This is a genomic window from Massilia terrae (assembly GCF_024753145.1).
In the GTDB taxonomy this organism is placed as follows: domain Bacteria; phylum Pseudomonadota; class Gammaproteobacteria; order Burkholderiales; family Burkholderiaceae_D; genus Telluria; species Telluria terrae.
On sequence record NZ_JANUGU010000007.1, the window covers coordinates 112740 to 168846 of the forward strand.

Consider the following 56107-nt stretch of genomic DNA (forward strand, 5'->3'; position numbering starts at 1 on the left):
GCGCAGGTCCTCGACGTTATTACTTTCCGGGTCGCCTTCCCATTTCATGATGTATGCCTCAATGCCCGCTCAAATACGGTGCGTCACAGTATGGGGCAAGTTTACCGGATCAGTATGTTCGAGTGTTCACATAATCGCATCAGCGTTCGGGCGGGCGTTTCAGGTTGACGGCGCCGAGGTGCTCGCGCGCGTCCTTGGTGCGCAGCTCGTCGGACAATACGAGGCCGGCCCGTTCTTCGTCGCGCATGCTGCGTTCGCGCCGTTCGCGCTCGACTTCACGTGCAATCTGGCCGTCGGTGGAAAGCGGTTTGGTCTTCATGTCGTCCCTGTGAAGAGGTGAACTGTGGCGAAAGTATGGCCTTGGCCGCTGAACCCGTATGTTCGCATGTTCACATAAAATCGGCGCATTACGGCGTGTAGTGCGGCCGCCGATGCAAAAACGACTACACTAGCGGCTTCAAAAACAACGCCAGCCACCGCCGATGCCCCACGCCGACACCCCGCTCACCAGCCGCGAAATCAACGCGGTCTACTTCGCGCTGATGGCGGTGCTGGGACTCGGGGCGCTCGACCAGAGCATCGTCGCCACCGCGCTGCCGCGCATCGTCGGCGAACTGGGTGGCATGGCCCACCTGTCGTGGGTGGTGACGGCCTACGTGCTGGCCTCCACCGCCACCATGCCCTTGTACGGCAAGCTGGCCCACCAGTACGGGCGGCGGCCGATGATCTTCACCGCGCTCATCACCTTCCTCATCGGCTCGGTGCTGTGCGGCCTGTCGCAGAATATGTTCGAGCTGATCGCCTTCCGCGCGATCCAGGGCCTGGGCTCGGGCGGCTTCATGCCGCTGGCGCAGATCATCATCGGCGACCTGGTGCCGCCCAAGGAACGCGCCAAGCGCCAGGGCATGATCGCGATCGTGTTCGCCGTCACCAGCGTGCTCGGGCCGGTGCTGGGCGGCGTGATGACAGACCTGCTGTCGTGGCACTGGATCTTCTACATCAACCTGCCGGTCGGCGCGCTGGCGCTTTACGCCATCGCGCGCTCGCTGCACAAGCCGGTGCAGACGCACGCGCACAGCATCGACTATCTCGGCGCCCTGCTGCTCACCGGCGCGATCACCGCACTGCTGCTGATCCTGGCGCTGGGCGGCACCGAATGGGCCTGGGATTCGATCGAGATCACGACCTGCGCGGTGCTCGCCGTGGTGCTGGGGGTGGCGCTGGTGTGGCACTTGCGGCATGCGGCCGAACCGGTGCTGCCGCCGGACCTGTTCGGCAACCGCACCTTCAATATCGCCAGCCTGGTGATGGCGCTGACCTTCATGGGACTGATGGGCGCGAGCGTGTTCTTCCCGCTGTTTTTCCAGCTGGTGATGGGCAGCAGCCCTTCGCACTCGGGCATGATGACGGTGGCGATGATGATCGGCCTGATGCTGTCGTCGACCCTCAACGGCCGCGTGCTGGCGCGCTCCGGGCGCTACAAGAATGTGCAGCTGGGCGGGCTGGCGGTCGCGGTGATCGCGTTCGCGGTGCTGGCCTGGGCGATGGGCAGTGGCCAGGGCTACCTCATCATCGAACCGGCCATCTTCATGCTCGGCATGGGCCTCGGGCTGGTGATGCCCAACATGACCATCGTGGTGCAGAACGCGCTGCCGATGGCGCGGCGCGGCGTGGGCACGGCGATGCTGGCCTTCTTCCGTTCCTTCGGCGGCCTGCTCGGCGTGACCGGCTCCGGCGCGATCCTGGCGCAGCAGATCCACGCGCACGGGCTGGAGATGGTGAGCATTGGCGGCCACAGCGCGTCCGCTGCCCCGGCACTGCAGTCGGCCGCGGTGGAAGTCTACCGGCACGCGATCGCCAATATGTTCGGCACCGGCGCGGTGATCGTGCTGGCGGGCCTGGTCGCGCTGCTGTTCCTGCCGGAGGTGGTGGCGCCAACGCAGCCGGCGCCGCAAGCCGCGCCATGCAAGGAGCAGGCATGACGCACCGGATCAGCGACCTGGAATCGCTCGAGCGCCTGTACGGCGTCCCTGCCGCGCCCTCGATCAGGAAGGAAGTCGACTATCTGCACCCGCACTACCGCGCCTTCATCGAAGCGGCGCCATTCGTGGCGCTGGCGACCAGCGGGCCGCAAGGACTGGACGTATCTCCGCGCGGCGACCCGGCCGGCTTCGTACACGTGGAGGACGAGCACACCCTGCTGCTGCCCGACCGGCGCGGCAACAACCGCATCGACAGCCTGCGCAACATCATCGCCGATCCCCGTGCCGCGCTGCTGTTTCTGATTCCCGGCGTGGCCGAAACGCTGCGCGTCAACGGGCGCGCGGAGATACTCGCCGATCCGGCGCTATTGGAGCGATTCGCGATCGGCGGCAAGGCCCCGCGCACGGTGCTGCGGATGCGGGTGGAGACGGTGTTCTTCCAGTGTTCGCGGGCGGTGCTGCGCTCGCGCTTGTGGGATCCGAACGCGCAGGTCGATCGCGCGTCGCTGCCGAGCGCGGGGACCATCCTCGCGGCCTTGTCCGGTGGTGAGGTCGGTGGCCAGCAGTACGATGACGAACTGCCGGCGCGATTGAAAACGACAATGTACTGAGCCCGGCGATCGGCGCTGACCGAACGACGGTAACTTCACAAACGAGGGTAACCCTACATTCCGGCGCCGGAAATGAAAAAAGCCCCCATCGGGAGCTTTTTTCGAATACTGGCGGAGAGGGTGGGATTCGAACCCACGGTACGGTCACCCGTACGCCTGATTTCGAGTCAGGTACATTCGACCACTCTGCCACCTCTCCTGCTTTGGTCGTTTCCTGACGGGGTAACGTCAAGAGCCACGCATTATAGCAGGTCTCTTCCAAATTACCAGCACCATTTTCGTGCGCGCGCATCACCATCTGCGGTAGACCGAGAACGACACGGCGCTGTCGTTCGACCCACCGGCGCGCGAGTAGCTCGCGCCCATCCGACCGCCCCATGCCTTATCCCAGTAAGTGACCCAGGCCAGTCCCGCGCCGCCCGAATGCGTGCGCCCGCCGACCAGCGAGGCGGCGTCGTCGCTGCTGCCGCGATTCGCGCTCAGCTCGACGTAGTTGTCGGCATCGCCGCGATAATAGTAGCGCGACAGCAGGCGCTCGCCGGTGCTGTGCGATCCAGCCGACACGATGGCCTGGTGGCGCAGCGCGATGTAGAAATTGCCGAAGTAGTTGCCCAGGCTCGCGCCGTAGATGTTCACACGCGAGGCCGCGAAAGCCAGCACGTCGTCGCTGACCGACACTTCCCAGCCCTGGCCCAACGACTGATAGAGCTCGGCGCGGCCGGCGTTGTGCGGGAACAGGCGCGCCGCGCCGGAACGCTGGTAGCGCAGGTTGGCGTAGGCGCCCTGCCACAGCACGGTGTACGCATCGAGCGACCACGCGTAGTCTTCCTGGCCGAAGCGGTGCGCGCGCAGGGTTTCGAAGGCGAGCGATCCCGCCTTGGCGTAGTGGCGCAGGCTGATGGTCTGGTCGTTCCAGCGCGGGCCGGCGCCGGCATCGGTCCAGCTGCCGGTCACGCTGCCGGCCCAGGTGTAGCCGCCAGTCGCAAACGCATCGGGACTGCCCGCGCGCGCTTCGGGCGCCGCCATCGCAGGCGGGACAGCCAGCGCACGCTCCAGCGCGGCGCGCGCGTCGGCGTCCTCCGGCCGCAGGGCGATCCAGCGCCGGTAAGCTTCGGCCGCCTTGTCCCGTTGGTCGCTCCACAGATACATGTTGCCGAGCGCGGACCACGCGTCGACATAATCGGGCGCGGCAACGGTGACGGCCTTCAGGTCCGCTTCCGCGTCGGCCCAGCGCCGCAGGCGGCCGTAGACGATCCCGCGCGACAGCAGCACGTCCACATTGCCGGGCGAGCGCGCCAGCAGCGCGTTGTAGGCTTCGAGCGCCATCGCGGGCTGGCCGGCGTTGGCGAGCGCGCGCGCATCGTTGAACTGTTGGTCGAAACCCGCCGCGCTTGCGGGACGGATCTCGGCGGCAGGCGCAGGGATGGCTTGAATGTCAACGAACATGTAAGCGAAACAAGGAAAGTGATTGGCATGGTTCGGCCGGCCGGCCACTTTGCCGAACTCGGCAGGGACAGTCAAGCGAGAGCTGCCGCGCCGTCCATGCAAAAAAAATGCCGATGCTTGGGGAAGCACCGGCAAAGACCACTCTGTAAAGAGAGAAACTGCAGGGATCAGTTCACATAAGAGAACAGCTACATACTACGACATGAACACTTAAAGGATCATTACGGTCTGGTAAGGATCAATGCCCTGAGCGAAGTTCGCGCGGCCCCGGCGCTTCTTCAACGGCAGGCTTTGCCTCGCGTCCAAAATAAGGAAACGCCAGCGGCAACAACAGCAGCGTGAACACGGTGGCCGATACAATGCCGCCCACGATCACGACCGCGAACGGGCGCTGCGTCTCCGAACCGATCCCGTGCGACAGCGCCGCCGGCAGCAGGCCCAGGCCCGCCATCAGCGCCGTCATCAGGATCGCGCGCAAGCGTCCGACCGCGCCGTCCACCGCGCCGCGCGCCACCGAGTTGCGCTCGGCGCTCGCCTCCACCATCTGCTCGACCATGATCACGCCATTCTGCACAGCGATGCCGGCCACCGCGATGAAACCGACCGCCGCCGAGATCGAGAGGTGCAGCCCGGCGAGCGCCAGTCCGGCCACGCCGCCGATCAGCGTGAACGGCACGATGGCTAGCACCAGCAGCGCCTTGCGCAGCGAGCGGAATGCGCCGAACAGCAGGCTGAAAACGAGGAAGGCCGTGACCGGCACGATCACCCGCAGCCGCTTGACCGCGCGCTGCTGGTTCTCGAACTGGCCGCCCCAGGTGATCCGGTAACCCGGCGGCAGCTGCACCTGCGCGGCCACCTTGCGCTGGGCCTCGGCCACGAAGCTGCCCTGGTCGCGCCCGACCAGGTTGGCCTTGACCGAGGCGTTGCGCATGCCGCCCTCGCGGCTGATGCGCGACGCGCCCTGCTTCACCTCGATCCGCGCGATGTCCGACAGCGGCACCGTGCCCGCGTTCCCCGGGAGGCTGACCTGCAGCGCGCCGATGCCCGCCAGTGAATCGCGGTCCTTCTCGCCAAGCCGGATGGTGACGTCGAAGCGGCGGTCGCCTTCGTAGAACTGGTTGGCCGCGATGCCGCCCAGCGCGGCCTGGATCGCCGCATTCACGTCGCCGACGTTCACGCCGAGGCGCGCGATGCGTTCGCGGTCGACGCGGATATCGAGCTCGCTCTGGCCTCCGATATGCACCGCCTCGACGTCGGCGGCGCCGGGAATCGAGGCCAGCACCACCGCCACCTGTTCGCTCTTCTGTTCCAGCACGCCGAGGTCGTGGCCGAACAGCTTGACCGCGATCTCGCCCTTCACGCCGGACAGCGCCTCCTCGACGTTGTCCTCGATCACTTGCGAGAAGTTGGTCGGGATGCCGGGGATGGCGTGGATGCGCGCCGAGATGTCCTCGACCAGCGCGTCCTTGCTGGCGAAGCGCCACTTGCTGTGCGGCGCAAGGTCGGCCAGGATCTCCATATTGTTCGGGCCTTTCGGATCGGTGCCGTCGTCCGGACGGCCCACGCCCGACACCACATTGCCGACTTCCGGATAGCTCTTCAGGATCGCGCGCACCTGGTGCTCTATCTGGCGTGTCTTCTCCAGCGCGCTGGACGCGGGCAGCTCGATCGTCAGCCACAGGTTGCCCTCGTCGAGCTTGGGCAGGAACTCGCTGCCCAGCATCGGCGCGCAGGCCAGCGTCAGCGCCAGCAGGCCGGCCGAAGCGCCAAACACCAGCACCGGCCGCTTCTGGGCGCGCAGCAGCAGGCGGCGATAGGCGGCCTGCACGCGCGGCAGCCAGGTGTTGGAACGCTCGCGCAGCGGGCTGCGCTGGTTGGTCCAGGCCAGCAGCACCGGCACCAGCGTCATGGTCAGCAGGATCGCGCCCACCATCGCGAAAGTGAGCGTGAACGCGACCGGCGCGAAAATCTTGCCCTCCACGCGCTGGAAGGTGTAGATCGGGATGAAGGCGACCACGATGATCGCCTTCGCGAACAGGATCGGCTTGCCCAGCCCGACCAGGGTCTGGCGCACCGCGTGGTTGCCGCGCCTGGCGGAATCGGCCTTGCCGACCGACTGCAGGTGCAGCCGCACCAGCAGCGCCTCGACCAGCACCACGGCGCTGTCGATGATGATGCCGAAGTCCACCGCGCCGAGCGAAATCAGGTTGGCCGGAATCCCGCGCAGGTCGAGGGCGATGAAGGCGAACAGCAGCGACAGCGGAATCACCGCGGCCACGATCAGCGCCGCGCGCCAGTTGCCGAGGAAGATGACGAGGATCGCGATCACCAGCACTGCGCCGACCAGCAGGTTCTCGGCCACCGTGCGCACGGTGTGGCCGATCAGTTCACTGCGGTCGTAGATCGGTTTGATCTTCACGCCCGGCGGCAGCGAGGCGTTGATCTTGTCGACCGCCTGCTTGACGTCGGCCACCACCTGGCCGGCGTTGGCGCCCTTGGCCATCTGGACGATGCCCTCGACCACGCTGTCGCGCCCGTTGAACGCGACCACGCCCGAACGCGGGCTGTGGCCCAGCGTGACCTGCGCAACGTCCGACACCAGCACGGTGCGGCCGTTGTTGGCGCTGACGATCACGCGGCCGATGTCTTCGATGTGCTCGAAGATGCCGATGCCACGCACCACCAGCGCCTCGTCGCCACGGCGCACCAGGCCGCCGCCGGCGTTGGCGCTGTTGCTGGCCAGCGCCTGCTGTACCTGGCCCAGCGTCACGCCATAGCGATTGAGCGCGAGTGGATCGACCTGCACCTGGTATTCCTTGACGGTGCCGCCGAAGCTGACCACGTCGGCCACGCCCGGCACGATGCGCAGGCCCGGACGGATCACCCAGTCCTGCAGCGCGCGCACTTCGCTCTCGTCCATGCCGGCCGGCGTGTCCAGCACGTAGCGGTAAACTTCGCCGACCGCGGTCGACAGCGGCGCCAGCGAAGGCTGCACGCCGGGCGGCAGGGTCACGTTCTGCAGCTGCTCCAGCACGCGCTGGCGGGCGAAATAGTCGTCGGTGCCGTCGGCGAAGGTCAGGGTTACCACCGACAGGCCGCCGATGCTCACCGAGCGCATCTGGGTCTGGCGCGGCACGCCGGACAGTTCGCGCTCGATCGGCAGCGTGGCGATGCGCTCCACCTCTTCCGGCGCCTGGCCGGGCAGCTGGGTGATCACCTGCACCTGCACATCCTGCACGTCGGGGAAGGCCTCGATCGGCAGCTGCTGCAGCGAGTGCCAGCCGGCGGCGGCGAGGCAGCCGGCCAGGAACAGCACGAACACGCGCTGGGCGAGGACGAAGTCGGCCAGTTTACCGAGCATGGCTTGCCGCCTCCGCGTTGAGCAGCAGCGCGCCCTCGACCACCACCTGCTCGCCGCCGGCCAGGCCATCGGTCACGTAGCTGCGCTCGGCGCCGCCGACCTTCACGTTCACACGGCGCTTCTGGAAGATGCCGGGACCGGTCTCGATGAACACGTAGCTATAGGCGCCTTCGGTGAACAGCGCGGTGTTCGGCAGCTGGTAAGCCTTGGCGCCGGCGTCGCCGCTGACGAAGGCCACGCGCGCGAACATGTCGGGCTTCAGGCGCCCATCCGGATTGTCCAGCGCGCAGCGCACCTGCACGCGGCGGGTGGCAGGATCGACCGCGACGGCGATGCGGTCGATCCGGGCCTTGAACTGCTGGCCGGGCCAGGCGTCGGTCTCCAGCAGCACGTCCTGGCCGCGGCGCAGCGCCACCGCCAGCTTTTCCGGCACGTCGGCAATCGCCCACACATGGCGCAGGTCGCTCACCACCAGCAGCGGCGCCGGCTGGTCGGGACGCACTTCCTGGCCCGGGTTGACCTGCTTGTCGGCGACGATGCCGGCCAGCGGCGCGCGCAGCGCGTAGCGGCCATCGCCCGCCCCTTCCGCGTTCAGGTTGTGCACGTGCTGGCGCGCGCGCCGGGTCTCGGCGTCGGCCTGGCGGAAGTCGGCGTCGGCATTCTCCAGGTCGCGCCGGGCCAGCACGTCGGCGCCGTACAGCTGGCGCGCGCGCTCCAGTGCGAGGCGCTTGCGCTCCTCGTCGGCCAGCGCCTTGCGCATGTCGGCCTGTGCACCGGCGAGGTCGGGCGAATCGAGTTCCGCCAGCACCTGGCCCGCTTGCACGGTGTCGCCCACTTCGACGCGCGCCGCCACTACCCGGCCCAGCACCGGCGATGAGATCCGGCTGGTGCGCGTTTCGTCGTAGGCGATGCGGGCCGCAACCGGATCGGCCAGCGGCACCGGCTGCGCCGTCACCGGCGCGATCTTGAGGAAGGCACGCTGGGTGTCGCTCAGGCTGACGTTATCCTCGTCGCCGCGCGCCTTGTGCACGGCGGGCGCAACAGCCGCCGGCGCCGCGGATGGCTTGAGCCAGTAACCTGCGGCCGCGGCGGCAAAGAGCGCCAGCGCGCCCGCCCCGATACGGAATCGATTGCTCATTCTTTACTTTCTTCGGTGGTGGCGGCGTCGTAGGCCGCGACGGATTTGGCGAAATCGGCGCGCGCGGCCAGCGCATCGAGCTGGGCCGAGCGGTAGGCGCGGCGCACGTCCAGCACGTCCATCACGCTTGACGCGCCATGGGTGAACGCGAACTCGCCTGCGTCGGAAGCCTTGCGCGCAGCCGGCAGGATGTCGCGCTCGAAGCGCTCGCTGCGCGCGGAAGTAGCGCGCACGTCGGCGGCGGCCTTGTCGGCGTCGGCCCGGGCCTGCTGACGCGCGCGCAGCAGCGACTCGCCGGCCGCGTCCACCGCCGCTTCCGCCGCGCGGATCTCGCCCTCGTTGTGGTAACGGACGAACAGCGGCACCTGCACCGAGATACCGACGCTGTTGCCGCTGCCCAGCTGGTTGGTGGCGCTGGTCGGATAGTGCTCGAACTGGACGCCGACGGACACGTCGCGCGTGCGCCCTGCCTGCGCCAGCCGGCGCGCGGCGATGGCCGCGTCGGCGCGCGCCCGCGCGGCCAGCACGTCGGCGCGGCCATCGACCGCGCCGACGGCCGTGGCAGGCGCTGTCGACGGCCAGCCATCGGTGGCCACCGGGATCCCGCCGCCGTCCTCACCAAGCAGCAGCTCCAGCGCGCGCCGGGCCTGGGCCAGGTCGGCCACTGCGCCCTCGGCGTCGTTGCGGGCGCGCAGGGTGTCGATGCGCAGGCGCGCCACGTCGGCGGCGGCAAGGTCGCCCGCGCGCTGACGCTTTTCGGCGGCGTCGAGGGTATGGTCGGACAGCTTGGCCAGCTCATCCAGGATGACCACGCGTTCCTGCGCCGCCAACAGATCGAAGTAGGCCAGGCTGACGTCGCGCCGCAACTGGCGGCGGGTGTCGGCCGCATCCGAACGCGCAGCCCGCGCCAGCCGTTCGGCGGCGACGCCGCGCAGTTCGCGCTTGCCGCCGCGCTCGATCAGCTGGTCGATGCGGAAGGTGCTGTCCACCGTCTTGCTGCGCAGGCTGCCGGGACCGACGCCGGCGGCCGGGTTGATGTTCGCGGTCTGCACCGTCAGGCTGGGATTGGGCGCGGCCTGGGCCTGCACCTGCGCGGCGTCGGCGCTGGCGACGGCGATATCGGCCAGCCGCGCATCGTGGTTATGCGCCAGCGCGCGCTGCACGGCCTGCGCCAGCGACAGCGGGGTGTCGGCATGGGCCAGCGGCGCGCACGCGGCAAGCGGCAGCAGCGCGACCTGCATCGCGCGAAGCATACGTGACATCTTCAACTCCGGATTTTTTATGGGCCGGCCGCGGCCAGCATGCGCGCGACGCGGGCCGGGCGAGACTGGTCGCAGGCCTCCGGCCACAATTCGACCTCGTCGCCGGCGCGCATGGCCACGCCGGGCGGCGCTTCCGCCACCTCGATGTAGGGGCGGCGGCCGTGCCAGTAGCGGACCCTGACGAAATGGTGGGCATCCAGTTCGCCCGCCGGCAGCGCCTGCAGGCAGGACGGCAGCAGCGCGCGCACCTGGCCCGGATCGACGTCGTCGATGACGCGCCCGCGCCGCGCGCCGTGCGCCCAGTCGGCCGGCGCGCCGCGCGGCGGCTGGGCGCAGGCGGCGAGGCTCAAGGCCAGGAAGGCACAGGCGAATTGGCTGACGCGCATAGGGTTTCTCGTGACTCGAAAGGCGCCCGCGCAACACGGCGGCGTTCTTTGCGGTCGAGATGATACGGCGCGCGCAGGCCGCCTGAATTACAAGTGCGTAATGATTACGGGATCGTAATCTCGGCGTCCTGCCGCGCGGGCAGCGAGGGAAGTTCCAACCGCACTTCGAGGCCGGGAGAGACATTGGCGACCACCAGCCGGCCGCCGTGCTGGCGCGCGATGGCGGTGACGATCGACAGGCCCAGGCCATTGCCCGGCAGGTGGCGGCTGCGGTCGACCCGGTAGAAGCGTTCGCACACGCGCGCCAGGTCGGCGGCCGGCACGCCGGGGCCGTCGTCGCGCACCACCAGCGCCACCTGGCCGGCCTCGGCGCGCACGCTGACCTCGATCTTCACGCCCGGCCCGCCGTACTTGAGCGCGTTGTCGATCAGGCCGGCCAGCGCGCTGGCCACCAGCTGGCGGTCGCCGCGCACGAAGCGCGGGGCGGCTTGCACCATCGCCAGCGTCGCGCCCTGCATCTCGGCGGCCGGCTCGTAGAGTTCGACGATGTCGGCGGCGATCGCCTGCAGGTCGAGCTTCTCGAACGAGGCGCCGCGCACGCCCGATTCGGCGGCGGCGATCTGCAGCAGCTTGTCGAACACCGAAATCACGTTGTCGATGTCGTCGATTGCGGCGCGCGCGCCGGCCTCCAGCGCGTCCGTGCCAGCGGCCGGCTGCAGCGCCGCTTCGAGCCGGGCGCGGACCCGGCCCAGCGGCGTGCGCAGGTCATGCGCGATCGAATTCGATACGTGGCGCACGCCTTCCATCAGCTCCTCGATGCGGTCGAGCATGCGGTTGATGTCGGCGTTCAGGCGCGCGAATTCGTCGTCGCCGTGGACCGCGATGCGGCGCGACAGGTCGCCCGCCGCGATCTGGGCGGCGGTGCGGCGAATGCGCCCGATGCGGCCCTCCAGCAGCCGCCGGAACAGCAGCGCCCCGCCCAGCGCCAGCAGCAGTGACAGCAGTGCTCCGGCGGCCAGCGCGCGCTGGATCACGCCGCGCACCGCATCCAGCTCGCGCAGGTCGCGCCCGACCACCAGCCGCGCGCCGCCATCCAGCGCCAGCGTGAGCAGGCGCGCCGAAAACTGCTTGCCGTCGCGCGACAGGGTGCGGTTCGCCATCTTGTCGGCCGGCGCCGGCGGCCCGCTCCAGCCGGACAGGTTGCCGGCCAGCGCCCGTCCCTGCGGCGACAGCAGCAGCAAGACCTCGGTATCGGTGTCGATGCGGTCGGACAGCTGCACCTCCATCTCGCGCTGCAGCGCGGCCTGTCCGCCGTCGCGGTAGTGCTGCAGCAGCCGTTCGGCGACGGAGGTGATCTTGGCGTCGATCGAACGTTCGAACACGCCCACGGTCCCGAAATACAGCACGGCCGCGATGGCCGCGACCGACAGCGCCACCAGCAGGCCGTAACCCAGCGCCAGGCGCGCCGCGATCGAACCGCGCAGGCTAAAGCTGGGCGCTGTCATCGGCCGATGGCGCCTTCAGCGTGTAGCCGGTGCCACGCACGGTGTGGATCAGCGGCAGGTCGAAACCCTTGTCGACCTTGCCGCGCAGGCGGCTGACCTGCACGTCGATGACGTTGGTCTGCGGGTCGAAATGGTAGTCCCAGACGTCTTCCAGCAGCATGGTGCGGGTCACGGTCTGGCCTTCATGGCGCATCAGGTATTCGAGGAGGCGGAATTCGCGCGGCTGCAGCGGGATGGTCTGGCCGCCGCGCGAGGCCCGCATGGCGCGCAGGTCGAGCTGCAGGTCGGCCACCTGCAGCTGGCTCACCGCGCGCGTGCTGGCGGCGCGCCGCACCAGGTTCTCGACGCGCGCCAGCAGCTCGGCCAGCGAGAACGGCTTGGCCAGGTAGTCATCGCCGCCGGCGTGCAGGCCGCGCACGCGCTCGTCGACGCTGTTCATGGCGCTCAGCACCAGCACCGGCGTGAAGTCGCCGCGCTCGCGCATCCCTTCCAGCAGGGTCAGGCCGTCCACCACGCCGGGCAGCATGCGGTCGAGGATCACCACGTCCCAGTGCCCGTCGAGCAGCATGCGCCCGGCTTCGCCGCCGTCGGCGCAGCCGCTGACCGAATAGCCGTGGCGTTGCAGCCCGGTGGACAGGTAGCGGCGCGTCTCGGCGTCGTCTTCGATGAGTAGACAGTGCAACATGGCTTGGACAGAAGGCGATATCGATCCCGACTATAACATGGGGCCGCGCGAGGGAAAGGCGGCGGCCTCTGTTCCGTAAAGATTACGAAACGGTAATCTTTACGGAACATTGCCTCCTCTATACTTTGCCGCTTCTGTAGCCGGCCCCGCATCACGCCGGGATTCACTATGTACCTGACCGAGTCGCTGAGCAGCAGCCCCTACCGCCCCACCCTGAAGGACCGCGCGAAGCTGATCCTGGGCGCGGCGATCTACCCGGGCCACACCAAACGCTGGAAGGGCTATGTCGAGCAGCATCCGGTGCTGCGCGACCTGGCGCCTACCCTGCCGAAGATCGTCCACAAGATCTATCGTCCCTACCTGTCGAACCACCTCGGTTGCGGCGGCCGCGTGGCGGTGCTGATGAACCACTACACGGCGATCGGCGAGGCCGGCCTGATGCAGCTGGTGCGGCGCGCCGCGCTGGTGCCGGTGACGCTGGCCGAATTCGAAGGCAAGGCCGGCATGCCGGTCAGCCTGAAGCTGTCGGCGATCAGCGAAGCCCATCGCGAGGGCGAACTGGCGCTGCACCTGTGCTGCCAGGGCCAGACCATCTACACGCTCAGCTTCACCTTCATGCTGCAGGACGGCGCGCGCCACCTCGCGCTCGGCGGCCTGCAGGGCCTGCGCGCCGCGAATGGCGTGATCAAGCAGCTGACGCGCGAGCTGCACGGCTTCCGCCCGAAGAACTTCATGGTGGCGATCCTGCGCCGGCTGGGCGCCTGCCTCGGCTGCGACAAGGTGATCCTGGTCAGCAACCGCAACCGCATCGTGGTCAACTGGCGCCGCGTCGACCGCATCTCGTCCGACTACGACGCCACCTGGATCGAAATGAAGGCCGCGCGGCGCAGCGACGGCAACTTCGAGCTGCCCTGCCAGGCGGCCCCGCGCGACCTCGAATCGGTGCCCTCGCACAAGCGCTCGGAGATGCGCAAGCGCCACGCCCTCCAATCCGCCGTCGAGATCCAGGTCGAGACCGTGCTGGCGCGCTTTCGCACCACCTTCGGCCGCTGACCGCGTCAGCGCAAAGGCAGGCGCAGGTGGACCACGCCTTCCGCGTGCTCGTGCGTCAGGTGAAAGCCCAGGCTGCGCGCGAGCGCCAGCATCGCCGTGTTTTCGCTTAGCGCCTCGCCGACGATCTCCGCGATGCCGCGCTGGCGGCAGTAGTCGATCAGTATCCCCATCAGCAGCCGGCCCAGCCCCTGCCCCTTCAGGTCCGAGCGCACCGTCAGCGCGAACTCCGCACTCACCATGTCGGGATCGGCGCCCATGCGCGCCACCGCCATCGTCTCGGCGCCGCCGGGCCGGGTGGCGATGAAGGCCATCTCGCGGTCGTAATCGATCTGGGTCAGGCGCGCCAGCTGCGAGGGCCGCAGCTGGCGCAGGCCGCCGAACACCCGCATGTGCACGTCCTCTTTCGACATGGCGTCGAAAAAGGCCAGGTGGGCCGCGCCGTCTTCCGGCCGGATCGGGCGCACCAGCAGGTCCTGGCCGCGCCAGCGCAGGCTGCGCTCCCACTCCTCCGGATAGGGCAGGATGGCCAGCCGGTCGAAGGCGCCGGCGGACGGATCGACTGCGGCGATGCCGATCCGGGCATCCAGCGCGATGCATCCGGCCGGGCCGGCCAGCAGCGGATTGATGTCGAGTTCCGCGATTTCGGGCACGGCGGCCACCAGCTCGGCCACCTGGACCAGCACCGTACAGATCGCGTCCAGGTCGGCCGGCGGATGGTCGCGGTAGCCGGCCAGCACGCGCGACACGCGGGTGCGCCGCACCAGGTCGCGCGCCAGCACCATGTTCAGCGGCGGCAGCGCCAGCGCCTTGTCCGGGTTCACCTCGACCGCGGTGCCGCCCTGGCCGAACAGGATCACCGGGCCGAACACGGGGTCGGACGCCACCCCGACGATCAGTTCGACCGCACCAGGCTGGCGCACCATGGCCTGCACCGAAAAGCCCTGCAGCCGGGCGTCCGGCCGCAACTGCGCCACCCGCGCCAGCATCGCGTCGGCGGAACTGCGTACCGCTTCCGCGCTTTCCAGTCCCAGCGCCACGCCGCCCACGTCGGACTTGTGGCTCAGTTCGGGCGAGAGGATCTTCAGCACCACCGGGTAGCCGATCGCGGAAGCTGCACGCACGGCGTCGTCGACATTCGCGGCGACGCGGGTGGCAGCGACCGGGATGCCGCAGGCCGCCAGCACTTCCTTCGCCTCCGGCTCGGACAGCATCGTGCGGCCCTGCCCGATCACCTCGCGCACCCGGGCGCGGATGGCGGCCCAGTCGGGCCGGCCGTCGTGCCGTCCGGCCGGCGGCGCCTGCATCAACAGCTCCTGGTTGCGGCGGTAGCGCACCAGCTGCAGGAAGGCGTCGACCGCCGCCTCCGGGGTGTCGAAGGTGGGGACGCAGGCGACGTCGCACATGTGGCGCGCCACGGCCAGCGTATCGCCGCCCAGCCAGCAGGTCAGCAGCTTGCGCTCGTGCTTGGCCGCCAGCTCGACGATGGTGCGCGCGATATCGGTGCTCGCCACCACGGCAACCGGCGCATGAATGACCAGCACCGCGTCGATGCCCTGGTCCTGGAGCAGGATCTCGAGCGCCTGCCGGTAACGCTCGGCCGAGGCATCGCCAATGATGTCGACCGGATTGCCGCGCGACCAACCGGCCGGCAGCAGGCGGTCGAGGGCGCCCAGCGTGTCCGGGGCCAGGGTCGCGAGCGCGCCGTGGGCGCATACCAGCGCGTCGGTCGCCATGACCCCGGGGCCGCCGCCGTTGGTCAGGATCGCCAGCCGCTCGCCGCTCAAGGGATGGGACCGCGCCAGCGTTTCGACGGCGGCGAACATGGCCTGGGTCGACAGCACGCGCAGCATGCCGGCGCGCCGGATCGCGGCGGCATAGACCTCGTCGGCGCCGGCCAGCGCGCCGGTATGCGAGGCGGCCGCGCGCGCGCCCTCCGGCACCCGGCCGGACTTGATCACCAGCGTCGGCTTGCTGCGCGCGGCGGCGCGCGCGGCCGACATGAATTTGCGCGCATGGCGCACGTCTTCCATGTACAGCAGGATGGCGCGGGTGTGCGGATCGCGTGCCAGGTAGTCGAGCGCATCGCCGAAATCCACGTCGGCGCTGTCGCCCAGCGAGATGAACTTCGAAAACCCGATGCCGCGCGACTTGGCCCAATCCAGCACCGCCGTGACCAGCGCGCCCGACTGCGACACGAAAGCGAGCTGGCCGGGCAAGGCGTCGGTATGGGCAAAGCTCGCGTTCAGGCCGATGCCGGGGACCAGCAGCCCGACGCAATTCGGCCCGAGTATCCGCAGCAAAAACGGTTTGGCGGCATCGAGCATGGCCTGCTGCAGGGTGCCGGCGCCGCCGGGCGCCGCGGCGCGCAGGCCGGCCGACAGCACCACCGCCGCGCGGGTGCCGCGTTCACCCAGCTCGCGAATGATCCCCGGCACGGTCGCCGCCGGCGTGCAGATCACCGCCAGTTCGGGCGCCTGCGGCAGCGCCGCGACGCTGGCATAGGCGGCGCGCCCGGCCAGCGACGTGTACTTGGGATTGACGGGGTAGACCGGGCCACGGAAGGGACTGGCGAGGACATTGCGCAGGACGGTGGCGCCGACGCTGCCGGGGCGCTCGGAGGCGCCGATGATCGCCAGCGAATGCGGATGGAACAGATGCTCAAGGTTGCGTATGCTCACCCACACCTCCCGGTCTAAGGATGTACGACAGAAGCGGCTGCTCGCGCCTGATGTGCATCATAGCCGCTTCGCGCGGACGGCGGCGCGGCTGATGCCGGCGAAGCACAGCATGTTCACGGCCGCCAGCGCCACCGCCAGCAGCAGCAAGGGTGCGCCCGGGGCCGCGAAGCCGAACAACTGGCGGACCACCGGAATGCCCAGCACCGCCGCCAGCGCGGCCACGGTGGCGCCGGCGATCCAGCCGAAATACGGGTTCGGCGCGGCGGACAGGAGGCGCCCGTCCCAGCTGCGGTTGGCGGCGATCAGCGCCAGGTTCGACAGCACCAGCACCACGAAGCACAGCGCCCGGGCCGCGTCGTCCGCCGTCCCGCCCCGGCGGGCCAGCGCAAACAAGGCCGCCAGGGTCGCCAGCAGCACCGCGCCCTGCGCCAGCCCGCGCAGCAGGACCTCGCCGTCGAACAGGCGCGCGGCCGGATCGCGCGGCCTGGCGCGCATCACGCTGCCCTCGACCGGTTCGGCCTCGAACACAAGCGCGCAGGCCGGGTCGATAATCAGCTGCAGGAACAGGATGTGCACCGGCATCAGCAGCAGCGGCCAGCCGAACACCAGCGGCAGCACCGACAGCCCGACGATCGGCGTGTGCACGGCGACGATGAAGACGATCGCCTTGCGCAGGTTGGCGAACACGCGCCGCCCGTAGCGCACCGCGGTCAGCAGCGAGGCGAAATCGTCGTCCACCAGCACCAACGCCGCCGCCTCGCGCGCCACGTCGGTGCCGCGCGCGCCCATCGCCACGCCGATGTCGGCCGCGCGCAGGGCCGGCGCGTCGTTGACGCCGTCGCCGGTCATCGCCACCACCTCGCCGCCGGCGCGGAACGCCTGCACCAGGCGCAGCTTCTGCTCGGGCCGCACGCGGCAGAACACGGCCGTTCCCGGCAGGCGCCGGCGCAACTGGCCGTCATCCATCGCGTCCAGCTGCGCCCCGGTGATCGGCTCGCGGTCAGTGGCCAGCCCCGCCTGCGCCGCGATCGCCTGCGCGGTGGCCGGGTGGTCGCCGGTGATCATCACCACCCGGATCCCGGCCGCCTGGCATTCGGCGATCGCCGCCGGCACCTCGGGCCGGACCGGATCCTGCAGGCCGACCAGGCCGAGGAAGCTGAAATCGAAGTCGTGCTGGTTGCCCGGCAGCGGCGCGCCGCGGAACCGCGCCCGCGCCACGCCCAGCACCCGCAGGCCGAGCCCGGCCATCAGGGCGACCTGGGCGCCGATCGCCTCCACCGCTGCCGGCGGCAGGTGGCACAGGTCCATGACCGCCTCCGGCGCGCCTTTCGCCGCAATCACGAAGTCATTGCCGTCCGGCGACTGCCACACCCGCGACATCGCCAGCATCTGCGGCGACAGCGGGTAATCGTCGACCAGGCGCCAGTCGGCATGCAGGTGTTCGGTATTGGCCAGCAAGGCCGCGCCCGCGGTGCCGATCGCCGTTTCCATCGGGTCGAAGGCGCGCCGGTGGCTGGCCAGCACCGCGTATTCGAGCAAGGCATGCAGCTCCTCCTGCAGCGGCGCCCCATCGGCCTGCCACAGCGCGCCATCCGACCACAGGCGTCGCACCGCCATGCGGTTGGCAGTCAGTGTGCCGGTCTTGTCGACGCACAGCACGGTTGTCGCGCCGAGCCGTTCGACGGCGGCGATGCTACGCGCCAGCACCTGTTCGCGCGCCAGGCGCCACGCTCCCAGGCCCAGGAACAGGGTCAGCACCACCGGGAACTCTTCGGGCAGGATCGCCATCGCCAGCGTCAGGCCGGCCAGCAGCCCGGCCAGCCAGTCGCCGCGCTGGACCGAATAAACGGCCGCCACGACCGCGGCCAGCAACAGGCCGAGCGCCGCCACCTGCTTGACCACCCGCTGGGTCTGCTGCTGGATCGGCGTCGGCGCCGCCGCCACGCCGGCCAACGCACCGCCGATCCGGCCCAGCGCGCTGCGCGGCCCGGTCGCCGTGACCCGCGCGCGGCCGGATCCGCGCGTCACCAGGGTGCCGGAATACAGCAGCGCGGCCTCGCCGTCCGCGCCGCCGGCGTCTTTGTCGACCGGCACCGATTCGCCGGTCAGCATCGATTCATCCACCGCCAGGCTGGACGCCTCCAGCAGCGCCATGTCGGCCGGCACCCGGTCGCCCTCGCCCACCAGCACGATGTCGCCGCGGACCAGCTCGCGCGCCGGAATGCGGCACTGTCCGCCCTCGCGCAGCACCAGCGCACGCGGACTGGACAGCTCGCGCAGGGCCGTCAGCGAACGCTCGGTGCGGCGCCGCTGGAAAAAGGTAATGGCGGCGACCACCGCCACGAAGCCCAGCAGCATCAGCGCCTCGCCGCGGTCGCCCAGCACCAGGTAGAGCGCGCCGCAAGCCAGGAGCAGCAGGACCATCGGCTCGGCCGCGATCTCACGCGCGAGCGCCAGGCGCTCATACCGGCCAGGCGCCACCAGCTCGTTGGGGCCATCCTCGGCCAGGCGCTGGCGCGCAAGAGCGGCGCTCAATCCCTCAGGCAAGGTGCTATGCTGGCTCAAGTATTCCTCCCATCGACCGGGTCCGGGCCGGCCGATGCCAGCGCTACCATCATTGCGCGAAAGGAGCCCCCATGCAAATGCCGGAAGCGGACGCGACCGGGCTGGACCAGCTCAGCCTTGCGACGGCCGAGGCGGCTTTGCGCGCGCTCGGGTCGGGGCCGGACGGGCTCGATGCGGCCGAGGCCGCGCGGCGGCTGGCGGCGACCGGCCCCAACCAGGTGGCGCAGGATGCCGAACCCTCGCTCCCTGCCGAGCTGTGGGGCCGCGCCCGCAACCCGCTGAACGGCTTGCTGCTGTCGCTCGCTGCCGTCTCGATGCTGCTGGGCGACCTGCGCGCCGCCGCCGTCATCGCCACGATGGTGGTGCTGGCCGTGCTGACCGCCTTTATCCAGGAGCACCGCTCCAACCACGCCGCTGCGCGCCTGCGGGCCATGGTCACCACCACCGCCAGCGTGCGCCGCCGCGGCGCGGATGGCGTGGCCGCGCTGGCCGAGGTGCCGATCGCGGCGCTGGTACCGGGCGACGTGGTGCAGCTGTCGGCGGGCGACATGATCCCGGGCGACCTGCGCCTGCTGGAAGCCAAGGACTTGTTCGTGAACCAGTCCGCGCTTACCGGCGAATCCATGGCGGCCGAGAAATTCGCCGAGCCGGCGGTGCAGCCCGCCCCCTCGCCCTTTGAACTGAGCAATATCTGCTTCATGGGCTCCAACGTCGTCAGCGGCTATGGTGCCGGGGTGCTGGCGCGGACCGGCCGCCACACCAGCTTCGGCGCGCTGGCCCACCAGGTAGCCGGCCAGCGCCCGGCCAGCGCCTTCGACCGCGGCGTCGACCGCTTCACCTGGTTGATGATCCGCTTCATGGCGGTGATGGTGCCGCTGGTGTTCCTGATCAATGGCCTGACCAAGCACGACTGGATCGAAGCGCTGTTCTTCGCGGTCGCGGTAGCGGTCGGCCTGACGCCGGAAATGCTGCCGATGATCGTGACCGTCAACCTGGCCAAGGGCGCGCTGGCGATGGCCAAGGAGCGCGTCATCGTCAAGCGCCTGCACGCGATCCAGGACGTCGGCGCCATGGACGTGCTGTGCACCGACAAGACCGGCACCCTGACGCAGGACCGCATCATCCTGAAGCGCCACCTGGACATCCGCGGCCACGAGTCGGAGCAGGTATTGCAATACGCCTACCTGAACAGCCACTTCCAGTCCGGCCTGAAGAACCTGCTCGACGTGGCGGTGCTCGAACACGTGGACCTGCACGGCAAGCTCGGCATCGACCGCGGCTACGCCAAGGTCGACGAGATTCCCTTCGACTTCGGCCGCAGGCGCCTGTCGGTGATCGTGGCCCAGCCCGACGGCAAGCATGTACTGATCTGCAAGGGCGCCGTCGAGGAGATGTCCGCGGCCTGCACCGAATACGTCATCGGCGCCGAACACGGCATGCTCGATCCCAGCCATTTCGCGGCGGCGCGCACCGAAACCGAGGCGCTGAACGCGGACGGCTTCCGGGTGGTCGCGGTCGGCTACAAGGAAATGCCGCCGGAGCGGACCGTCTATTCGGCCGCCGACGAGGCCGGGCTGACCTTGCTGGGCTACATCGCCTTCCTCGATCCGCCCAAGGAGAGCGCGCGCCGGGCCATCGCGGCGCTGGCCGCGCGCGGCGTGGCCGTGAAAGTCCTGACCGGCGACAATCCGATCGTCGCGCGCAAGGTCTGCCATGACGTCGGGCTGGCAACCGGGGCCGTGCTAAACGGCGCCGACGTCGACGCCATGGACGACCAGGCGCTGGCCGAGGCCGCCACTCGCGCCAAGCTGATCGCCAAGTTGTCGCCGGCCCAGAAGGAACGCATCATCCGCCTGCTGCAAGGCCAGGGGCATGTGGTCGGCTTCCTCGGCGACGGCATCAACGACAGCCCCGCCCTGAAAGCGGCCGATGTCGGCATCTCGGTCGAGAACGCGGTCGACATCGCAAAGGAGACCGCGGACATCATCCTGCTCGAGAAAAGCCTGCTGGTGCTGCACGACGGCGTAGTCGAGGGACGCAAGGTGTTCGGCAACATCAGCAAATACATCCGGATGGGCGCCAGTTCGAATTTCGGCAATATGTTCAGCGTGCTGGGCGCGAGCCTGTTCCTGCCCTTCCTGCCGATGGCGCCGCTGCAGGTGCTGACCAACAACCTGCTCTACGATTTCTCGCAGACTGCCATTCCCACTGACCGCGTCGACGAGGAATACCTGGCGCGGCCGCGCCGCTGGGACATCAGCAGCATCTTCAAGTTCATGATCGTGATGGGGCCGGTCAGCTCCATCTTCGACTACGCTACTTTCGGGATGATGTGGTTCGTGTTCCAGGCCGGCACCAGCCCGGCCCTGTTCCAGACCGGCTGGTTCGTCGAATCGCTGCTGACCCAGACCCTGGTGATCCACATCATCCGCACGGCCAGGCTGCCCTTTGTCGAAAGCCGCGCCAGCCCGGCGCTGCTGGCCACCACGCTGCTGGTGTGCATGGCCGGCATCGCCTTGCCGTATTCCTGGGCCGCGCCGGCGCTGGGCTTGGCCGCGCTGCCGTGGCACTACTGGCCGCTGGTCCTGCTACTGATCGGCGGCTACGCGGTGCTGGCGCAGCTGGTCAAGCTCTGGTTCGTGCGACGGTGGGGGATGTAGCTCGGCGCGCGCACGCTCCGCCCGCTCGAAAGCGTGGTCCAGGTAAGCGCCATACATGCCGGCCACGTCGCCGCCGACGATCGGATCGGCCAGCGCGCGGCCCTGCGCGTCGACCAGCAGCACGGTCGGCGCGGCGCGCACGCCGAACTTGCGGACGACCGCCTCTTGCGTCGATGCGCCATCCAGTCCAGCGACCGGCGCCGCGCTGCCAAGCACGACTTCCCGCACCAGCTTGCCCTCGCGCACCATCGACAGCATATAGCGCTGCCGCACATCCTCGCAGAAGCGGCACCCCGGCAAGGTGAAGAACAGCACCAGCGGACGCTGGCTGCGCGCCGCCTCGCCGCTGTCGGCCTGCCAGTCGGTCAGCGGCGGCACCACCGGCGCGGCCGCCGCAGCTGCCGACACCAGCAACAAGGATAAGCAGGCCAGCCGCCGGTTCATGGGAGCGCGCCGCGCGCGAAGGCGGCGATGTCGTCGACATCCTCGTCCAGCATTTCGCCGGACTCGACCTGGTGGACCGTCCCGTCCCGGCCCAGCACCACCAGCGCCGGCAATCCCTTCGGCTTGCCGATCACGTTTTCCAGCGCGCCCGCATCGAGCAGCACCGGGAACTTCCAGCCGAACCTTGCGGTCCACTGCTTAACCTTGGCGGCCTGTTCCCGGTCGCCATGTTCGATGTTGACGCCGATGACCAGCAGCCGCTGCGCATTGGCCGTGTACAGGCGCTGCAACTGCGGCGCCTCGTGCATGCAGAACGGGCACCAGGTCGCGAACCAGGCCAGCACCACCACCTTGCCCTCCAGCGCCTTGGCCGGGACCTGCGCCGCCGCGGCCAGCGCCGGCAGCGACACCGCCTGCCCTTTCACCGGCAGCGGCGCCGCGTGCACCGCGCACGCCAGCAGCAGGGCCGCAAGGCAGGCTGGCCAGCGGAAGAATCTCACGCCACCAGTCCCGGATTGCCCTGCACGCCGATCAGGCGCGGCGTGTTGACGGCGCGCGCCTGCACCGTCTTCTTGTTGCGCAGCCAGCCGGCCACCACGTCCCACACCGGCTCGCCGCTGGCGCCTTCGGCCACCGGCGCCCAGCCGGCCACCTTGTACTTCTTGTCGGCCTCGACCGGTTTGCCGTTCAGGCGCATGTCCTGGATGCGCGCGCCGATCCGCGCGTTCGGGTCGATCGCATACGTCATGCCGCCCACGCGTACCATATCGCCGCCCTGCTGGTAGTAGGGGTCGGGGTTGAACAGGTTGTCTGCCACGTCTTCCATCACGGTCTTGATGGTGGCGCCCGTCATTTCGGTCAGCGTCGAATACGAATAGGTGGTCGCGGTCTGGTCCATCAGGTCTTCCATCAGGATCGGGCTGCCAGGCAGCAGCGAGGTGCCCCAGCGGAAGCCCGGCGAGAACGCGATCTCGGCGCCCTTCACGTCCAGCAGGGCGTCGACGATCAGCTGGTCGAAGCTGCCGTTGAAGTTGCCGCGACGGTAGAGCGTGCCATCGGTGACGGCCAGCTTCTCGCCCAGCTTCGCTTCGTACGGCGCACGGACCCGCTTGATCAGCGCATCCATCGCCGGATCGGCCGGCAGGAAGCGCGAGAACACCGGCAATAGCTTGTAGCGGAAGTCCGACACCTTCCCGTCGCGCACGTCGAAATCGAGCACGCCGAGGAATTTGCCGTTCGAGCCGGCATTGGTCACCAGCGTCTTGCCGCCGCCATTCGACACGATCACCGGCTGCGGCACGCCGTCATGCGTGTGGCCGCCGAGGATGGCGTCGATGCCGCGCACGCGGCTGGCCATCTTCAGGTCCACGTCCATGCCGTTGTGCGACAGCAGGACCACCACCTTGGCCCCCTTGGCACGCGCCTCGTCCACCATCGCCTGCATGTGCTCTTCCTCGATGCCGAAGCTCCAGTCCGGCGTCATATAGCGCGGGTTGGCGATCGGCGTGTACGGGAAGGCCTGGCCGATCACGGCCACCGGCACCCCGTTCATCTCCTTGATCACATAGGGCGAGAACACCGGATCGCCGAAATCGTTGGTCTTGATGTTTTGCGCGACGAAATCGACCTTGCCCTTGAAGTCCTTGTCGACGATTTCCTTCACGCGCTTGTCGCCCAGCGTCATTTCCCAGTGCGCCGTCATCACGTCCACGCCCAGCGCCAGGCAGGCGTCGACCATGTCCTGGCCTTTGGTCCACAGCGCCGTGGCCGAGCCCTGCCAGGTGTCGCCGCCGTCCAGCAGCAGCGCGCCGGGCCGGCTGGCCTTCATGCGCTTGACCAGGGTGGCGAGGTGGGCGAAACCGCCGACCTTGCCGTAGGTGTGCGCGGCCTTCTCGAAATCGAGGCAGGTGAAGGCATGGGCTTCGGCGCTGCCGCGCGCCAGCCCGGCCTGTTTGAGCAGGTGCTCGCCGACCAGGTGAGGCACCTTGCCAACCGACGGACCGATCCCAAGGTTGACGCTCGGTTCGCGGAAATGGATGGGCCTGAGCTGCGCGTGGCAGTCGGTAAAGTGAAGGAAGTGCACGTTGCCGAAGCGCGGCACATCGTACAGTTGCCCGGCGGACGGCGCCGCCAGCGCACTGGGCGCATCGAGCAACATGCCACCGGCGGCGGCAATCCCCATCACCTGCATGAATTCACGGCGGTTCAGGCCCATTGATACTCCCTTACTTGTTGACCGGCGACTGCGGGTCGAGCAGCAGCGCCATCACGTCTTTCATCTGCTGCTCGGTCAGCACCCCGTTGTGGCCGAAGCGCGGCATGCGCGAGCAAGCGTTGTAGGCCTGGGCGTTGAACAGCTTGGCCCAGGTGTACTTCACGACTTCTTCGCTGTTGCCGCGCAGCTTGCCGTACTGGTAGAGCGAAGGCCCGATATTGCCGAACGAGATCTCTTCCTTCGAGATCTGGTGGCAGGCATAGCAGTTGCCACCGTTCTCCGAGCCGGACTTGTCCGAGGACTGCATGCCGCGCCCGTTCTGGGCGATCTTCTCGCCCGCCTTCCAGTCGCCCATGTATTGGCCGTCGGCCGGATACTTGACCGACTTGAGCTGGGCAGCTTCCAGCTTCTTCGCCTTGGCCGGTGGCAGCGGTTTCTCCGCGCTGCACGCCTGCTGGATCTCGTCGCGATCCGTCACGCGCTCGACCGTGGCCGGGCCCTTGGATTTGAAATCGGACTTGATCAGTCCTACGGCCGCCCGCGACATGTCATCGGCGGCGCACGCAACGCCGGTCGCGAGCATCAGGGCCAGCGCCATCTTCAGCTGTTTCATCGCTTCTCCTTAGCGTTTGAGCGCGGGGCCGTTGTAGACGCCGCCGTTGGCATTACGGGCCAGGAACATCGTCAATGCAGTGATCGCTTCCGAGCCATACATCGGCTCCGGGAAGCGCTGCTGGCGGAAGCAGTCGGCCAGGCGGTGCTGCATGGTGCGCACCTCGCCCTGTGACACGCGGTAAGCCGGCCAGGTGGTGTAGGCGGCCTGCGCGTCCTTGGTCTTGGTCAGGTTCGGCAGGTCCTGCATGCGGATGCGCATCTTGTCGCCGCTGTGGCAGGTTGCGCAGGCGAAGTCGTGCGAGCCGCCGCGGTAGTAGAACAGCTGCTTGCCCAGTTCGTAGGCGCGCTTTTCCTGCGGATGATTCATCGGCACGTTCATCTTGATGCCGCGCGACTGCGCCGTGATGTAGGCCACCATCGGCTCGATGTCGGACGGCTTGTCGGTGGAGCCGAAATGCGCCGCCGTCGCCTGTTCCTCCGTCAGCCCCTGCAGGGTCATGCGGCAATACATCAGGCGCTGCTCCAGGTCCATCACCTTGTTGGTGTCCTTGAAGTAACGTGGCAGCTCGGCATAGGCGCCCTTGAGCACGCCCGGCCCCTTGCCGAGGTCGCATGCTTCGAGCGTCGCCTGCCTGGGGCCGGCCTTGGCCTTCCACAATTCCTCACCCTTCATTTCCCACAGCTCGGCCGGATTGTCGCCGGCCAGCATTTCCCGGTATTTCGCGATCTCGTCGGACTGGTCCTGCGCCAGCGCGAAGGCGGCCACCGCCAGCCCGGCCGCGCCTGCCAACATCATGCTCGTGCGTCTCATCTCTTCTCCTTTGAAGTGAACGGGGCGGTTCTGCGCCACCCTCGCTGCTGCGCTCAGGCCACGACGGTGTCGTCGGTGCGGGTATCGCCGGTGTTGTCCACCCAGCTGATGCTGACCTTGTCGCCCTTCTTGCCCTTGAACTTGAACGACAGGAAGGGATCCTTCGAGACCGAGGTTCCCATCAGGCAGTCGAGCACCACCTGGTCATTGCATTTGCCGACCAGCTTCTGGATGAAGTGGGCCGGGATCACATTGCCGGCCGCGTCCTTGCGCTGGCCGGTTTCCATATCGTGGCGCATCAGGACCTTGACTTCGACGACGTCGCCGCTGGCGCTTGCGCGGATGCGCATTGGGTTACCCATGTTCGTTTCCTCGTGTGAATGTTTAACGAATCAGCCGCCGCAGCCGCCCAGCGTGACCTTGATTTCCTTGCTGGCGATCAGCCACTTGCCATTGGCCTTGACCAGCGCGTGCACGTTCGAGGTGCCGCCCATCTTGATGCGGGTGCTGACCGAGGGCTCGGTGCCTGCCGGCAGCGTGAATGCGGCCGACAGCGGGTTCGGGTTCTTCTCGACCAGGATCGCCATGTATTCGGTGCCTGGCACATTGCTGGTGACCGACACCGGCACCACCGCGCCGTTCTCGGCGATGGCCGGGCCGTTGACCGCGATGTCGGCGCTGACGGCGGCGCCCTCCGCGCCGATCGCCTTCAGGGCGTCGGCCAGGGTCTTGGCGTCGAAGCCGCTGGCGTTCCAGTCGGCCGCCATGGCCGCGTTGGGCTTGATGATACCGGCGCTGATCGCCAGGCCCATCACGGTCGCGATGCGCAACAGTTCGCGTCGTTTCTGATTCATTCCCATCTCCTCCTTGTTATGCCGCTCGCGCGGCGCTGATTCTTTACTTGCCAATTTGTTGCCGTCGTTCCCGCGAAGGCTGGAACCCTCGCTAAAGCACGCGCTTCCTAATCAATTAGCCCCGGCCAAAATCCAGCCGACCAGCTGCTGCACTTCCCCATCCTTCAGCTGCGCCTGCGGCGGCATCGGCATCGCGCCCCAGTTGCCGCTGCCGCCGGCCTTGATCTTGGCGGCCAGCGCCACTGCGGCCTTGGCGTCATCCTTGTAGCGCGCCGCCACTTGCGCGAAGCCGGGGCCGACCAGCTTGTCCTTGATGCCGTGGCAGGCCAGGCAGGCGTTCTGCTGGGCCAGCGCCAGCACCGGCGACGGTCCCTTGGCGGGCGCCGCGGCCGCGGCCGGAGCCGGCGCGCCGGAAGGCAGGCTGGTGTCGACGCCGCGCACCGGGCCGAAAGTACGGTTCTGCTGCGCCACGTTGCCGTGCGCATTGCGCGACACCTCCGGCAAGGTCGAATGCAGCTCGGTCGGTGCGCAGTTCTTCATGCAGGCCACGCTCTTCACGTCCGGCTTGCCCTTCACGTCCCACATGCCATGATTGGTGCTCATGCCGTTGCGGTTGGGCATGCGCTTCTGCACCTCGGCGATGTTCTGGTCGGACAGGGTGAAGTCGTCCGGCACGATCTCGGCGAGGTTGAGGATGTAGGCCAGCACCGAATACACCTCGTCGTTGGACAGCGACTTGGGCGCGTTCCACGGCATCGCGCGGTGGATGTAGTCCCACAGCGTGGACACCGTGGCCACCTTCATGATGGTGGTGCGCTGCGGCTGGCGGTTGGTCTTGAGCGCGGCCACGTGGCCGGTCTTGATGTCGTCCGCCGTGGTGCCGCCGATAATCGGCGTGAACACTTCGTTCGATTCGCCGAAGGTGCCGTGGCAGGAGGCGCAGCGGCCTTCCCACACCGTCATGCCCTTGGCCACCGTACCCGATCCTTTCGGCAGGCCCTTGAAGTCGGGCCGCACATCGATGTCCCAGGCCGCGATTTCCTTCGGCGTGGCCGGGCGGCCGACGTTCGGATGCTCCTGCGCGATGGCGGCGCCGGCCGCGAACAGCAGCGCCAGCAGCAGCTTAGTAGACCTGGACATTGGACACCTCCCCCGAAGCGGCGACTTGCCAGGACTGGATCGCGTTGTTGTGGTAGATCGAGCGGGTGCCGCGCACCGCCCGCAGTTCATTGATCTTCGGCTGCACGTAGCCGGTGTCGTCGATCGCGCGCGACTGCAGCACGCACGGCCCGCCGTCCCACACCCAGTCGATATTGAAGCGCGTCAGACACTTGTTCAGCACCGGGCCTTCCAGCCGCGCGGTGCGCCAGTTGCGCCCGCCGTCGACCGACACATCCACCCGCTTGACCTTGCCGCGGCCCGACCACGCCAGCCCGGTGATGTTGTAGAAGCCCTTGTCCAGCAGGCGCTGGCCGCCGGACGGCGTGGTGATCACCGACTTGCATTCCTGGATCGAGGTGTACTGGCGATACGAGCCATCCGGCATCGCGTCGATGTAGTGCACGGCTTCGTCCTTGGTGGCCCAGGGCTGGTCGCCGACCTTGATGCGGCGCAGCCACTTGACCCACGACACGCCCTGCACGCCCGGCACCACCAGGCGCAGCGGGTAGCCGTTCTCCGGCCGTAGCATCTCGCCGTTCATGCCCCAGGCCACGATCACGTCGTCCAGCGCGCGGGTGATGTCGATGGTGCGCGTCATCGAGGAACCGTCGGCGCCTTCGGCCAGGATGTACTTGCCGTTCTTCTTGTCGTAGCCGCAGTCCTCCAGCAGCACCGACAGCGGCACGCCGGTGAACTCGCTGCAGCTGAGCATGCCGTGCGAGTACTGCACGGTCGGCACCGCCACATTGCCCCACTCCATCGCCGTATTGGCGCCGCATTCGATGAAGTGCATGCGCGACACCGACGGCAGGCGCATCAGGTCGTCCATCGTGTAGACCTTGGGCTGCTTCACCAGGCCATTGATCATCAGGCGGTGCTGGGCCGGATCGATATCCTGCCAGCCCTGGTGGTGACGCTCGAAATGCAGGCCGCTCGGGGTGATGATGCCGAACAGGCCTTGCAGCGGGGCGAAGGCCACCGAAGCCTGCGACACGCGCGTCAGGCCGGGCGACTCGCGCCGCTGCAGGTTGGCTTCGAACCTGGACGGCACGCCGTAGGGATTGGCGGCGACCGGCTTGCCCAGCGTGGTCGAATAGGCCGGCAGGTTCAGGATCGCGGGGTCGCCCTCGCCCACCTGCGCCATCGCCTTGCCCGCCGCGGCCGCGCTCACCGCCGCGCTGGCGGCCATGAAGCTCTTGCGCAGGAAGCCGCGCCGCTGCTGGTCCAGGCCGTCCTGCGTGATCGCCTGCGCCAGCGCGGGATCGACAAAGTTCTCGGGCGCGCGCAGCAGGCGCCCCGGTTTGCTGCTGTCTGTCATCTCGTCTCCACCAATCGTTATGTGCGCATATAACTAAGCAGTCATATGTCTTGTCGTGGCCGCCCCTTGTGCGGCTTTTTCTCTCAGGCTGTTACGCCGGGCACCACCATTCCGCTGCGGCTGGCCATGCGGCCGCACACCATCCGGCACAGCTCCACCGTGCGCTCGTCCTCGATCCGGTAGTACACCTGCGAGCCTTCCTTGCGGCGCGCCAGGATGCGGGCGCGGTACAGCATGTTCAGCTGGCGCGACACATTGGCCTGGGTCGACTCCACTTCGGCCACGATGTCGTTGACGGTGCGCTCGCCCTGGCAGACGGCGTACAGGATCTTCAGGCGCGTCGGCTGGGACAGCAGCGCGAAGTAATGCGAGACGTCCTCGAACAGCTGCTCCAGGGCCTTGCGGTCAGTCGAATCCATGTTTCCTTATCTTCAAATAGGTAGAACGCCGCTCACGGCTTCAGGTAGGCATAGCCCTCGAACTGCAGGTGCGCGGCTTCGGCGACGCCGGACGGCACGATCTTCGCTTCCGGGATCACGCGGCTCTTGTCGATGTGGCGCGCTTCCAGCGTGTTGTTGCACACGTCGAATTGCACGTTGTTGTGCATGACCAGTTCCTGCACCGTGGCGTCGTAGGGATTGCCGTTGGCGTTGGCCGCGCCTTCCAGCAGGAAGTCGATACCGGCGCCATTGGTCACCACGACGATCTTCACGCCGGGCACGGCCTTCAGGTGGTTGCGGATGTTGTTCAGGGCGGTGGTGGCGCGGCTGGCGTCGGTGATGTGGTACACCACCTTTTCCTCGCGCGGGGCGGCGGTGGCGCCCACCGTGGTCCACGCCAACAGGGCCAGCAGCAGCGTGCGGATGATTTTCATGGTCGGTCTCCTCGTTGGCTCAGTGGGTGGACAGGCTCTCGCGCTCCATGCCCAGGTAGGTGTCGTAGGCATTGACGCGGTTGGCCTGCTCGAATGCGGGGTAATCCTTGAAACGGCTCCAGTCGGTGGCCGCGTAGGCCTCGTCGAATGGCGTCATCGCGTTCACCGCCTCGCCCATCGCATGGCGCAGGAAGCGCAGGTAGTCGCGGGTGAAGACGATGTCGTCGGCCGGCTTGCTGGAGGGCGCGCCGTGGCCGGGGATGGCGATGGCCGGATGCATGGACAGCATGGTGTCGAGCGCAGCCAGCCAGCGCTTGCTGTCGGCGGTGCCGACGAAGGGCACGCGGCCGGTCACGAACATGTCGCCGGCGAACAGCACCTTGTCTTCTTCCACGTACAGCATGATGTCTTCGGGCGAATGGGCGCCGCTGGAATCGATCACGCGGAAATGCAGCTTGCCCATCGTGAAGCGCTCCTCGCCGCCGGGCGGCAGTGCCAGCCAGCGGTCGGCCGGCATCAGCTTCGTGTCCGCGTTGACCCAAGGAGCGAGGTCGGTCTTGCGCTGCTCGAAGCGCTTGAGGGTGTCGTCGGAAGCCAGCGACGCCTTGCCGTTGGCGTGGGCCCAGATCTCGGCGCCCTGCGCCTTCAGCGACTGCAGGCCGTAGAAGTGGTCGGCGTGATAGTGGCTGACGATCACGCGGCGGATCGGCTCCTTGCTGATCTTGCGGATCGCGTCGACCATGGCCTGGCCGAGCGCGGGGGTGGCGAGCGCATCGAACACCACCACGCCGTCGCCCGTGACGACGAAGCCGGCATTCGACATGAAGCCCTTGTTGGCCTGGCTGGCCATGCCGGCCGCGCCCTGGAACATCCAGATGTGGGGAGAGATCTTTTGCGGGGTCAGGACGATCGTGTCCGCCGCATGCACGCGGCACACAGACAGCAGCAGGACCAGGAACCCCAGGCAACGGCGCACTTCGTCTCCCCTCGTCGGGCGGCAGCTTGGGCTGCTCGATTGAACATATGACTATATGCGCATATTGCCAAGTTTTAATAATCTATGTCAAGATTTCTTTGTGGCTAGAATTCGCCGCGCGCGCCGCGGTCGAGCATCTTGACCATGGTCGCGCGCATCCGCAGCGCCGAGGCGCGCAGCTCGGGCGGCAGCTTGCGGCCCATGTGGATCAGGATGTCCATGTCGAGCGTGTACAGCCACAGGCCGTCGTCCTTTTCCAACAGCGTGATGCGGCACGGCAGGTAGGCCGCCATGGCCGGGCTGAAGTCGACCATCTGGCGCGCGGTCTCGGGGCTGCAGTAAGAATATACCTTGAGGAAGCGCTGCGGTTTGCCGCTGCGCGCCTCCAGCTCCTTCGACAGCGGCAGCATGCCGACTTCCTTGACGTTGTCCTCGGCGGCGACGCTGGCCAGCGCCTCCTCCACTTCCGCCACCGACACGCCCGGCGCCACCTTGCGCGACCAGGTGGTGGCGGCGGCGATGTCGCCATCGGCGTCGATCCAGCGGTCCCATAAACGATGGGCCTGGGCGCCGGCGCCGTCCTCCAGTTTGGATGCGGTGCGCAGGGTACCGCAGCCGCACAGGCAGGCCGACAGCAGCAACAGGACAAGGGATGGCTTCAGAGACATAAATGCATTCTAGCAAGCGTTCACGGCGGCAGGACAACAATCTATATATTTATAGATTGTTTTAAGATAGAATGTCGAATCATGAAAACCGACCACCAAATCCTCGACCTTGAGGCGATGCAGGAATCGGCCACCCAGGCTTGCGCCCTGCTGAAGACACTCGGCAACCGCGACCGCCTGCTCCTGCTGTGCCAGCTGAGCCAGGGCGAGTACTGCGTCAGCGAACTGGAACAGCAGCTGCAGATCCAGCAGCCCACCCTGTCCCAGCAACTGGCGGTGCTGCGCGAGGAACAGCTGGTCGCCACCCGCCGCGAAGGCAAGCAGATCTTCTACCGGGTCGCCAGCAAGGAAGCGCTGGCGGTGATGCAGGTCTTGTACGAGCAGTTCTGCAAAGGAGCAAAAAAATGACGATCGACTGGATCCACTTTACGCCGTGGACCTCGCTGCTGGGCGGCTTGCTGATCGGCCTCGCCGCGGCCGCCTTCGTGCTGCTGAATGGCCGCATCGCCGGCGTCAGCGGCATCCTCGGCGGGCTGCTGCGTCCCGCGCGCGGCGACCTCGGCTGGCGCATCGCCTTCCTCGCCGGGCTGGCCGGCGCGCCGCTGGTGTACGGGCTGGCGCATGCCTTGCCGCAGGTGACGATCGAGGCCGATACCGGCACCCTGGTCGTGGCCGGGCTGCTGGTCGGCATCGGCACGCGCTACGGTTCCGGCTGCACCAGCGGCCACGGCGTGTGCGGGATCTCGCGACTGTCGCCGCGCTCGCTGGTGGCCACCGCCGCCTTCATGCTGGCCGGCTTCGTCATCGTGTTTGTCGTCCGCCACCTGTTCGGCTAAGGAGAGCAAGATGCAGATTTTTGTTTCGCTGTTGGTCGGGCTGGTGTTCGGCATCGGCCTGATCGTGGCCGGCATGACCGACCCGTCGAAGGTCATCGGCTTCCTCGACCTCGGCGGGCGCTGGGATCCGTCGCTGGCCTTCGTGATGGGCGGCGCGATCCTGGTCGGGCTGGGCGCGTTCCGCCTCGCCGGCCGGCGCGAGCGTTCGATGCTCGGAGAAACGATGCGGCTGCCGGGCGCGACGCGCATCGACCGCCGGCTGGTGCTGGGCAGCCTGGCCTTCGGCGCCGGCTGGGGTTTGGCCGGCTTCTGCCCCGGCCCCGCCCTCGCCTCGCTGCTCACCGGCAGCGGCAAGCCGGTGCTGTTCACGCTGGCGATGCTGGCGGGGATGGGTGTGTTCGAGCTGTTCGAACGCAGCGCGGCCAGCCGCGCGCGGCAGGGAGCCTGAGCATGCCGGGCAGCCTCGGACTTGGCCTGGTGGTCGGCATCATCCTGGCGCTGACCGGCGCCGGCGGCGGCATCCTCGCGGTGCCGCTGCTCATCTTCGGCACCGGCATCGGGGTCGCGCAGGCGGGACCGATCGGGTTGCTGGCGGTGGGCATGGCGGCGGTGCTGGGCGCCCTGCTCGGCCTGCGCGCCGGCGTGGTGCGCTACCGCGCCGCGCTGCTGATCGCCGCCACCGGCATGGTGCTGTCGCCGGCCGGCCTGTGGCTGGCGCGCCGGGTCGACAACCGCTGGCTCGGCATCGTGTTCGCGCTGACCCTGCTGTACGTGGCGGTCATGACTTACCGCCGCGCCGGCGCGCCGGTTGCGGAACGTGTGCAGGTGCCGGTGTGCGTGCGCGACGGCGGCAGCGGCCGCTTCATCTGGACCCGCCCCTGCGCGCGGGCAATGGCGCTGTCGGGCGCGCTGGCCGGGCTGCTGTCGGGCTTGCTGGGCGTGGGCGGCGGTTTCGTGATGGTGCCGGCGCTGCAGCGCTACACCGACCTGCCGATGAAATCCGTGGTCGCCACTTCGCTTGCCGTGATCGCGCTGGTGTCGATGACCGGCGTGGCCGCGACCGCCGTCAGCGGCCACATGGACTGGCAAATCGCCGCGCCGTTTTCGGCCGGCGCGCTGGCGGGCATGCTGGGCGGGCGCGCGATCGCGTCACGCCTCGCGGGACCGCATCTTCAGAAAGGCTTCGCGGCCATCTCGGCGGTGGTCGCGGTCTGCATGATCGGCAAAGCGTTCGCGTAAAGCGTTCAGAGCTCCATCACCATCTCGTGCCAGGCCATGCCGCCGTGGTCGGACGCGGACGGCTTCACGTAGCGGTAGCCGAAGTGTGCGTACAGGTCGACGTGGCGTTCCTTGCACATCAGGTGGATGGTCTGCTTGCCCATCCGGCGCATACGCTCGACGAAGGTGCGCATCAGCAGCGTCGAATAGCCCTTGCCCTGCCAGGCTGGATCGAGCACGACCGACATGACCACGACGTTCGGCGCCGCCGGATCATGGCCGACCAATTCCTTGAACGCCTCGTCCGACATGATCACTTCGTGCGCGCAGCCGCAGTTGATGAAGCCGATGACCTCGCCGCTGAGCTCGATCACGAGGAAACCTTCCGGATACTGGGCGATACGGGTCGCGATCTTCTCGCGCGTGGCGGCCTCGTCGCCCTCGTAGGCGGTGATTTCGATGTGGTAGCAGCGGTCGGTGTCGGACGGCCGGGCTTGGCGGAAGGTGGGAGTGCTCATGGCGGAATGGTCGGCAATGCGGAAAAGAAAAAAGCTCCCGGCGGGAGCTTTTTCCAGATACTGGCGGAGAGGGTGGGATTCGAACCCACGGTACGGTCACCCGTACGCCTGATTTCGAGTCAGGTACATTCGACCACTCTGCCACCTCTCCAGGTATTCGCTTGGTCGTGTGCTCACGAGAAGCGAGATTATAGCAAGGTCTTTTGGTTCTTGGAAGAGCTCGGCAGTACTCAAAAATGGGATTCCCGCGTGCGCGGGAAGTCGGGTCCGGCAGTGCCGGGCACGACGATATCGCTTAGTTGAAGCCTCCGGGTATCAAGCTGCCGGGCTCAGGCGCTCCAGACCACCCATGTACGGCCGCAGCACTTCCGGGATCACCACGCTGCCGTCGGCTTGCTGGTAGTTCTCCAGCACCGCGACCAGGGTGCGGCCGACCGCCAGGCCCGAGCCGTTGAGCGTGTGGACCAGCTCCGGCTTGCCCTGCGCGTTGCGGAAGCGGGCCTGCATGCGGCGCGCCTGGAAGGCTTCGCAGTTCGACAGCGACGAAATCTCGCGGTAGGTGTTCTGCGCCGGCAACCACACTTCGAGGTCGTAGGTCTTGGCGGCGCCAAAGCCCATGTCGCCGGTGCACAGCGCCATCACGCGGTACGGCAGGCCCAGCGATTGCAGGATGAACTCGGCCTGGCCGACCATCTCTTCCAGCGCCGCGTACGACTGCTCCGGCGACACGACTTGCACGAGCTCGACCTTGTCGAACTGGTGCTGGCGGATCATGCCGCGGGTGTCGCGGCCGTAGCTGCCCGCTTCGGAGCGGAAGCAGGGGGTGTGCGCCGTCATCTTGATCGGCAGCGCGTCGGCGGCGACGATCTCGTCGCGCACCAGGTTGGTCAGCGATACTTCCGAGGTCGGGATCAGGTAGAAGTTCTCGCCCTCGCCTTCGACGCCGCCCTTCTTCACCGAGAACAGGTCGGCTTCGAACTTGGGCAGCTGGCCGGTACCGCGCAGCGAATCGGCGTTGACCATGTACGGGGTGTAGCACTCGGCGTAGCCGTGCTTGCCCGTGTGGGTGTCGAGCATGTACTGGGCCAGTGCACGATGCAGGCGCGCCATGCCGCCTTTCATCACCGAGAAGCGCGAGCCGGTCAGCTTGGCGGCGCTGTCAAAATCCAGGCCCAGCTTTTCGCCGATGTCGACGTGGTCCTTGACCTCGAAATCGAAGCTCGGCGGCGTGCCGAATTTGCGCACCTCGACATTGCCGGTTTCGTCCAGCCCCACCGGCACCGATTCGTTCGGCAGGTTGGGGATGGTTTCCATGAAGCGCGCCATTTTCTCCTGCACGTCGGCAAGGCGCACTTCGTTGGCTTTCAGTTCATCGCCCAGGCCGGCCACTTCCGCCATCACGGCCGTGGTGTCTTCGCCTTTGCCCTTGAGCATGCCGATCTGCTTGGACAGCGCATTGCGCTTGCCCTGCAGTTCTTCGGTGCGGGTCTGGATGGCCTTGCGCTCGGCCTCCAGGGCATTGAACCCTGCGACGTCCAGCTGGAACTTGCGGGTGGCAAGGCGGGCTGCGACGTTGTCGATGTCTTTGCGGAGAAGTTGAATGTCGATCATTGTCGGGTTGGCGGGTCTATGTCGAAACCACAATTGTACCAAGCCGACGGAAAAACTCAGGCGAGAATCGACAAGGGCTAGCTCCCTGTCGCCCGCGCGGCATTCAATCAGTTCTGTGCGAGCTTCTCGGCGGCGCTCAGGCGGTGGCCGGTGACGACCACGACCGGCACATTGGTTTCCGCAGCGGCGGCGGCGATCGCGGCGGCCTTGGCGGCGTGCAGGTCCTGGACTTTCTCTGCGGCGAAGCTGGCCGGCACGGCGACAAAGGCAGCGGCGAGGAAGACGGCTTCGAGGTTTTTGCGGACTTTCATGATGTGCTCCTTGGCTTCAGAAGTGGTTCGGTATGGTGCTACTGTACCCACCCACTCCCGCCGCCGCCACCGGCTTGCGACGAAGCGCACAAAACACGGGACGAACTGCAAAAAGCCCGTGTTTAAGCCATTTATGAATCCGCTTGCGCGAGGCCGCTGCGGGCGCCGCCGGGCCCTGCCACCACGGCCAGCAGCGCATCGGTGTCGACCGGCTTGGTCATGTGGCGGTCGAAGCCGGCCGCCAGCGCGCGGGTGCGGTCGTCCGCCTGGCCGTAGCCGGTCAGCGCCACCAGCCGCAGCGGCCGCCCCTGCGCCTGCGCACGCATCTGGGCGGCCAGCGCGTAGCCGTCCATGCCGGGCAGGCCGATGTCGAGGATCGCGAGCGCCGGCCAGAAGCTGCGCAGCTTGTCGAGCGCCGCGGGGCCGTCGAATGCGGTCTCGACTTCGTGGCCGTAGGAACGCAGCAGCTCGGCCAGGGTCATGGCCGCGTCGACGTTGTCGTCCACCACCAGTATCCGGTGGCGGGCCGGCTCCGGCGTGGCGGCCGGCGCCTGGCTGCCGTGCTCCGCATGGGCCGCGGCGCCCGCACCGGGCAGCCGGACCGTGAACGCCGATCCGCTGCCCAGCCCCGCGCTGGCCGCACTCACGGTCCCGCCATGCAGGGCGACCAGGCTGCGCACGATGGTCAGGCCCAGCCCCAGCCCGCCGTGCGAGCGGGCCAGGTTCTGCGGGTTCTGGTAGAACATGTCGAACACGCGTGGCAGCAGGTCCGGCGCAATGCCCTGGCCGCTGTCGTGCACCTCCAGCACCACCTCCTCGCCCTCCTGGCGGCCGAGCACGCGGATGATGCTGCCGCGGTCACTGTATTTGGCGGCGTTGGTCAGCAGGTTGGCGATCACCTGGCTCAGGCGCTGGCGGTCGGCCAGCAGCGGCAGGCCTTCGCGCGGCAGCTCCAGCCGCAGCGGGTGGTTGCGCTCCTCCAGCAGCGGCGCGGTGGTCTCGACCGCCAGCGCCACCGCCTCGTACAGCTCGATCCATTCGCGGCGCAGCTTGATCTTCCCTTCCGCCACGCGGGCGACGTCGAGCAGGTCGTCGACCAGGCCGACCAGGTGGCGCGCCTGGCGCTCGATGATGCCGTGCTCGCGGCGCAGCTTGTCGACGCCGCGCAGGCGCATCACCTCCAGCGCGCTCATGATCGGCGCCAGCGGATTGCGCAGCTCGTGGCCCAGCATTGCCAGGAACTCGTCCTTGGAACGGTTGGCCGCCTCCGCCATGCGGGTGGCCAGCACCGCCTCGGTCACCTCGAACGCGACCACGGCGATGCCGTCGATCCGGCCGACGGCGTCGCGCGTCGGCTGGTACACCACGTCGAAATAGCTCTCCTCCGGCGCCGGCGGATCGCCGCGCACGATGTCTACGCGCACGCCGCGGCCGAGATAGGTCTCGCCGGTCTGGTAGGTGCGGTCGAGCATGGCGAGGATTTCCTGCGACAGCTCGGGCAAGGCTTCGCGCACCGGCCGGTGCAGCAGTTCGCGCTCGCCGACCAGCTTGCGGTATCCCGGGTTGGCCAATTCGTACACGTGCTCCGGGCCGCGCAGCAGCGCGATCGGGGCCGGGACCTGCTCGAACACGGCGTTCATGCGGCGCATGTGGGCCGCCTCGATGTCGTGCAGGCGCGCGCGCAGCAGCAGCGCGTCGACCTTGGCCAGCAGCTCGCGGCTGGAGAACGGCTTTTCCATATAGCCGTCGGCGCCGGCGCGCTCGGCCGCGATACGTTCGTCCTCGCCGGCGCGCGCCGACAGCAGCAGCACTGGCACGCTGGCCAGCTCGCTGTCATGGCGCAGCGCTGCCAGCATCTCGTAGCCGCCCATCACCGGCATCATCACGTCCGACACCACCAGGTCCGGGCGCCAGCCGCGCGCGGCATCGAGCGCCTCGCGGCCATTCACGAAGCCGCGCACCACGTGCAGCGGCGCCAGCAGGCGGGTCAGGTAGTCGCGCATGTCGGCGTTGTCGTCGACGATGAAGACGGTGCCGCGGCGCGCGTGCCCGGAGGCCTGCACATCCGGGCGCCCGGACGACAGCCACAGCTCGGCCTCCTCGACATAGGCCTCGACCAGGCTGTCGGGCGACTGCGCCGGCTTGGGCTCGCACGTCACCTGCTCGTGCGGCAGGTGCGCGTGGCCGAACGGCAGCGTGACGGTGACGGTGGTGCCGTGTCCGAGGCGGCTGGCGATGCCGGCCTCGCCGCCGTGCATCTGGACCAGGTCGCGCACCAGCGCGAGCCCGATGCCGCTGCCTTCGTGCGAACGCGAGCGCGCGCCGTCGACCCGGTGGAAGCGTTCGAACACACGCTGCAGGTTGGCGGCGTCGATGCCGACGCCGGAGTCGCTCACCGTCAGCTCGGCGCGGCCATCGCGCGCGGCAAGGCGCAGCGCGATGCCGCCCTCGAAGGTGAACTTGAAGGCATTCGACAGCAGGTTGAGGACGATCTTTTCCCACATCAGGCGGTCGACGAACACCGGCTCCGGCAGCGGCTCGCATTCGACGGTGAACGCCAGCCCGGCGCGCTCGACGGCGGAGCGGAACACGCTGGCCAGTTCCACCGTCGCCGCGGCCAGGTCGACCGGCTCGAACGCGGCCACCATGCGCCCGGCCTCGATGCGCGAGAAGTCGAGCAGCGCGTTGACCAGCTTGAGCAGGCGCACGCCGTTGCGGCGCACCAGGTCCAGGTGGCGCCGCGTGTCCTTGCGCAGCGCGGGATCGGCCAGCACTTCCTCAAGCGGCCCGAGCATCAGGGTGAGCGGCGTGCGGAATTCGTGGCTGACGTTGCTGAAGAAGGTGGTCTTGGCGCGGTCGATCTCGGCCAGCGCCTCGACCCGCTTGCGCTCGACCTCGTATGCCAGCGCCTCGCTGATGCCGGTCTGGAGCTGGTCCGCCAGCAGGTTGAAAAACGAGAGGTAGCTGTCGTCCAGCGCGCGGTGCGGGCTCGCGCCCGAGATCAGCACCGCGGCCGCGTGTTCATGGCCCGGCACCCGGATCGGCGTCACCACCGCCTGCCGGCATGGCGCGCCCCAGGTCCCGCACGGCAGGCCGGCGTCAGGCGGCGCCGCGACTACCCGCGGTTCGGCCGCGCAGGCCACGTCCAGCACCGGCCACGGCGCCGCTGGATCACCGGGCCGGATCGATGCCGGTGCGGCTGCACTGTCCTGCTCCAGGCCGAACGAGCAGGCCAGGCTGGCGCCACCGCCGGCGCCGATCGCGTACACCAGGCCGAAGGGCACGTCGGCCGGCGCGTCGGCCATCACGGCGGCGAAGGAGTCGCAGGCGTCCAGCAGGTTGTTGGCGCGCGGCGCGCTGGCCAGCTTGCGCAGCTTGTCGATGCGGCGGTGGCCGATCACTTTTTCGGTGGTTTCGATCACCGGCGTGAAGATGCCGCCGATGCCGCCCGATTCGTCCGCGATCGGCGAATAGCTGAACGAGAAGTAGGTCTCCTCGTCGTAGCCGTGGCGGTTCATCAGGAGCAACAGGTCCTCGGCCTTGACCGCCTGCCCGCTGCTGTTGACCGAGTCGAGCATCGGGCCGACCACCGGCCACACGTCGCCCCAGACGTCGCGGCCGACGCCGCCCATCGCGGCCGGGTGCTTGCTGCCGAGGACGGGGATGTATTCGTCGTTGTACAGCATGATGCGGTCCGGTCCCCACCACACCAGGATCGGGAAACGGCAGGCGACGCAGATGCTGAGCGAGGTGCGCAGGCTCTGGGGCCACTGGTCCATCGGCCCCAAGCGGGTGGCGGACCAGTCTTTGGTGCGCAGCAGGCGCGCCGTTTCGCTGTCGCCCTCGACAAGATAGGGCCGTGGTTCCATGCATCCCCCGTGGACAGGTAGCCAGCGGCGTTTTCGTTTCAACTGCCACACACCTTGCTGGAGAAGCAATGGTACATGCAACTTCGCTAAGCGGGTACTTTTTCGCGTTGCGTGTGTTACGTGGGAACGTCGACTGTACCGTGCGGGGGGCTCAGTCCTTGCGGGCCTGCTCGTCCAGCTCGCGCAGCCATTTGAGCTTGTCGCCAATCTTGCCTTCCAGCCCGCGGTCGGTCGGGCGGTACCAGCCCGGCTCGGTGATCCCTTCAGGGAGGTAAGTCTCGCCGGCCGCGTAGGCGTGCGGTTCGTCGTGGGCGTAGCGGTACTCGTGGCCGTAGCCCAGCTCCTTCATCAGCCTGGTCGGCGCATTGCGCAGGTGAACCGGCACCTCGCGCGAGCGGTCGCGCTTCACGAAGGCGCGCGCCTCGTTGTAGGCGTTGTAGCCGGCATTGCTCTTCGGGGCCATGGCCAGGTAGATGACGGCCTGGGCCAGCGCCAGCTCGCCTTCCGGGGAGCCGAGCCGCTCGAAGGTCAGCGCGGCGTCGTTGGCCATCTGCATGGCGCGCGGGTCGGCGATGCCGATGTCTTCCCATGCCATGCGCACGATGCGCCGCGACAGGTATTTGGGATCGGCGCCGCCGTCGAGCATGCGCACCAGCCAGTACAGCGCCGCGTCCGGGTGCGAGCCGCGCACCGACTTGTGCAGCGCCGAGATCTGGTCGTAGAAATTGTCGCCGCCCTTGTCGAAGCGGCGTGCGTTGAGCGTCAGCGCGTTCTCGACGAACTCGCGCGTGATGTGGGTGGTGCCGGAGGCATCGGCCGAAGTCTTGGTCTGCTCCAGCAGGTTGAGGAAGCGGCGCGCGTCGCCGTCCGCGTAGCCGACCAGGGTCGACACGGCCACCTCGTCGAACTGCAGGTGGCCCAGCACCCGCTCCTGCGCGCGCGCCAGCAGCTGGCGCATTTCGTCGTCCGACAGCGCCTTGAGCACGTACACCTGCGAACGCGACAACAGCGCCGAGTTGACCTCGAACGAAGGGTTCTCGGTGGTCGCGCCGATCAGGGTGACGAGGCCGGACTCGACGTGCGGCAGCAGCGCATCCTGCTGGGCCTTGTTGAAGCGGTGGATCTCGTCGATGAACAGGATGGTCTGGCGCCCGGACCCCGTGTAGTGCTGCGCCTGCTCGATGGCGGCGCGGATTTCCTTGACCCCCGAGAGCACGGCGGAGAGCGGGATGAATTCGCAGTCGAAGGCATTGGCGGTGAGGCGCGCCAGCGTGGTCTTGCCCACGCCCGGCGGGCCCCACAGGATCATCGAATGCGGGCGGCCCGACTTGAACACCAGGTTGAGCGGCTTGCCCGGCCCGAGCAGGTGGCTCTGGCCGATCACTTCATCGATCGTGCGCGGGCGCAGCGCCTCCGCCAGTGGCGGCGAGGGCTCGGTTTTGAACAGGTCATCCATGGCGAAGCGGGAGTCTATTGTTGGGCACGCGCGTAGTGTAGCCGATTGACGCGGCGCGTATCGGAGCGCGCGCAAACACGCCATCATCGATTAAGGCATATGATAAAAGGGAGCCCGAGATGACTGGAATGCTTTTCGATACGCTAAAAGCGGTGGATCGGCTAGTCGAAGCAGGTGTGCCGCTGGTTCAGGCACGTGCGCACGCGGCTGTTCTCGCCGACGCGAGCAACTCAGTGAACGCCCACAAGAGCGGCAAATATGCAACGAAGGACGATCTTGCCCTGGCCGTCAACGAGCTGAAGCTTGAGATAGCGAAGCTTCGAAGCGACCAGATGCGGTGGACGCTAACCGTCGTGGTAGCCGCCGGCTTTATTCAGACAGCCCTGATCGTTGGCCTGATTCTAAAACTCCTCCCCTGAAGCGGAAGAGCTTACTGATTAAATACGTCCGCGCCTTTCGGGACATCGAACTTGAAGGCATTCGCGGCCAGCGCCGGGTTGCGCTGGAAGTTCTTGAAGCGCAGCACCGAGGTCTGGCCGAACGTATCCTTCAGCTCCATCGCCTGCGGCGTGCCCTCCTTCAGGCCGATACCGATCTGCTCGAAGGTCGTGTCCTTGTTCTTCGGGACCGCCGTCAGCCATTCCAGCCCGTCACGGGTCCCGCCTTCGGACAGTGTGAAATTCTTCTCCAGGTCGTTACTGCCGAACAGGATGGCGGCTGGGGAGGAACCCAGCGCGTTGCCCAGCTTCTTCACCGTCACCTGGTTCAGGTCCTTGTCGTAGATGTAGAGCTGGTCGCCGTCGGCTTGCAACAGCTGCTCGTAGGGCTTCTGGTATTCCCAGATGAATTTGCCGGGGCGGGCGAACACGAAGGTGCCGGACGAAACGGGCGCGACCTTGCTGTTGGCGGCCTTGCGAACCTGCTGCTGGGTGAATTCGCCGCGGGCGCTTTTGGTGTTGGCGACGAAGGACTTGAATTGGTCGAGGGCGCTGGCTTGCGCGGCGCCGGCTGCGGCGAGCAGCAGGGCGACGAGACCAATCTTCTTCATGTTCATATGGCTTCCTTGGACAGCCCGGGTGGGCTGGCAAAATGGGGTTCCCGCCTTCGCGGGCACGACGTTCTCTATTTTGTACGCGTGTACTCAGCGCTGGCGGTCACCCGTCCGATTACTCGGCGTTCGCGGTCGGCACGAGGATATCGCGGTTGCCGTTGCTCTGCATGGCGGAGACGACGCCGCTCTGCTCCATCTGTTCCAGCAGGCGCGCGGCGCGGTTGTAGCCGATCCGCAGGTGGCGCTGCACCAGCGAGATCGATGCGCGCCGGTGCTTGAGCACCACCGCCACCGCCTGGTCGTACATCGCGTCCGACTCGCCACCGCCGCCTTCCGCCGCCGGCATGCCCTCGGCATTGCCCTCTTCCAGCGTGCCGCCTTCGAGGATGCCTTCAACATAATTCGGTTCGCCGGTCGATTGAAGATGTTTTACAACTCGATGCACTTCGTCGTCCGACACGAAGGCGCCGTGCACGCGGATCGGCAGGCCGGTCCCCGGCGGCATGTACAGCATGTCGCCCATGCCCAGCAGCGTCTCCGCGCCCATCTGGTCGAGGATGGTGCGCGAGTCGATCTTGGACGAGACCTGGAACGCGATGCGGGTCGGGATATTCGCCTTGATCAGGCCCGTGATCACGTCCACCGACGGCCGCTGGGTCGCCAGGATCAGGTGGATGCCGGCCGCGCGCGCCTTCTGGGCGATACGGGCGATCAGCTCCTCGACCTTCTTCCCGACCACCATCATCAGGTCGGCCAGTTCGTCGATGATGATGACGATGGTCGGCAGCTTGTCCAGCGGCTCCGGCGCGTCCGGCGTCAGCGAGAACGGGTTCGGGATATGCTCCTCGCGCTTGGCCGCTTCCAGGATCTTGCCGTTGTAGCCGGCCAGGTTGCGCACGCCCAGCTTGGACATCAGCTTGTAGCGGCGCTCCATCTCGTTCACCGCCCAGTTCAGCGCGTGGCCGGCCTGGCGCATGTCGGTGACCACCGGCGCCAGCAGGTGCGGGATGCCCTCGTAGACCGACATCTCCAGCATTTTCGGGTCGATCAGGATCAGGCGCACGTCGTCCGGATCGGCCTTGTACAGCAGCGACAGGATGGTCGCGTTGATGCCCACCGATTTACCGGAACCGGTCGTACCCGCCACCAGCAGGTGCGGCATCTTGGCCAGGTCGGCGATCACCGGCTTGCCGGCGATGTCCTTGCCCAGCGCGATCGTCAGGCTGGAGGCGCTGTCGTTGTAGACCTTGGAGCCGAGGATCTCGGTCAGGCGCACGATCTGGCGTTTCGGGTTCGGCAGCTCCAGCGCCATGTAGTTCTTGCCGGGGATGGTCTCGACCACGCGAATCGAGGTCAGCGACAGCGAGCGCGCCAGGTCGCGCGCCAGGTTGACGATCTGGCTGCCCTTCACGCCGGTGGCCGGCTCGATTTCGTAGCGCGTCACCACCGGGCCCGGATAGGCCGCCATGACCTTCGCTTCCACCCCGAAGTCGGACAGCTTCTTCTCGATCAGGCGGCTGGTGAATTCCAGCGTCTCGACCGCCACCGTTTCCTGCGCGGCCGGCGGCTCATCCAGCAGCGCCAAGGCCGGCAGCTTGGAGTCGCCCGGCAGGCGCTCGAACAGCGCGGCCTGCTTTTCCTTCTCGACGCGCTCGGATTTCGGCACGACCGTGACGGCCGGTTCGATCTTGAATGGCGACGGCGCGGGCATGACAGGCGCCGGCGCGGCGGGAACGGCGGCGCCCTCGCCCAGCTTCGGCTCGGCGCGCACCGGCGGCGGTGGCGGCGGATGCTTCTCGACGTATTTGGCGCGTTCGCTGTCGACCACTTCGTCGCGCTTGCCGGCGGCCACCGCGCCCTGCTTGCGGTCGATGCTGTCTTCGTAACGCAGGCGGAACCAGTCGATGGTGGTCTCGATGGCGGCGCCGATCTTTTCCGCCACAGCCAGCCACGATACCCCGAAGAACAGCGAGAAGCCGAGACCGAAGGTGGCCAGCAGGATCAGGGTGGACCCGGTGAAACCGAAGGCGACGTTGGCCGAATGCCCGATCAGCTGGCCCAGCACGCCGCCGGGCGCGCGCGGCAGCTCCACTTGCAGCGACCACAGGCGCAAATATTCCAGGCCCAGGCTGCCGACGAACAGCAGCACGAAGCCGATCCAGCGCACCGCCGCCTCGTGCTGGTGCACCGGTTCCGGTTCCTGCTCGTGGATGAATTTGTCCGCCAGCCGGCGGTATCCGCCCCACACCAGCCGGAGGAAGCAGATGCACCACCACCAGGCCGAGAAGCCGAAGATGAACAGCATCAGGTCGGCCAGCCAGGCGCCGGCGCGGCCGCCAAGGTTGGCAACCTTCGGCACCACGCTCGCGTGCGACCAGCCCGGATCGCCCTTGTGGTACGACAGCAGGATCAGCACGAAGTAGAGGAAGGCCACCGCCAGCGCGATCCAGCGCGCTTCCGACAGCAGGCGCACGAGCCGGCTCGGCAGTGCTGGCCGCAGGTCGGCGTTCCGGGTGTTGCTAATTGATGAAGATGTTTTCTTGCCCATGCGCGGAAAAGTTGCTTTCCAGAGATTGACGCATTCTACGGCATATATTGCCGCGTAGGCCCATGATTCATGCTGCCCCGCATCGTCGGCTATAATCTCGTGTGGCATTTCGACCCCTTGCCCGGGCCGTGAACGCCCCCAAGTATCCTCATCACCACCACACTGAAGCGCTCTCATGACCACTAAAAAACACGCCAAAGTCCTGATCCTCGGTTCCGGCCCGGCTGGCTACGCCGCCGCCGTCTACGCCGCGCGCGCCAACCTCAAGCCGATGCTGGTCACCGGCGTCGAGCAAGGCGGCCAGCTGATGACCACGACGGACGTCGAGAACTGGCCCGGCGACCCGATGGGCGTGCAAGGTCCGGAGCTGATGCAGCGCCTGCTGCAGCATGCAGAGCGATTCAACACCGACATCGTGTTCGACCACATCCACACGACCTTCCTCAACGAGAAGCCGATCCGCCTGCTGGGCGACACCCACGAGTTCACCTGCGACGCGCTGATCATCGCCACCGGCGCCTCCGCGCAGTACCTGGGCCTGGAGTCGGAGCAGTCCTTCATGGGCCGCGGCGTGTCGGCCTGCGCCACCTGCGACGGCTTCTTCTACCGTAACCAGGAAGTCGCGGTCATCGGCGGCGGCAACACCGCGGTCGAGGAAGCGCTGTACCTGTCGAACATCGCCTCGAAAGTCACCCTGATCCACCGCCGCGACAAGTTCCGTGCCGAGCCGATCCTGGTCGACCGCCTGATGGGCAAGGTCAACGAGGGCAAGGTCGTGCTCGAGCTGAACAGCACCCTGGACGAAGTGGTGGGCGACGATTCCGGCGTGACCGGCCTGAAAATCAAGTCGACCGACGGCGAGAGCAGCAAGCAGATCAAGGTGCACGGCCTGTTCGTGGCGATCGGCCACAAGCCGAACACCTCGATCTTCGAGGGCCAGCTCGACATGCACAACGGCTACATCAAGACCCGCTCGGGCACCGAGGGCATGGCCACCGCCACCAATGTGCCGGGCGTGTTTGCGGCAGGCGACGTGCAGGACCACGTGTACCGCCAGGCCATCACCAGCGCCGGCACCGGCTGCATGGCGGCGCTGGACGCCCAGCGCTACCTGGAGGCGCTGGAGGCGTAAGGTTCCGTAAATGGCGGGCTTCAAGGACTTCCACGACCTGAAGGGCTTGCGCGACAAGCTCGCGGGCGACGAGCGCCGGCGCGCGCTCGAACAGGCCGAGCGCGAACAGCGCGAACGGCTGGCCCGCGAGCGCGCGGCCGAGTTCTCGGCCTCGATGAAGGACGTGAAGAAGCTGCCGGAATCGGACCGCTACGTGTACAGCCCGCCTCCGCCGCCCGCCCGGGCACTGCCGGAAAAGCGCAAGTTCGCGACCCAGGCCGAGGACGACGCGGCGGTGCTGCGCGAGTCGATGCTGTCGGACCAGTTCGACGTCGACGGCCTGCTCGACGAGGATCCCTCACTGGCGTATGCGCGCGAGGGCGTCGGGCCGGACGTGCTCAAGAAGCTGCGCAAGCGCCACTGGCCGGTGCAGGATGAAATCGACCTGCACGGCTACACCCGCGACCAGGCGCGCGAATATCTCAACGACTTCCTGCACCGCATGGAGCGGCGCGGCGTGCGCTGCGTGCGCGTGATCCACGGCGTCGGCTACGGCTCGGCCGGCGGCGAACCGGTGCTGCGCGGGATGGTGCACAGCTGGCTGGTGCAGAAGCCCGAAGTGGTGGCCTTCTGCGTGGCCGGCAAAAAGGACGGCGGCCACGGCGCGCTGATCGTTCTCCTCAAGCCGGCGCTCGTCGACTACTAAAACCTGCCGTCGTTCCCGCGCAGGCGGGAACCCATAGGCAGCATGCGCGGCCGCAGTTTTGCGCCGCAGGCCAGGTAACTCAGCATGGGTCCCCGCCTTCGCGGGGACGACGATAGGTTTGCGGTCGTCACGCGTCCATCCTTACGCATCACACCCCCGTCATGTTAGGCTAGCAAAATCGCCAAAATTACAATAACGGCTCTTTTGCATGCACCTGCATCTCGTACGCATCATCGAAATCATGGCAATCCTGGTCGGCGCCTTCTCCGGTTTCATCGAGGCGCGCCGCAAGCGGATGGACATCGTCGGGGTCTTCACGGTCGCCTTCATCACCGCATTCGGGGGCGGCACGCTGCGCGACATCCTGCTCGACAAGCGGCCGCTGTTCTGGGTGATCCACCAGGAGTACGCGATCCTGATCTTCGTGCTGGCCCTGGTCGCCACGCCGGTGATGAAGACCCTGCGCCAGATCCTGTCGGAGCGGCTGATCGTGATCGCCGACGCGATCGGGCTGGGGCTGTTTTCGATCGCCGGCGTGTCGAGCGCGCTGGATGCCGGCATGCCGCTGTTTATCGCGTCGATGATGGGTGTGATCACCGGTATCTTCGGCGGCGTGATGCGCGACATCGTCTGCAACGAGATCCCGATGGTGTTCAGGGACGGCAAACCGTATGCGATCTGCGCGTTCGTCGGGAACTGGCTGTTCCTGTCGATGCGGGCGGTGCAGCTGCCGTATGACTTCGCGCTGTGGTCGAGCGCCTTGTTCATCACCGGGCTGCGGCTGGTGACGTGGCGCTTCGACTTGCGGATGGGCCGCTAGGCGCATGGCGCTCAGAACGTCACCGGCAGGCGCACACTGAGCGTCACGTCCGGGGTGTCGCTGGTCAGCCCGGCGCCCACGGAGACATTCAGCGAGTATTTATCGGACAGCCGGTATGAGTATCCGACAAGCAGCGTGCCGAGCTGGGTGCGCACCGAACCCGGCGCCGGCGCGCCGCCCTGGCGGGTGCGGCCGATCGAGCTGTGGTCGTAGCCAAGGCTGAGCGAGGCCTTTTCATTGAGCGCCAGTCCCATCCCGAAGTTAAAGCCGATGATATCGCCCGGTTTGACGTCCCCGAGGAACTCGCGGGCGCCGGCCTGCACCAGGCGGCTGACATTCCTGCGCTGGAAGTTGTGCAGGTAGCTGACGCTGCCGAAGAAGACCGCCGGATCGGATGCAAACAGCCAAGTGAGGCTGGGCTGAAGCGAGTAGAAGCCCGATCCCGTCGGCAGTTGCAGCGGCAGGCCGGTGCCACTGATGTTGTCGCCGACGCAGCGGGTCTGGCAGTCGGTCACGACCTGGAACGGATCACGCCCGGTGCGTGATTTCAGGCGCAGGCCGGCCACGTAGTAGGCGCCTTCGCTTCCCGAGTTGAGCTGGTAGCGGGCGCCCGCCTCGACGTCGCCGATGTGTTTGCCGCTGGTGTCAAACACGCGGTCGACGGCGCTGCCGGTGAGGATTTCGCGGCTGACCGCCGCATCGGAACGGTACACGTACGGCGCGCGCAGCTCGACTTCGAGACGGTTGCTCAGCCCGGTGCGCAGCGCGAGTGCACCGGTGACCGTGTTGCGCCGCACTTCGCGCACATCGACCAACCCGATCAGCAGCGCCGGGATGACCGTATAGCCGACCAGCGCGACCCGGTTGCTCGACGCATACCCAAACTGGAACGATGGTTCCACGATAAATTTGCCGCGCGGCGTCAGGATCCCCGGCTGTTCGAACAGGGGCGCGACCGCGGGCGGGCGTTGCGCGCCCTCCGGGGCTTGCCCGACCGGGGCCGGGCCGCCGCCGGCTGACGCCGGTGCCGCGGCGGAATCTGGCTGCAATGGAAGGCCGGCGGGTGCCGGCGGCGCGGCCGGATCGGGCTGCGATGCGGGGCCGGCGGATGCCAGCGGCGCAACCGGACCGGCCGGCGCACCGGCGGCGGCCGCCGGATTCCCGGTCCCGCGCCGCCGCGCCAGTTCTTCTGCGCCGAGCGCCTGCGGGCCGTCGCGATTGGCCTGCTGGTCGAGTTCGCGTCGCAAGGCGTCGATCTCCCGGCGCTGCTCGGCAAGCTGCCGCTTGACCTGGTCGAGTTCGGCCTGGGAGGCTTGACTGACAGGCGCCGGCTCGGCGGCCTGCGCCAGCTGGCCAAGCAATGCCGCGGCCAGGGCCGCGGCGCGCCATCCATCCACAGTCACCCCGTGCATGCCCCCTCCTTCAATGTGGACTCGCCGCGCCGGCGAGCGCATCGGCGAGGCTGCGTTCGAAATGCAAGGCCTGCAGCAGCGCCAGGCCGTTGACGCTGGCATTGATCACGGTCTGGCTGCGAATCGCCTGGCCGTCCAGGCTGTTCTGGATCACCATCGCTCCCACCATCTGCCCGGGCGCCGGCTGGGCGAAAATATTGTCAGCTCCCGCCTGGATCAGATTGACCGCCGACAGGGCGGCGCCAGTTTGCCGGACCTGTTCGGTACTGAGCCGGCCGATGTCGGGCAGTTGCACGCTGGTGCGCGCCACTATCTCTCCATTCAGCGACACCAGCCGCTCCAGGCCGAACGACAGCGCAAGGCCAGCCCCGATCGTGAAGCCACCGCGCGCGCTGTCGAGTACCGCGGGGCTCACCGCGGTCCAATACGTCGCAGGCGGCGACGCTGCGGCGCTGCCCGCCGCCAGCGCCAGCCCGGCGACGCAACGCAGAAAGATTGGATGCATGCCCTTCTCCTTCAAAAGTCGCCCGGCCCGAACTTCGGCATCGTGGCGCCGGACTGGCGCTTGTGATCGATCCCCTGGTCGAGTGGCGCGCGCGGCGCGGCACGCCAGTCGGCGCTGCTGTTAAACGAGGGCGCCCTTGGGTGGTCGTGAATCACGAATAACAATTTGCCGGCCCAGATCGATTCGAATTCGCCGCGCGACACGACCCGTGTACCCTTCGCGGAATCACCGAGCAGGATGCGCGCGCCGTCGACGCCTTTGATCACGACGAAATGGTGGTAGCCGTGATCGGCCACGAGCACAATGGCCGGCAGCTTCGCGTCGATCAGTTCCTGCAAGGGCAGGCGGAAGCCGTCGGCCCGGAATCCGTGCGCCGCGAGAAAGCGCCGCATGTCGAGCAGCGAAAAGCCTTCCTTGCGGATCCTCGCCTGGTCGCCGCGCAGGAACATCTGCTCGAACACTTGTTGCTCGGTCACCGGGTAGCCGTAATGGTGCGTGAGCAGGGTCGCCAACGCGGCCGACCCGCAGCTGAAGTCGTACTGCTGGCGCAGCGTCGTCTGGAAGCGCATTTCCTTGATACTGGCGACGGGCAGCGCCAGCCGAGCGCCATTCGGCAGCGCCAGGTCGGCGGCACGCGCATCGGCAAGCAGCAGGGCCAGCAGCGGCCACGCGCAGCGCAAATGATGTCGCTTCATTTCAGCTCGAGGTTGATCACGGTGGCGTTCTGGATCAGCACGTTGGCACCGCTGTTCTGGATCACGACGGGCAGCCCCGCTGCGTTGGCGAACGAGCCGGACTGGATCACGTTGCTGCCGGTGGCCACCCGCGTGGCAGCATTGCCGGTGAGCTTAGCGGACAAGGTGGCGTCGGCGAACTGCGTGCCCGCGCCACGCATGCCATCCAGCTCGCCAGGGCTGGCGGTGGCGCCAGGGGCCGGCCTCGCCGTGGCGGCTCCTGCTGCGGCGGAACTTGCGCCGGCACTGGCAACCGGGCGAACCACCTGCGCGCCCGGCGGTGCCATGCCTGGGACTTCGCTGGCGTGCTGCCCCGACGCGGTTTCGCCTGCCAGCGCAAAGACCGGCACCGCCAGCGCGGCGCCCCCCAGCCATACCGCGATACAGTGTTTCAGGTACATAGCTCCTCCAGCTTGATCGGCAAGAGCCGCCGGCCGGATCCGGCGCGGCGGAAGGACACATCAGGCGGCGGGCTTAGTGGCCGACCGCCAGGTTTGCCTGGACGTTCACGCTTTGCTGCACCAGCGAGGCGAAGCCGCTGTTCTGGCTGGCCACGAGCACCCCGGCCGCCGACTGGCCGACATTGCTCATCGTGTTGGACATGTCGAAGGCGCCGGTGCTGACAGCGAGGTGTGCCGACGCCGCATCGGCGCCGGTCGCGCCCGCACCACCGGCGCCGCCCGTGCCGGCGCCGGCCGTGTTGGTCACCGCGCCGCCATGGCCGCCATCGCCGGCATAATTCGCGGCGTTGCCGGTGTTGCCGCCAGCGCCGCCATGACCGCCGTCGCCGCCGCCGCCGATGGCGACATTACCGGCCGCACCGCCGCCGCCGCCCGCGCCGCCGCTTGCCGAGGCTGCGTCGCCGCCATGGCCTCCGCTCGCCGTTCCGTTACCGGTGCCGGCGTTGGCGCCGCCGCCGGCCGCGGCGCCACCCGCCCCGCCGGCCGTCGTGGCCAAGCCTCCGTTCCCGCCGAATCCCCCGACGGAGAACGCTGCCGACGCCGAAGCACCTCCGCCGCCCCCAGCCCCGCCTGCACCGGCCGGGCCGCTGTTCGCGGCAGTCGCCGCGCCACCCAGTCCACCCGCACCGCCCGCGGCGACGGCGCCGCCGCCAGTGCCGTTGCCGCCACCGCCGCCGCCGGCGTTGCCGCCATTGGCATTGCCGGTATTCGTCGCAACGTTGCCGATATTGCCGATCGCGTTGCCCGTCACGGTGCCGGTCAAGGTGGAGCTGGAAGTGGCGACCGAGGTGTTGAAGGAATTGGCTACGCTTGAGCTGGCGTGCGCACCATTATTGGCGGCGGCGCCGGCTATCGAGGCCGTCGCAGTGCCGGCGGAACTGACGTTCAGGCCGGTGCTGTCGTGGTCCGCCTGGGCAGCCAGGCTTTGGTCGTTCGCGTGCGCGCCATCACCGCTCTGGCTTTGGGAGGTGGTTTGCTGCACATCGCCATTGGTATTCGTTGCTGTATTGCCGACCGGAGCGGCATACGCGCTTGCGCCGAAAGCCAGGGTGATCGCGACTGCCATCAGAGTGCGTTTCATAGTGACCCCTTTGAATAGTTCGTCATCGATTGACTTCGCTACATCAGTCCAGCAAGCGCGGTACCAGCAAGATCGGTGCCAGCGCCGCAGCGCCTGACGCAAGCACTTGAAAATATTCGGATAAGCGCCGCATGGCGTGCGCCGCGACGGATTCAACTGGACGGGCAGCGGAGCAAAACCGTCCCGTGCTTGTGACACCTGCCCGGCGCCACGTCCCCGGGCAGGCGCAGGGCGCGGGGGAATCTCCCCGGGCCGGCCGCAAGCTGTATCACTTGTGGGACTGCGCTCTTACTTGCCTGCGATGCCGTGCTTGTCGAGCAGGCGGTACAGCGTCATGCGTGAGACACCGAGCTCGCGCGCCGCGCGCGAGCGATTGTTGCCGGCGCGTTCGAGGCTGGCCAGCAGGGCAGCGCGCTCGGCTGCGATGCGCGATTCGTCCAGCGCGGCGCCACCCGGCGGCCGGCGTGCATCGGCCAGCGCGAGGTCGGCTGGCGTGATCAGGCGGCCTTCGGCGAGCACCATCGCGCGCCGCGTTCGATTGATCAGCTCGCGCACATTGCCGGGCCAGTCGTGCTGGCGCAGCGCCTCCAACGCCGCACTGGAAAAGCCCTTCAAGCCTTTCGGCCTATCCGCAGCGTGCTGGCGAAAAACATGCTCGGCCAGCAAAGGCACGTCGGCACTTCGCTCGCGCAGCGGCGGCACCGCCAGCGGCAGCACATGGAGGCGGTAGTACAGGTCTTCGCGGAACAGGCCCTGTTCCACCGCGCGCTGCAGGTCGACGTGGGATGCCGCGATCACGCGCGCATCGACCGCGATGTTGCGCGTGGATCCGACCCGGTAAATGGTCTTCTCTTGCAGGAAGCGCAGCAGGTTGGCCTGCTGGTCCTTCGGCAGCTCGGCCACCTCGTCGAGGAATAGCGTGCCGCCACTGGCCGTCTCGATCAACCCGGGCTTGTCGGCGGCGGCGCCGGTGAACGCGCCGCGCGCGTGTCCAAACAGCTCGGACTGGATCAGCGTGGGGGTTAGGGCACCGCAGTTCACCGGCACGAATGGACCGGCGCGCCGCGGCGACTGTGCGTGAACTGCGCGCGCCGCCAGTTCCTTGCCGCTGCCGCTTTCGCCGCCGATGAACACCGGCGCATCGGCGTGGGCAACCCGGGTAATCTGGGCACGCAAGCGCCCGATCGCGGCGCTGTTGCCGATCATCGCCGCCGCAGCCGGCGCCGCCAGCGGCGCCGGCGATGGTGCGCGCAGTTGGGCGACCCCGAGCGCATGCCCGAGCGCATGACCCAGCCGCACAGGGTCGACCGGATCGGTATGGAAATCATAGAAGTGGTCGCCCACCAGTTGGCGCCAGCGCGCCGAGCTGAGGGCCGCCGGCTGCAGCAGGCCGATCCATTGCTGCTGCCAGTTCTGGCTCAGGAAGTGATCGAGCTCGGCATGCTCGACCTCCTCCAGGCCAACCAGCAAGCCGACCAGGTAGCCATCCGTGCACAGCGCGCGGCGCGCCTCGCCCAGCGTGCCGACGACACGCACCTTCCAATCGCGCAAAGCATGCGCGTACCCGGCGGCCATGCTGCGATCGCCGGCGATGCAGAGCAATTGCTTCTGGTGCATTTGCTGTCTCCAGGCCGAGGGCGCAATGCCCGACGACCCGACAGCGTACTCAAGACCGGAGACTGGCACGACACCAAACGTCCAACTCTTGATACAGCTAAGGACATCACCAATTGGCGCACGGCGGCCAAACCATAGCGTGCCGCCTGCGCAACGTGAGGGCGAAACGAATTACACCGCGTCCGGTCCGGTTTCGCCGGTACGAATACGAATCACCTGCTCGATATTCTGCACGAAGATCTTGCCATCGCCGATCTTGCCAGTGCGCGCCGCCTTGATGATCGCATCGACCGCCTGGTCCACGATGCCATCGTCGACCACCACCTCGATCTTCACCTTCGGCAGGAAGTCCACCACATACTCCGCGCCGCGATACAACTCGGTGTGGCCCTTCTGGCGGCCGAAGCCCTTCACCTCGGTCACGGTCAGGCCGGTGACGTTCACCTCGGCCAGCGCCTCGCGCACTTCGTCCAGCTTGAACGGCTTGATTACGGCAGTGATCTGTTTCATCTGTTCTCCTTTAGTCGTTAATTCCTATCCCTAGCCGGGAATATTTTCCAGGTCCGCCAGCCACACGGCCGCTTCCGAATCGCTGGGCGCGCGCCAGTCGCCGCGCGGCGACAGCGAGCCGCCGTTGCCGACCTTCGGCCCGTTCGGCACCGTCGAGCGCTTGAACTGGCTGGTCTTGAAGAAGCGCCACATGAAGATCTTCATGTTGCGCTTGATCGCCGCCATGTCGTACTGGTTGCGCGCCACGTGCGCGTCGTCCGGCCATACGCCCTCGTTCCGGTTGTTCCACGCGCAGTAGGCGAGGAAGGCCACCTTCGACGGCGCGAAGCCGTAGCGAATCGTGTAGTACAGCGTGAAGTCCTGCAGCTCGTACGGCCCGATCACGCTTTCGGTGATCTGCGCCGGCTTGCCGTCGGCCGCATCGCCCGGCACCAGTTCCGGGCTGATTTCGGTTTCCAGCACATTGATCAGCACCTCGGAACCGCCCTCGCCCAGCTGGTGTGTGTCCGCCACCCAGCGCACCAGATGCGAGATCAGGGTCTTCGGCACGCTCGCGTTCACGTTGTAGTGCGACATATGGTCGCCGACGCCGAAGGTGCACCAGCCCAGCGCCAGTTCGGACAGGTCGCCGGTGCCGATCACGATCGCGTTATTGTAGTTCGCGAGCCGGAACAGGTGGCTGGTGCGCTCTCCCGCCTGCACGTTCTCGAAGGTGACGTCGTACTCCTTGCGCCCTTCCGAATACGGATGGCCGAGATCCTTGAGCATCTGGATGCAGCTCGGGCGGATGTCGATTTCGTGTGCAGTGCAGCCCACCACGCGCATCAGCTCGCGCGCCTGCTGCAAGGTGCGCTCGCTGGTCGCGAAGCCCGGCATGGTGTAGGCGAGGATGTTCGTGCGCGGCAGGCCGAGACGGTCCATCGCCTTGGCGCAGACCAGCAGCGCATGGGTCGAGTCGAGGCCGCCCGAAATGCCGATCACGACCTTCTGGATGCCGGTGGCGGCCAGCCGCTGCACCAGCGCCTGCACCTGGATGTTGTAGACCTCGGTGCAGCGCTCGTCGCGGCGGCTGCGGTCCGCCGGCACATAGGGGAAGCGCTCGACCATCCGCGCCAGCGGCAAGGTGCGGTCCACCGGCAGCGGCAGCGCGAAGCGCACCACGCGGAAGGCCTTGGCCTCGTCCGCGTGGCGGCGCGCGCACATCGCGAAGGTGGTCGTGTGCATGCGCTCCTGCGACAGGCGCTCCAGGTCGACGTCGGCGTAAATGACGTGCGAATCGTCGCGGAAGCGTTCCGATTCCGCCAGCAGCGTGCCGTTCTCGTAGATCAGCGCCTGGCCGTCCCAGGCCATGTCGGTCGACGATTCGCCGCGCCCGGCCGAGGTGTACAGATAGGCCGCCATGCAGCGCGCCGACTGCTGGCTGACCAGCTGGTGGCGGTAGCCGCTCTTGCCCACGACGACGTTCGACGCCGACAGGTTGACCAGCACCGTGGCCCCGGCCATGGCCGCGAACGAGGACGGCGGCACCGGCACCCACACGTCTTCGCAGATCTCGACATGGAAGCGGAACAGCGGCAGGTTCTCGATCTCGAACAGCAGATTGGGCCCGAACGGCACCTCGGCGCCCAGCAGGTCGATGCGGTCGACCGCCGCACAATCGGCGGGGGCGAACTGCCGCGATTCGTAAAACTCGCCATAATTGGGGAGGTAGCTCTTGGGGACCACGCCCAGCACGCGCCCGCCTGCCACCACGGCCGCGCAGTTGTAGAGTGCGTGATTGACCTTGAGCGGCAGCCCCACGACGATCGCGACCGGCAGGCTGCGGGTGGCGTCGGCCACGGTAGCCAGCGCTTGCAGGGAGGCGGTCAGCAAGGCCTGCTGGTGGAACAGGTCATCGCAGCTGTAGGCCGACAGGCCCAGTTCCGGGAACGCGGCCAGCACCGCGCCCTGCTGGGCGGCCTGCTTGGCCAGCTCGATGGTCTGGGCGGCGTTGAACACCGGGTCCGCGACCTTGCACACCGGGCTGGCCGCGGCCACCCGCGCGAAGTTGTGGGAATAGAGGTTGAAAAATCGGTTGTTCATGACGAGATTCTAGCTTGCCCACACGGCGGCATCTTCTTTCGAACGGATAGCACTTGAATTATCGCACGCATATCGTTTCTTCTCTGTCCGAGGTGGGGCAGCCGGCGTGGGACGGCCTGGCCGCCGCCCAGGACAGGACGAATCCCTTCCTTTCCTTCGCCTTCCTGCACGCCCTGCACGAATCGGGCAGCGCCAGCGCCGAAACGGGCTGGCAGCCGCAGTACATCACGCTGTGGGACGGCGACGCGCTGGCCGCCGCCCTGCCGCTGTACGTCAAGGGCCATTCGTATGGCGAGTACGTGTTCGACTGGGCCTGGGCCGACGCCTACCAGCGCCACGGCCTCGATTACTATCCCAAGCTGCTGTCCGCGATCCCGTTCAC

The 56107-nt window shown here is 67.8% G+C and carries 52 protein-coding genes and 2 tRNA genes (2 of these 54 only partly in view); 13 read left to right on the plus strand and 41 right to left on the minus strand.

All coding sequences use genetic code 11. The features are described 5' to 3' along the window. Both ypfJ and NX778_RS18685 read right to left on the minus strand, forming a co-directional pair. Positions 1-48: the start of a KPN_02809 family neutral zinc metallopeptidase gene (ypfJ, locus tag NX778_RS18680; RefSeq protein ID WP_258813293.1), read on the minus strand. Its footprint begins 831 nt before the window's first position; only the first 48 of its 879 coding nucleotides appear in the window; the start codon lies at positions 46-48; the stop codon falls past the left edge of the window. Between the two features lie 91 nt (positions 49-139). Beyond that, on the minus strand, positions 140-319 hold the full coding sequence (locus NX778_RS18685; RefSeq protein WP_258813294.1) for a hypothetical protein: 180 nt from the start codon (positions 317-319) through the stop codon (positions 140-142). A 163-nt stretch (positions 320-482) separates the two neighbouring features. Between NX778_RS18685 and NX778_RS18690 the strand changes: the two genes are divergently transcribed. Together NX778_RS18690 and NX778_RS18695 are read left to right on the plus strand one after the other, a co-directional pair. Continuing rightward, the gene (locus NX778_RS18690; protein ID WP_258813295.1) at positions 483-1982 is read left to right on the plus strand and encodes an MDR family MFS transporter; all 1500 of its coding nucleotides are present in this window, start codon (positions 483-485) and stop codon (positions 1980-1982) included. Further along, entirely contained in the window at positions 1979-2593 is a 615-nt protein-coding gene (locus NX778_RS18695) for a pyridoxamine 5'-phosphate oxidase family protein (RefSeq protein ID WP_258813296.1), read from the plus strand. Before NX778_RS18690 ends, NX778_RS18695 begins: the two co-directional genes overlap by 4 nt. Before the next feature lie 109 nt (positions 2594-2702). On the opposite strand, the gene NX778_RS18700 is transcribed toward NX778_RS18695, so the two are convergent. The 8 genes from NX778_RS18700 to NX778_RS18735 form a co-directional block, all read right to left on the minus strand. After that, positions 2703-2792, minus strand: a tRNA-Ser gene (locus tag NX778_RS18700). Between the two features lie 92 nt (positions 2793-2884). Beyond that, positions 2885-4039 carry a YaiO family outer membrane beta-barrel protein gene (locus tag NX778_RS18705; RefSeq protein ID WP_258813297.1) on the minus strand — a complete coding sequence of 385 codons (1155 nt, stop codon included), beginning with the start codon at positions 4037-4039 and terminating at the stop codon, positions 2885-2887. 238 nt (positions 4040-4277) lie between these two features. Beyond that, the gene (locus tag NX778_RS18710; RefSeq protein WP_258813298.1) at positions 4278-7400 is read right to left on the minus strand and encodes an efflux RND transporter permease subunit; all 3123 of its coding nucleotides are present in this window, start codon (positions 7398-7400) and stop codon (positions 4278-4280) included. Continuing rightward, on the minus strand, positions 7390-8538 hold the full coding sequence (locus NX778_RS18715) for an efflux RND transporter periplasmic adaptor subunit (protein WP_258813299.1): 1149 nt from the start codon (positions 8536-8538) through the stop codon (positions 7390-7392). Before NX778_RS18715 ends, NX778_RS18710 begins: the two co-directional genes overlap by 11 nt. Beyond that, positions 8535-9800, minus strand: a complete 1266-nt coding sequence (locus NX778_RS18720; RefSeq protein ID WP_258813300.1) for a TolC family protein — start codon at positions 9798-9800, stop codon at positions 8535-8537. Before NX778_RS18720 ends, NX778_RS18715 begins: the two co-directional genes overlap by 4 nt. A 17-nt stretch (positions 9801-9817) precedes the next feature. Beyond that, positions 9818-10186, minus strand: a complete 369-nt coding sequence (locus NX778_RS18725; RefSeq protein ID WP_258813301.1) for a hypothetical protein — start codon at positions 10184-10186, stop codon at positions 9818-9820. A 104-nt stretch (positions 10187-10290) separates the two neighbouring features. Next, positions 10291-11691 (minus strand): sensor histidine kinase, encoded by a 1401-nt coding sequence (locus tag NX778_RS18730; RefSeq protein ID WP_258813302.1) that lies wholly within the window; start codon positions 11689-11691, stop codon positions 10291-10293. Beyond that, positions 11672-12376, minus strand: a complete 705-nt coding sequence (locus tag NX778_RS18735; RefSeq protein WP_307728114.1) for a response regulator transcription factor — start codon at positions 12374-12376, stop codon at positions 11672-11674. The genes NX778_RS18730 and NX778_RS18735 overlap by 20 nt, the downstream gene beginning before the upstream one ends. A 168-nt stretch (positions 12377-12544) precedes the next feature. Here NX778_RS18735 and NX778_RS18740 point away from each other — a divergent pair, with 168 nt between their 5' ends. Beyond that, on the plus strand, positions 12545-13429 hold the full coding sequence (locus NX778_RS18740) for a VirK/YbjX family protein (RefSeq protein WP_258813303.1): 885 nt from the start codon (positions 12545-12547) through the stop codon (positions 13427-13429). 5 nt (positions 13430-13434) lie between these two features. Here NX778_RS18740 and NX778_RS18745 read toward each other — a convergent pair whose 3' ends face one another. Beyond that, the gene (locus NX778_RS18745) at positions 13435-16107 is read right to left on the minus strand and encodes a bifunctional acetate--CoA ligase family protein/GNAT family N-acetyltransferase (protein ID WP_258813304.1); all 2673 of its coding nucleotides are present in this window, start codon (positions 16105-16107) and stop codon (positions 13435-13437) included. Positions 16108-16164: 57 nt separating this feature from the next. Then, positions 16165-18672 (minus strand): cation-translocating P-type ATPase, encoded by a 2508-nt coding sequence (locus NX778_RS18750; protein WP_258813305.1) that lies wholly within the window; start codon positions 18670-18672, stop codon positions 16165-16167. A 71-nt stretch (positions 18673-18743) separates the two neighbouring features. On the opposite strand from NX778_RS18750, the gene mgtA reads away from it, so the two are divergent. Continuing rightward, positions 18744-21332 carry a magnesium-translocating P-type ATPase gene (mgtA, locus tag NX778_RS18755; RefSeq protein WP_258813306.1) on the plus strand — a complete coding sequence of 863 codons (2589 nt, stop codon included), beginning with the start codon at positions 18744-18746 and terminating at the stop codon, positions 21330-21332. Here mgtA and NX778_RS18760 read toward each other — a convergent pair. The 13 genes from NX778_RS18760 to NX778_RS18820 all read right to left on the minus strand — a co-directional run bounded on the left by NX778_RS18760 (position 21261) and on the right by NX778_RS18820 (position 31268). Further along, entirely contained in the window at positions 21261-21776 is a 516-nt protein-coding gene (locus NX778_RS18760) for a thioredoxin fold domain-containing protein (RefSeq protein ID WP_258813307.1), read from the minus strand. The two genes, mgtA and NX778_RS18760, sit on opposite strands and share 72 nt — an antisense overlap. Further along, a complete protein-coding gene (locus tag NX778_RS18765) occupies positions 21773-22276 on the minus strand; it encodes a TlpA family protein disulfide reductase (protein WP_258813308.1) in 504 nt (167 codons plus the stop codon). Before NX778_RS18765 ends, NX778_RS18760 begins: the two co-directional genes overlap by 4 nt. Next, positions 22273-23985 carry a thiosulfohydrolase SoxB gene (soxB, locus tag NX778_RS18770; protein WP_258813464.1) on the minus strand — a complete coding sequence of 571 codons (1713 nt, stop codon included), beginning with the start codon at positions 23983-23985 and terminating at the stop codon, positions 22273-22275. Before soxB ends, NX778_RS18765 begins: the two co-directional genes overlap by 4 nt. Positions 23986-24001: 16 nt before the next feature. Further along, a complete protein-coding gene (gene soxX / locus NX778_RS18775) occupies positions 24002-24604 on the minus strand; it encodes a sulfur oxidation c-type cytochrome SoxX (RefSeq protein ID WP_258813309.1) in 603 nt (200 codons plus the stop codon). Between the two features lie 9 nt (positions 24605-24613). Further along, positions 24614-25417: a sulfur oxidation c-type cytochrome SoxA gene (gene soxA, locus NX778_RS18780; RefSeq protein WP_258813310.1), complete on the minus strand. Its 804-nt coding sequence runs from the start codon at positions 25415-25417 to the stop codon at positions 24614-24616. A 53-nt stretch (positions 25418-25470) separates the two neighbouring features. Beyond that, positions 25471-25779, minus strand: a complete 309-nt coding sequence (soxZ, locus tag NX778_RS18785) for a thiosulfate oxidation carrier complex protein SoxZ (protein WP_258813311.1) — start codon at positions 25777-25779, stop codon at positions 25471-25473. Between the two features lie 30 nt (positions 25780-25809). Further along, the gene (gene soxY / locus NX778_RS18790; RefSeq protein ID WP_258813312.1) at positions 25810-26271 is read right to left on the minus strand and encodes a thiosulfate oxidation carrier protein SoxY; all 462 of its coding nucleotides are present in this window, start codon (positions 26269-26271) and stop codon (positions 25810-25812) included. Between the two features lie 111 nt (positions 26272-26382). Continuing rightward, positions 26383-27411: a c-type cytochrome gene (locus NX778_RS18795; RefSeq protein ID WP_258813313.1), complete on the minus strand. Its 1029-nt coding sequence runs from the start codon at positions 27409-27411 to the stop codon at positions 26383-26385. Further along, positions 27395-28750 carry a sulfite dehydrogenase gene (gene soxC / locus NX778_RS18800; RefSeq protein WP_258813314.1) on the minus strand — a complete coding sequence of 452 codons (1356 nt, stop codon included), beginning with the start codon at positions 28748-28750 and terminating at the stop codon, positions 27395-27397. Before soxC ends, NX778_RS18795 begins: the two co-directional genes overlap by 17 nt. 83 nt (positions 28751-28833) lie before the next feature. Next, a complete protein-coding gene (locus NX778_RS18805) occupies positions 28834-29169 on the minus strand; it encodes an ArsR/SmtB family transcription factor (protein WP_258813315.1) in 336 nt (111 codons plus the stop codon). A gap of 32 nt (positions 29170-29201) precedes the next feature. Beyond that, entirely contained in the window at positions 29202-29624 is a 423-nt protein-coding gene (locus NX778_RS18810) for a DsrE family protein (RefSeq protein ID WP_258813316.1), read from the minus strand. A gap of 19 nt (positions 29625-29643) precedes the next feature. Further along, positions 29644-30600 (minus strand): MBL fold metallo-hydrolase, encoded by a 957-nt coding sequence (locus NX778_RS18815; RefSeq protein WP_258813317.1) that lies wholly within the window; start codon positions 30598-30600, stop codon positions 29644-29646. A gap of 104 nt (positions 30601-30704) precedes the next feature. Then, positions 30705-31268 carry a DUF302 domain-containing protein gene (locus NX778_RS18820; protein ID WP_258813318.1) on the minus strand — a complete coding sequence of 188 codons (564 nt, stop codon included), beginning with the start codon at positions 31266-31268 and terminating at the stop codon, positions 30705-30707. Between the two features lie 81 nt (positions 31269-31349). Here NX778_RS18820 and NX778_RS18825 point away from each other — a divergent pair, with 81 nt between their 5' ends. Genes NX778_RS18825 through NX778_RS18840 form a run of 4 tightly spaced genes read left to right on the plus strand, consistent with a single transcriptional unit; the run spans position 31350 to position 33343 of the window. Beyond that, positions 31350-31676 (plus strand): ArsR/SmtB family transcription factor, encoded by a 327-nt coding sequence (locus tag NX778_RS18825; protein ID WP_258813319.1) that lies wholly within the window; start codon positions 31350-31352, stop codon positions 31674-31676. Next, complete coding sequence (locus NX778_RS18830) at positions 31673-32104, plus strand: YeeE/YedE family protein (RefSeq protein WP_258813320.1); 432 nt, start codon at positions 31673-31675, stop codon at positions 32102-32104. Before NX778_RS18825 ends, NX778_RS18830 begins: the two co-directional genes overlap by 4 nt. Before the next feature lie 10 nt (positions 32105-32114). Beyond that, positions 32115-32552 carry a YeeE/YedE family protein gene (locus NX778_RS18835; RefSeq protein ID WP_258813321.1) on the plus strand — a complete coding sequence of 146 codons (438 nt, stop codon included), beginning with the start codon at positions 32115-32117 and terminating at the stop codon, positions 32550-32552. 2 nt (positions 32553-32554) lie between these two features. Next, positions 32555-33343, plus strand: coding sequence for a sulfite exporter TauE/SafE family protein (locus NX778_RS18840; protein WP_258813322.1), 789 nt, complete (start codon positions 32555-32557; stop codon positions 33341-33343). Positions 33344-33348: 5 nt separating this feature from the next. On the opposite strand, the gene NX778_RS18845 is transcribed toward NX778_RS18840, so the two are convergent. From NX778_RS18845 to NX778_RS18870, 6 genes are all read right to left on the minus strand, one after another. After that, complete coding sequence (locus NX778_RS18845) at positions 33349-33840, minus strand: GNAT family N-acetyltransferase (RefSeq protein WP_258813323.1); 492 nt, start codon at positions 33838-33840, stop codon at positions 33349-33351. Positions 33841-33901: 61 nt separating this feature from the next. Continuing rightward, positions 33902-33991: transfer RNA gene (locus tag NX778_RS18850), tRNA-Ser, on the minus strand. 164 nt (positions 33992-34155) lie between these two features. Beyond that, positions 34156-35451, minus strand: a complete 1296-nt coding sequence (gene serS / locus NX778_RS18855; RefSeq protein WP_258813324.1) for a serine--tRNA ligase — start codon at positions 35449-35451, stop codon at positions 34156-34158. 107 nt (positions 35452-35558) lie between these two features. After that, entirely contained in the window at positions 35559-35762 is a 204-nt protein-coding gene (locus tag NX778_RS18860) for a hypothetical protein (protein ID WP_258813325.1), read from the minus strand. Positions 35763-35893: 131 nt separating this feature from the next. Beyond that, on the minus strand, positions 35894-39631 hold the full coding sequence (locus NX778_RS18865; protein WP_258813326.1) for an ATP-binding protein: 3738 nt from the start codon (positions 39629-39631) through the stop codon (positions 35894-35896). Positions 39632-39782: 151 nt separating this feature from the next. Next, a complete protein-coding gene (locus tag NX778_RS18870; RefSeq protein WP_258813327.1) occupies positions 39783-41087 on the minus strand; it encodes a replication-associated recombination protein A in 1305 nt (434 codons plus the stop codon). Between the two features lie 119 nt (positions 41088-41206). Here NX778_RS18870 and NX778_RS18875 point away from each other — a divergent pair, with 119 nt between their 5' ends. Continuing rightward, entirely contained in the window at positions 41207-41506 is a 300-nt protein-coding gene (locus NX778_RS18875; protein ID WP_258813328.1) for a CCDC90 family protein, read from the plus strand. 11 nt (positions 41507-41517) lie between these two features. Here NX778_RS18875 and lolA read toward each other — a convergent pair whose 3' ends face one another. Continuing rightward, positions 41518-42141: an outer membrane lipoprotein chaperone LolA gene (gene lolA / locus NX778_RS18880; protein WP_258813329.1), complete on the minus strand. Its 624-nt coding sequence runs from the start codon at positions 42139-42141 to the stop codon at positions 41518-41520. 112 nt (positions 42142-42253) lie between these two features. Beyond that, positions 42254-44686, minus strand: coding sequence for a DNA translocase FtsK (locus NX778_RS18885; RefSeq protein WP_258813330.1), 2433 nt, complete (start codon positions 44684-44686; stop codon positions 42254-42256). Positions 44687-44861: 175 nt separating this feature from the next. Here NX778_RS18885 and trxB point away from each other — a divergent pair, with 175 nt between their 5' ends. The 3 genes from trxB to NX778_RS18900 all read left to right on the plus strand — a co-directional run bounded on the left by trxB (position 44862) and on the right by NX778_RS18900 (position 47323). Beyond that, entirely contained in the window at positions 44862-45818 is a 957-nt protein-coding gene (gene trxB / locus NX778_RS18890; RefSeq protein WP_258813331.1) for a thioredoxin-disulfide reductase, read from the plus strand. A gap of 10 nt (positions 45819-45828) precedes the next feature. Next, positions 45829-46503: a Smr/MutS family protein gene (locus NX778_RS18895; RefSeq protein ID WP_258813332.1), complete on the plus strand. Its 675-nt coding sequence runs from the start codon at positions 45829-45831 to the stop codon at positions 46501-46503. A 208-nt stretch (positions 46504-46711) separates the two neighbouring features. Continuing rightward, positions 46712-47323, plus strand: a complete 612-nt coding sequence (locus tag NX778_RS18900) for a trimeric intracellular cation channel family protein (RefSeq protein ID WP_258813333.1) — start codon at positions 46712-46714, stop codon at positions 47321-47323. Positions 47324-47334: 11 nt separating this feature from the next. Here NX778_RS18900 and NX778_RS18905 read toward each other — a convergent pair whose 3' ends face one another. From NX778_RS18905 to NX778_RS18940, 8 genes are all read right to left on the minus strand, one after another. Continuing rightward, positions 47335-48735, minus strand: a complete 1401-nt coding sequence (locus NX778_RS18905) for an acetate kinase (protein WP_258813334.1) — start codon at positions 48733-48735, stop codon at positions 47335-47337. Positions 48736-48745: 10 nt separating this feature from the next. Continuing rightward, positions 48746-49240, minus strand: a complete 495-nt coding sequence (locus tag NX778_RS18910; protein ID WP_258813335.1) for a hypothetical protein — start codon at positions 49238-49240, stop codon at positions 48746-48748. Between the two features lie 11 nt (positions 49241-49251). Continuing rightward, complete coding sequence (locus tag NX778_RS18915; protein ID WP_258813336.1) at positions 49252-49935, minus strand: C39 family peptidase; 684 nt, start codon at positions 49933-49935, stop codon at positions 49252-49254. Further along, complete coding sequence (locus NX778_RS18920; protein WP_258813337.1) at positions 49932-50375, minus strand: hypothetical protein; 444 nt, start codon at positions 50373-50375, stop codon at positions 49932-49934. The genes NX778_RS18915 and NX778_RS18920 overlap by 4 nt, the downstream gene beginning before the upstream one ends. Before the next feature lie 73 nt (positions 50376-50448). After that, positions 50449-51516, minus strand: coding sequence for a hypothetical protein (locus NX778_RS18925; protein WP_258813338.1), 1068 nt, complete (start codon positions 51514-51516; stop codon positions 50449-50451). A gap of 288 nt (positions 51517-51804) precedes the next feature. Further along, positions 51805-53133 (minus strand): sigma-54 dependent transcriptional regulator, encoded by a 1329-nt coding sequence (locus NX778_RS18930; protein ID WP_258813339.1) that lies wholly within the window; start codon positions 53131-53133, stop codon positions 51805-51807. A gap of 171 nt (positions 53134-53304) precedes the next feature. Next, positions 53305-53643: a P-II family nitrogen regulator gene (locus NX778_RS18935; protein WP_258813340.1), complete on the minus strand. Its 339-nt coding sequence runs from the start codon at positions 53641-53643 to the stop codon at positions 53305-53307. 30 nt (positions 53644-53673) lie between these two features. Continuing rightward, complete coding sequence (locus NX778_RS18940; protein ID WP_258813341.1) at positions 53674-55725, minus strand: NAD(+) synthase; 2052 nt, start codon at positions 55723-55725, stop codon at positions 53674-53676. Between the two features lie 53 nt (positions 55726-55778). On the opposite strand from NX778_RS18940, the gene NX778_RS18945 reads away from it, so the two are divergent. Further along, a protein-coding gene (locus NX778_RS18945) for a GNAT family N-acetyltransferase (protein WP_258813342.1) crosses the window boundary here: on the plus strand, positions 55779-56107 show its beginning. The gene runs 811 nt beyond the window's last position; the window shows 329 of its 1140 coding nt (coding positions 1-329); it begins with the start codon at positions 55779-55781; its stop codon lies off the right edge, out of view.

What these genes read in the sequence shown, in the direction of transcription:
- NX778_RS18885 (WP_258813330.1), bottom strand. Translation starts at nt 44,686, where the DNA reads ATGGGCAAGAAAACATCTTCATCAATTAGCAACACCCGGAACGCCGAC.
- NX778_RS18935 (WP_258813340.1), bottom strand. Translation starts at nt 53,643, where the DNA reads ATGAAACAGATCACTGCCGTAATCAAGCCGTTCAAGCTGGACGAAGTG.
- NX778_RS18685 (WP_258813294.1), bottom strand. Translation starts at nt 319, where the DNA reads ATGAAGACCAAACCGCTTTCCACCGACGGCCAGATTGCACGTGAAGTC.
- NX778_RS18930 (WP_258813339.1), bottom strand. Translation starts at nt 53,133, where the DNA reads ATGCACCAGAAGCAATTGCTCTGCATCGCCGGCGATCGCAGCATGGCC.
- NX778_RS18820 (WP_258813318.1), bottom strand. Translation starts at nt 31,268, where the DNA reads ATGTCTCTGAAGCCATCCCTTGTCCTGTTGCTGCTGTCGGCCTGCCTG.
- NX778_RS18710 (WP_258813298.1), bottom strand. Translation starts at nt 7,400, where the DNA reads ATGCTCGGTAAACTGGCCGACTTCGTCCTCGCCCAGCGCGTGTTCGTG.
- NX778_RS18910 (WP_258813335.1), bottom strand. Translation starts at nt 49,240, where the DNA reads ATGCATCCAATCTTTCTGCGTTGCGTCGCCGGGCTGGCGCTGGCGGCG.
- NX778_RS18725 (WP_258813301.1), bottom strand. Translation starts at nt 10,186, where the DNA reads ATGCGCGTCAGCCAATTCGCCTGTGCCTTCCTGGCCTTGAGCCTCGCC.
- NX778_RS18690 (WP_258813295.1), top strand. Translation starts at nt 483, where the DNA reads ATGCCCCACGCCGACACCCCGCTCACCAGCCGCGAAATCAACGCGGTC.
- NX778_RS18695 (WP_258813296.1), top strand. Translation starts at nt 1,979, where the DNA reads ATGACGCACCGGATCAGCGACCTGGAATCGCTCGAGCGCCTGTACGGC.
- NX778_RS18720 (WP_258813300.1), bottom strand. Translation starts at nt 9,800, where the DNA reads ATGTCACGTATGCTTCGCGCGATGCAGGTCGCGCTGCTGCCGCTTGCC.
- NX778_RS18810 (WP_258813316.1), bottom strand. Translation starts at nt 29,624, where the DNA reads ATGAAAATCATCCGCACGCTGCTGCTGGCCCTGTTGGCGTGGACCACG.
- NX778_RS18825 (WP_258813319.1), top strand. Translation starts at nt 31,350, where the DNA reads ATGAAAACCGACCACCAAATCCTCGACCTTGAGGCGATGCAGGAATCG.
- NX778_RS18920 (WP_258813337.1), bottom strand. Translation starts at nt 50,375, where the DNA reads ATGTACCTGAAACACTGTATCGCGGTATGGCTGGGGGGCGCCGCGCTG.
- NX778_RS18940 (WP_258813341.1), bottom strand. Translation starts at nt 55,725, where the DNA reads ATGAACAACCGATTTTTCAACCTCTATTCCCACAACTTCGCGCGGGTG.
- trxB (WP_258813331.1), top strand. Translation starts at nt 44,862, where the DNA reads ATGACCACTAAAAAACACGCCAAAGTCCTGATCCTCGGTTCCGGCCCG.
- NX778_RS18705 (WP_258813297.1), bottom strand. Translation starts at nt 4,039, where the DNA reads ATGTTCGTTGACATTCAAGCCATCCCTGCGCCTGCCGCCGAGATCCGT.
- NX778_RS18860 (WP_258813325.1), bottom strand. Translation starts at nt 35,762, where the DNA reads ATGAAAGTCCGCAAAAACCTCGAAGCCGTCTTCCTCGCCGCTGCCTTT.
- NX778_RS18730 (WP_258813302.1), bottom strand. Translation starts at nt 11,691, where the DNA reads ATGACAGCGCCCAGCTTTAGCCTGCGCGGTTCGATCGCGGCGCGCCTG.
- NX778_RS18865 (WP_258813326.1), bottom strand. Translation starts at nt 39,631, where the DNA reads ATGGAACCACGGCCCTATCTTGTCGAGGGCGACAGCGAAACGGCGCGC.
- NX778_RS18715 (WP_258813299.1), bottom strand. Translation starts at nt 8,538, where the DNA reads ATGAGCAATCGATTCCGTATCGGGGCGGGCGCGCTGGCGCTCTTTGCC.
- mgtA (WP_258813306.1), top strand. Translation starts at nt 18,744, where the DNA reads ATGCAAATGCCGGAAGCGGACGCGACCGGGCTGGACCAGCTCAGCCTT.
- soxX (WP_258813309.1), bottom strand. Translation starts at nt 24,604, where the DNA reads ATGAAACAGCTGAAGATGGCGCTGGCCCTGATGCTCGCGACCGGCGTT.
- NX778_RS18805 (WP_258813315.1), bottom strand. Translation starts at nt 29,169, where the DNA reads ATGGATTCGACTGACCGCAAGGCCCTGGAGCAGCTGTTCGAGGACGTC.
- soxY (WP_258813312.1), bottom strand. Translation starts at nt 26,271, where the DNA reads ATGAATCAGAAACGACGCGAACTGTTGCGCATCGCGACCGTGATGGGC.
- NX778_RS18760 (WP_258813307.1), bottom strand. Translation starts at nt 21,776, where the DNA reads ATGAACCGGCGGCTGGCCTGCTTATCCTTGTTGCTGGTGTCGGCAGCT.
- NX778_RS18925 (WP_258813338.1), bottom strand. Translation starts at nt 51,516, where the DNA reads ATGAAACGCACTCTGATGGCAGTCGCGATCACCCTGGCTTTCGGCGCA.
- NX778_RS18900 (WP_258813333.1), top strand. Translation starts at nt 46,712, where the DNA reads ATGCACCTGCATCTCGTACGCATCATCGAAATCATGGCAATCCTGGTC.
- NX778_RS18835 (WP_258813321.1), top strand. Translation starts at nt 32,115, where the DNA reads ATGCAGATTTTTGTTTCGCTGTTGGTCGGGCTGGTGTTCGGCATCGGC.
- serS (WP_258813324.1), bottom strand. Translation starts at nt 35,451, where the DNA reads ATGATCGACATTCAACTTCTCCGCAAAGACATCGACAACGTCGCAGCC.
- lolA (WP_258813329.1), bottom strand. Translation starts at nt 42,141, where the DNA reads ATGAACATGAAGAAGATTGGTCTCGTCGCCCTGCTGCTCGCCGCAGCC.
- soxZ (WP_258813311.1), bottom strand. Translation starts at nt 25,779, where the DNA reads ATGGGTAACCCAATGCGCATCCGCGCAAGCGCCAGCGGCGACGTCGTC.
- NX778_RS18875 (WP_258813328.1), top strand. Translation starts at nt 41,207, where the DNA reads ATGACTGGAATGCTTTTCGATACGCTAAAAGCGGTGGATCGGCTAGTC.
- NX778_RS18840 (WP_258813322.1), top strand. Translation starts at nt 32,555, where the DNA reads ATGCCGGGCAGCCTCGGACTTGGCCTGGTGGTCGGCATCATCCTGGCG.
- NX778_RS18895 (WP_258813332.1), top strand. Translation starts at nt 45,829, where the DNA reads ATGGCGGGCTTCAAGGACTTCCACGACCTGAAGGGCTTGCGCGACAAG.
- soxA (WP_258813310.1), bottom strand. Translation starts at nt 25,417, where the DNA reads ATGAGACGCACGAGCATGATGTTGGCAGGCGCGGCCGGGCTGGCGGTG.
- NX778_RS18735 (WP_307728114.1), bottom strand. Translation starts at nt 12,376, where the DNA reads ATGTTGCACTGTCTACTCATCGAAGACGACGCCGAGACGCGCCGCTAC.
- NX778_RS18740 (WP_258813303.1), top strand. Translation starts at nt 12,545, where the DNA reads ATGTACCTGACCGAGTCGCTGAGCAGCAGCCCCTACCGCCCCACCCTG.
- NX778_RS18830 (WP_258813320.1), top strand. Translation starts at nt 31,673, where the DNA reads ATGACGATCGACTGGATCCACTTTACGCCGTGGACCTCGCTGCTGGGC.
- NX778_RS18870 (WP_258813327.1), bottom strand. Translation starts at nt 41,087, where the DNA reads ATGGATGACCTGTTCAAAACCGAGCCCTCGCCGCCACTGGCGGAGGCG.
- soxC (WP_258813314.1), bottom strand. Translation starts at nt 28,750, where the DNA reads ATGACAGACAGCAGCAAACCGGGGCGCCTGCTGCGCGCGCCCGAGAAC.
- NX778_RS18915 (WP_258813336.1), bottom strand. Translation starts at nt 49,935, where the DNA reads ATGAAGCGACATCATTTGCGCTGCGCGTGGCCGCTGCTGGCCCTGCTG.
- NX778_RS18845 (WP_258813323.1), bottom strand. Translation starts at nt 33,840, where the DNA reads ATGAGCACTCCCACCTTCCGCCAAGCCCGGCCGTCCGACACCGACCGC.
- NX778_RS18795 (WP_258813313.1), bottom strand. Translation starts at nt 27,411, where the DNA reads ATGTCCAGGTCTACTAAGCTGCTGCTGGCGCTGCTGTTCGCGGCCGGC.
- NX778_RS18905 (WP_258813334.1), bottom strand. Translation starts at nt 48,735, where the DNA reads ATGCACGGGGTGACTGTGGATGGATGGCGCGCCGCGGCCCTGGCCGCG.